Annotated in this window: 49 protein-coding genes and 1 riboswitch (2 of these 50 running past the window's edge); of the genes, 31 read left to right on the top strand and 18 right to left on the bottom strand. The window is 73.0% G+C overall.

Annotated features, from left to right (window positions below; all coding sequences use genetic code 11):
* The 3 genes in view from ACIBCJ_RS25975 to ACIBCJ_RS25965 are tightly spaced (each overlapping or abutting the next) and all read right to left on the bottom strand, a layout consistent with a single transcriptional unit that may run on beyond the window.
* On the bottom strand, positions 1-931 hold the 5' portion of the coding sequence (locus ACIBCJ_RS25975; RefSeq protein WP_365980410.1) for an NADH-quinone oxidoreductase subunit C. The gene continues 806 nt to the left of window position 1, outside the view; the window shows 931 of its 1,737 coding nt (coding positions 1-931); it begins with the start codon at positions 929-931; the stop codon falls past the left edge of the window.
* On the bottom strand, positions 928-1,578 hold the full coding sequence (locus ACIBCJ_RS25970) for an NADH-quinone oxidoreductase subunit B family protein (protein WP_365980409.1): 651 nt from the start codon (positions 1,576-1,578) through the stop codon (positions 928-930). Before ACIBCJ_RS25970 ends, ACIBCJ_RS25975 begins: the two co-directional genes overlap by 4 nt.
* On the bottom strand, positions 1,569-2,009 hold the full coding sequence (locus ACIBCJ_RS25965; RefSeq protein WP_362100645.1) for an NADH-quinone oxidoreductase subunit A: 441 nt from the start codon (positions 2,007-2,009) through the stop codon (positions 1,569-1,571). Before ACIBCJ_RS25965 ends, ACIBCJ_RS25970 begins: the two co-directional genes overlap by 10 nt.
* Before the next feature lie 203 nt (positions 2,010-2,212).
* On the opposite strand from ACIBCJ_RS25965, the gene ACIBCJ_RS25960 reads away from it, so the two are divergent.
* The 9 genes from ACIBCJ_RS25960 to ACIBCJ_RS25920 all read left to right on the top strand — a co-directional run bounded on the left by ACIBCJ_RS25960 (position 2,213) and on the right by ACIBCJ_RS25920 (position 13,014).
* Complete coding sequence (locus ACIBCJ_RS25960; protein WP_365980408.1) at positions 2,213-3,439, top strand: sensor domain-containing protein; 1,227 nt, start codon at positions 2,213-2,215, stop codon at positions 3,437-3,439.
* 113 nt (positions 3,440-3,552) lie between these two features.
* Entirely contained in the window at positions 3,553-4,920 is a 1,368-nt protein-coding gene (locus ACIBCJ_RS25955) for a sensor domain-containing protein (RefSeq protein ID WP_362100639.1), read from the top strand.
* 308 nt (positions 4,921-5,228) lie between these two features.
* Positions 5,229-5,888 carry a response regulator transcription factor gene (locus ACIBCJ_RS25950; RefSeq protein WP_275898184.1) on the top strand — a complete coding sequence of 220 codons (660 nt, stop codon included), beginning with the start codon at positions 5,229-5,231 and terminating at the stop codon, positions 5,886-5,888.
* A gap of 267 nt (positions 5,889-6,155) precedes the next feature.
* Positions 6,156-8,093, top strand: coding sequence for a 2-oxoacid:acceptor oxidoreductase subunit alpha (locus tag ACIBCJ_RS25945; RefSeq protein ID WP_365980407.1), 1,938 nt, complete (start codon positions 6,156-6,158; stop codon positions 8,091-8,093).
* A complete protein-coding gene (locus tag ACIBCJ_RS25940; RefSeq protein WP_362100634.1) occupies positions 8,086-9,144 on the top strand; it encodes a 2-oxoacid:ferredoxin oxidoreductase subunit beta in 1,059 nt (352 codons plus the stop codon). The genes ACIBCJ_RS25945 and ACIBCJ_RS25940 overlap by 8 nt, the downstream gene beginning before the upstream one ends.
* 183 nt (positions 9,145-9,327) lie before the next feature.
* Positions 9,328-10,182: an SDR family oxidoreductase gene (locus tag ACIBCJ_RS25935; protein ID WP_365980406.1), complete on the top strand. Its 855-nt coding sequence runs from the start codon at positions 9,328-9,330 to the stop codon at positions 10,180-10,182.
* Between the two features lie 144 nt (positions 10,183-10,326).
* Positions 10,327-11,382, top strand: a complete 1,056-nt coding sequence (gene rarD, locus ACIBCJ_RS25930; protein WP_365980405.1) for an EamA family transporter RarD — start codon at positions 10,327-10,329, stop codon at positions 11,380-11,382.
* 39 nt (positions 11,383-11,421) lie between these two features.
* A complete protein-coding gene (locus tag ACIBCJ_RS25925) occupies positions 11,422-11,892 on the top strand; it encodes a VOC family protein (protein ID WP_362100626.1) in 471 nt (156 codons plus the stop codon).
* 168 nt (positions 11,893-12,060) lie between these two features.
* Positions 12,061-13,014, top strand: coding sequence for a M28 family metallopeptidase (locus ACIBCJ_RS25920; RefSeq protein WP_362507423.1), 954 nt, complete (start codon positions 12,061-12,063; stop codon positions 13,012-13,014).
* An 81-nt stretch (positions 13,015-13,095) separates the two neighbouring features.
* Here ACIBCJ_RS25920 and ACIBCJ_RS25915 read toward each other — a convergent pair whose 3' ends face one another.
* The 5 genes from ACIBCJ_RS25915 to ACIBCJ_RS25895 all read right to left on the bottom strand — a co-directional run bounded on the left by ACIBCJ_RS25915 (position 13,096) and on the right by ACIBCJ_RS25895 (position 18,523).
* Positions 13,096-14,574, bottom strand: coding sequence for a tetratricopeptide repeat protein (locus tag ACIBCJ_RS25915; RefSeq protein ID WP_365980404.1), 1,479 nt, complete (start codon positions 14,572-14,574; stop codon positions 13,096-13,098).
* Positions 14,575-14,771: 197 nt separating this feature from the next.
* Positions 14,772-15,038 (bottom strand): hypothetical protein, encoded by a 267-nt coding sequence (locus tag ACIBCJ_RS25910; RefSeq protein ID WP_365980403.1) that lies wholly within the window; start codon positions 15,036-15,038, stop codon positions 14,772-14,774.
* A gap of 409 nt (positions 15,039-15,447) precedes the next feature.
* Positions 15,448-16,749 carry a tetratricopeptide repeat protein gene (locus ACIBCJ_RS25905; RefSeq protein WP_365980402.1) on the bottom strand — a complete coding sequence of 434 codons (1,302 nt, stop codon included), beginning with the start codon at positions 16,747-16,749 and terminating at the stop codon, positions 15,448-15,450.
* A gap of 8 nt (positions 16,750-16,757) precedes the next feature.
* Positions 16,758-17,459 carry a hypothetical protein gene (locus ACIBCJ_RS25900; protein WP_362100613.1) on the bottom strand — a complete coding sequence of 234 codons (702 nt, stop codon included), beginning with the start codon at positions 17,457-17,459 and terminating at the stop codon, positions 16,758-16,760.
* Positions 17,460-17,482: 23 nt separating this feature from the next.
* Entirely contained in the window at positions 17,483-18,523 is a 1,041-nt protein-coding gene (locus ACIBCJ_RS25895; protein WP_362100610.1) for a peptidoglycan DD-metalloendopeptidase family protein, read from the bottom strand.
* A 203-nt stretch (positions 18,524-18,726) separates the two neighbouring features.
* Here ACIBCJ_RS25895 and ACIBCJ_RS25890 point away from each other — a divergent pair, with 203 nt between their 5' ends.
* The 10 genes from ACIBCJ_RS25890 to ACIBCJ_RS25845 all read left to right on the top strand — a co-directional run bounded on the left by ACIBCJ_RS25890 (position 18,727) and on the right by ACIBCJ_RS25845 (position 28,029).
* Complete coding sequence (locus ACIBCJ_RS25890) at positions 18,727-19,239, top strand: DUF6668 family protein (RefSeq protein ID WP_365980401.1); 513 nt, start codon at positions 18,727-18,729, stop codon at positions 19,237-19,239.
* A gap of 10 nt (positions 19,240-19,249) precedes the next feature.
* Positions 19,250-19,504, top strand: a complete 255-nt coding sequence (locus tag ACIBCJ_RS25885) for a hypothetical protein (protein ID WP_362100604.1) — start codon at positions 19,250-19,252, stop codon at positions 19,502-19,504.
* A 292-nt stretch (positions 19,505-19,796) separates the two neighbouring features.
* The gene (locus ACIBCJ_RS25880) at positions 19,797-20,096 is read left to right on the top strand and encodes a hypothetical protein (RefSeq protein ID WP_362100602.1); all 300 of its coding nucleotides are present in this window, start codon (positions 19,797-19,799) and stop codon (positions 20,094-20,096) included.
* 34 nt (positions 20,097-20,130) lie between these two features.
* Positions 20,131-20,895: a hypothetical protein gene (locus ACIBCJ_RS25875; protein WP_362100599.1), complete on the top strand. Its 765-nt coding sequence runs from the start codon at positions 20,131-20,133 to the stop codon at positions 20,893-20,895.
* A gap of 1 nt (position 20,896) precedes the next feature.
* On the top strand, positions 20,897-22,108 hold the full coding sequence (locus ACIBCJ_RS25870; protein WP_362507437.1) for a hypothetical protein: 1,212 nt from the start codon (positions 20,897-20,899) through the stop codon (positions 22,106-22,108).
* Between the two features lie 174 nt (positions 22,109-22,282).
* On the top strand, positions 22,283-23,776 hold the full coding sequence (locus ACIBCJ_RS25865) for an SCO6880 family protein (protein WP_362507440.1): 1,494 nt from the start codon (positions 22,283-22,285) through the stop codon (positions 23,774-23,776).
* Positions 23,773-25,269 carry an ATP/GTP-binding protein gene (locus ACIBCJ_RS25860; protein ID WP_362100590.1) on the top strand — a complete coding sequence of 499 codons (1,497 nt, stop codon included), beginning with the start codon at positions 23,773-23,775 and terminating at the stop codon, positions 25,267-25,269. Before ACIBCJ_RS25865 ends, ACIBCJ_RS25860 begins: the two co-directional genes overlap by 4 nt.
* Positions 25,266-27,023 carry a TraM recognition domain-containing protein gene (locus ACIBCJ_RS25855; RefSeq protein WP_365980400.1) on the top strand — a complete coding sequence of 586 codons (1,758 nt, stop codon included), beginning with the start codon at positions 25,266-25,268 and terminating at the stop codon, positions 27,021-27,023. Before ACIBCJ_RS25860 ends, ACIBCJ_RS25855 begins: the two co-directional genes overlap by 4 nt.
* A gap of 5 nt (positions 27,024-27,028) precedes the next feature.
* A complete protein-coding gene (locus ACIBCJ_RS25850; RefSeq protein WP_365980502.1) occupies positions 27,029-27,433 on the top strand; it encodes a DUF4913 domain-containing protein in 405 nt (134 codons plus the stop codon).
* Between the two features lie 56 nt (positions 27,434-27,489).
* Positions 27,490-28,029, top strand: a complete 540-nt coding sequence (locus ACIBCJ_RS25845) for an NUDIX domain-containing protein (RefSeq protein WP_362100584.1) — start codon at positions 27,490-27,492, stop codon at positions 28,027-28,029.
* Here the strand turns inward: ACIBCJ_RS25845 and ACIBCJ_RS25840 are convergent.
* Positions 28,010-28,564 carry a hypothetical protein gene (locus ACIBCJ_RS25840; RefSeq protein ID WP_365980399.1) on the bottom strand — a complete coding sequence of 185 codons (555 nt, stop codon included), beginning with the start codon at positions 28,562-28,564 and terminating at the stop codon, positions 28,010-28,012. The genes ACIBCJ_RS25845 and ACIBCJ_RS25840 overlap by 20 nt on opposite strands.
* Positions 28,565-28,607: 43 nt before the next feature.
* Between ACIBCJ_RS25840 and ACIBCJ_RS25835 the strand changes: the two genes are divergently transcribed.
* Together ACIBCJ_RS25835 and ACIBCJ_RS25830 are read left to right on the top strand one after the other, a co-directional pair.
* Positions 28,608-31,208, top strand: coding sequence for a hypothetical protein (locus tag ACIBCJ_RS25835; RefSeq protein WP_365980398.1), 2,601 nt, complete (start codon positions 28,608-28,610; stop codon positions 31,206-31,208).
* Between the two features lie 74 nt (positions 31,209-31,282).
* Positions 31,283-32,608 (top strand): hypothetical protein, encoded by a 1,326-nt coding sequence (locus ACIBCJ_RS25830; RefSeq protein ID WP_365980397.1) that lies wholly within the window; start codon positions 31,283-31,285, stop codon positions 32,606-32,608.
* 18 nt (positions 32,609-32,626) lie between these two features.
* On the opposite strand, the gene ACIBCJ_RS25825 is transcribed toward ACIBCJ_RS25830, so the two are convergent.
* The 4 genes from ACIBCJ_RS25825 to ACIBCJ_RS25810 all read right to left on the bottom strand — a co-directional run bounded on the left by ACIBCJ_RS25825 (position 32,627) and on the right by ACIBCJ_RS25810 (position 37,213).
* Positions 32,627-33,577: an ABC transporter permease gene (locus ACIBCJ_RS25825; RefSeq protein WP_362507452.1), complete on the bottom strand. Its 951-nt coding sequence runs from the start codon at positions 33,575-33,577 to the stop codon at positions 32,627-32,629.
* Positions 33,564-34,547, bottom strand: a complete 984-nt coding sequence (locus ACIBCJ_RS25820; RefSeq protein WP_362100569.1) for an ABC transporter ATP-binding protein — start codon at positions 34,545-34,547, stop codon at positions 33,564-33,566. Before ACIBCJ_RS25820 ends, ACIBCJ_RS25825 begins: the two co-directional genes overlap by 14 nt.
* A 61-nt stretch (positions 34,548-34,608) precedes the next feature.
* Positions 34,609-35,841: a DUF2092 domain-containing protein gene (locus tag ACIBCJ_RS25815; protein WP_362100566.1), complete on the bottom strand. Its 1,233-nt coding sequence runs from the start codon at positions 35,839-35,841 to the stop codon at positions 34,609-34,611.
* A 361-nt stretch (positions 35,842-36,202) separates the two neighbouring features.
* A complete protein-coding gene (locus ACIBCJ_RS25810) occupies positions 36,203-37,213 on the bottom strand; it encodes a polyprenyl synthetase family protein (RefSeq protein ID WP_133887613.1) in 1,011 nt (336 codons plus the stop codon).
* A gap of 713 nt (positions 37,214-37,926) precedes the next feature.
* A riboswitch (cyclic di-AMP (ydaO/yuaA leader) is annotated at positions 37,927-38,094 on the top strand.
* A 4-nt stretch (positions 38,095-38,098) separates the two neighbouring features.
* Between ACIBCJ_RS25810 and ACIBCJ_RS25805 the strand changes: the two genes are divergently transcribed.
* Positions 38,099-38,590, top strand: coding sequence for a transglycosylase SLT domain-containing protein (locus tag ACIBCJ_RS25805; RefSeq protein WP_362507461.1), 492 nt, complete (start codon positions 38,099-38,101; stop codon positions 38,588-38,590).
* Positions 38,591-38,668: 78 nt separating this feature from the next.
* Here the strand turns inward: ACIBCJ_RS25805 and ACIBCJ_RS25800 are convergent, their stop codons facing one another.
* A complete protein-coding gene (locus ACIBCJ_RS25800) occupies positions 38,669-39,478 on the bottom strand; it encodes an HAD family hydrolase (RefSeq protein WP_362100558.1) in 810 nt (269 codons plus the stop codon).
* A 299-nt stretch (positions 39,479-39,777) separates the two neighbouring features.
* Between ACIBCJ_RS25800 and fahA the strand changes: the two genes are divergently transcribed.
* The 8 genes from fahA (at position 39,778) to ACIBCJ_RS25760 (ending at position 49,560) form a co-directional block, all read left to right on the top strand.
* Positions 39,778-41,013 (top strand): fumarylacetoacetase, encoded by a 1,236-nt coding sequence (gene fahA / locus ACIBCJ_RS25795; protein ID WP_365980396.1) that lies wholly within the window; start codon positions 39,778-39,780, stop codon positions 41,011-41,013.
* A gap of 372 nt (positions 41,014-41,385) precedes the next feature.
* A complete protein-coding gene (locus ACIBCJ_RS25790; protein WP_362511953.1) occupies positions 41,386-42,324 on the top strand; it encodes a M56 family metallopeptidase in 939 nt (312 codons plus the stop codon).
* Positions 42,325-42,550: 226 nt separating this feature from the next.
* On the top strand, positions 42,551-43,339 hold the full coding sequence (locus ACIBCJ_RS25785; RefSeq protein ID WP_133887608.1) for a GntR family transcriptional regulator: 789 nt from the start codon (positions 42,551-42,553) through the stop codon (positions 43,337-43,339).
* A gap of 58 nt (positions 43,340-43,397) precedes the next feature.
* Positions 43,398-43,625, top strand: coding sequence for a ferredoxin family protein (locus ACIBCJ_RS25780; protein WP_030145386.1), 228 nt, complete (start codon positions 43,398-43,400; stop codon positions 43,623-43,625).
* A gap of 14 nt (positions 43,626-43,639) precedes the next feature.
* Complete coding sequence (locus ACIBCJ_RS25775; protein ID WP_365980394.1) at positions 43,640-45,007, top strand: ABC transporter substrate-binding protein; 1,368 nt, start codon at positions 43,640-43,642, stop codon at positions 45,005-45,007.
* A complete protein-coding gene (locus ACIBCJ_RS25770) occupies positions 45,004-45,894 on the top strand; it encodes an ABC transporter permease (RefSeq protein ID WP_365980393.1) in 891 nt (296 codons plus the stop codon). Before ACIBCJ_RS25775 ends, ACIBCJ_RS25770 begins: the two co-directional genes overlap by 4 nt.
* Complete coding sequence (locus ACIBCJ_RS25765) at positions 45,878-46,801, top strand: ABC transporter ATP-binding protein (RefSeq protein ID WP_362100540.1); 924 nt, start codon at positions 45,878-45,880, stop codon at positions 46,799-46,801. Before ACIBCJ_RS25770 ends, ACIBCJ_RS25765 begins: the two co-directional genes overlap by 17 nt.
* Before the next feature lie 11 nt (positions 46,802-46,812).
* Complete coding sequence (locus ACIBCJ_RS25760) at positions 46,813-49,560, top strand: fumarate reductase/succinate dehydrogenase flavoprotein subunit (protein ID WP_365980392.1); 2,748 nt, start codon at positions 46,813-46,815, stop codon at positions 49,558-49,560.
* An 80-nt stretch (positions 49,561-49,640) separates the two neighbouring features.
* Here the strand turns inward: ACIBCJ_RS25760 and recQ are convergent, their stop codons facing one another.
* Positions 49,641-51,671, bottom strand: a complete 2,031-nt coding sequence (gene recQ / locus ACIBCJ_RS25755) for a DNA helicase RecQ (protein ID WP_365980391.1) — start codon at positions 51,669-51,671, stop codon at positions 49,641-49,643.
* Between the two features lie 180 nt (positions 51,672-51,851).
* Between recQ and ACIBCJ_RS25750 the strand changes: the two genes are divergently transcribed.
* Complete coding sequence (locus ACIBCJ_RS25750) at positions 51,852-52,445, top strand: Uma2 family endonuclease (protein WP_362100530.1); 594 nt, start codon at positions 51,852-51,854, stop codon at positions 52,443-52,445.
* An 86-nt stretch (positions 52,446-52,531) separates the two neighbouring features.
* Here the strand turns inward: ACIBCJ_RS25750 and nuoN are convergent, their stop codons facing one another.
* The 3 genes in view from nuoN to nuoL are tightly spaced (at most 5 nt apart) and all read right to left on the bottom strand, a layout consistent with a single transcriptional unit that may run on beyond the window.
* Positions 52,532-54,190, bottom strand: coding sequence for an NADH-quinone oxidoreductase subunit NuoN (gene nuoN, locus ACIBCJ_RS25745; RefSeq protein ID WP_362100527.1), 1,659 nt, complete (start codon positions 54,188-54,190; stop codon positions 52,532-52,534).
* Entirely contained in the window at positions 54,187-55,758 is a 1,572-nt protein-coding gene (locus tag ACIBCJ_RS25740) for an NADH-quinone oxidoreductase subunit M (protein WP_362100524.1), read from the bottom strand. The genes nuoN and ACIBCJ_RS25740 overlap by 4 nt, the downstream gene beginning before the upstream one ends.
* A 5-nt stretch (positions 55,759-55,763) precedes the next feature.
* Positions 55,764-56,644: the end of an NADH-quinone oxidoreductase subunit L gene (gene nuoL, locus ACIBCJ_RS25735; RefSeq protein WP_362100521.1), read on the bottom strand. The gene runs 1,084 nt beyond the window's last position; only the last 881 of its 1,965 coding nucleotides appear in the window; the start codon falls outside the window, past its right edge; its stop codon occupies positions 55,764-55,766.

Here is a 56,644-nt window from a genome sequence, read left to right as displayed (position 1 = left end):
CCTGCTGTGCTCCGGGATCGGTGTCGGCGGTGGAGCCGGGGGTGACCGCGGGGGTGGGTCCGTCCGTCGGGCCGGCCGCTCGCTGGGACGCGGAGCCCTGGCTCGCGCTGCGCGACCGCCGCGGCGCCGGAGCGGCCGTCGCCTCGGCGTCGGAGGAGCCCTGGCTGACCGAGCCCTCGGCCGTCGTACGGGAGCGGCGCGGAGCGGCCGGGGTGTCGGTGCCGGGCGGCTCCGTCCGCTGACCGACGGAGCCCTCGGCGGCCGTCCGGGTCCGCCTGGCCGGGCGTTCGCCTGCCGCGCGGGCCGGGCGCTCCCCCGCCGCACGTCCCGCACCCCGGGCCGGGCGGGCCGGGGCGGGCGGCAGCTGGCCCTTGAGCGGGCCCCACTCGTTGGGGTCGGGGACGCCCGGCGGCAGCATCTGGCGTCGCCGGGGACCGCCGTGGTCGGACTCGCCGGGTTCCTTGGCGCCGGGCCAGGCCTTGGCGACGCGGGCGGCCAGGACGAAGTCCTTGCGCAGCGGGTGGCCCTCGAAGCCCTCCGGCAGGAGCAGGTGGCCGAGGCCGGGGTGGTCCGCGAAGGCGACGCCGAACATCTCGTGGGTCTCGCGCTCGTGCCAGGCCGCGCCGGCGTACACCCCGACGGCGGTGGGCAGGACCGGAGCCTCGTGCGGGACGGTCGTACGCAGCAGCAGCCGGCGTACCGGTCCCAGCGCGGCGACGTGTGCCGCGACGCGGAAGCCGGTGCCCGGTTCGTCGACCGCGCTCAGCCAGTCGAAGTAGGTGCAGCCCAGCCGGTCCCGCGCCGTCTCCAGGGCGGTGATCCAGGACCCGGGCGGCACGTCGACGGTCAGGAGGTCGTAGGACTCCTCCGCCGTGGCGTCCGTGCCGAAGAGTTCCTCGGCGGCGGCGGGAAGCCAGCCGACGGCGCTCATCGTCCCGCCCCCGTCTCGCCCGCGTCACCCGCGTCGCCCGCGCCGGAGGGCGGGGCCGGCGGTCGCACCAGGTCGCTTCGCAGCGCGGCCGTCGAGGGCCGCGGCGACGTGCCGTACCGCTCCCCCAGGGACTCCCGCGCGATCTTCTCCTGGAGCTTGAGGATGCCCTGGAGCAGCGCCTCGGGGCGCGGCGGGCAGCCGGGCACGTAGACGTCGACGGGGATGATCTGGTCGACGCCCTTCGTCACGGAGTAGGAGTCCCAGTACGGGCCGCCGCAGTTCGAACAGGCGCCGAAGGAGATGACGTACTTCGGCTCGGGCATCTGCTCGTACAGGCGCTTGACGGCCGGCGCCATCTTGTCGGTCACCGTGCCGGAGACGACCATCAGGTCGGCCTGGCGGGGGCCGGGCGCGAACGGGATGACGCCGAGCCGGATGAAGTCGTGGCGGGCCATCGACGCGGCGATGAACTCGATCGCGCAGCAGGCGAGGCCGAAGTTGAAGACCCAGAGCGAGTAGCGGCGGCCCCAGTTCAGGACGACCTTCATCGGCTCCGGGGCGAGGCGGGCGAGCGTGCCCAGCCGCTTGGGCTCGGGCAGCGGCACCGGTGCGGAAACGGGTGCGGACTCGGAGGGGTTCACGTCCATGACAGGACGCCCTTCTTGTATGCGTACAACAGGCCCACGGCGAGGAACCCGAGGAAGACGAACATCTCCACGAGGGTCGTGGCCCCGTAACCAGGGTCGGCGAAGACAGTCGCCCAGGGGAAGAGGAAGATCGAATCGACCGCGAAGACGACGTAGAGGAACGCGTAGACGTAGTAACGGACCTGGGTGTGGGCCCAGCCCTCTCCGACGGGGTCGACGCCGCACTCGTAGGTGAGCAGCTTCTCGGGGGTCGGGACCACCGGCCGCAGCAGGCGCCCCGCGCCGAAGGCGACAGCGACGAAGAGCACCCCCACGACGGCGAGCAGGCCGACGACCGAATAGGAACGGAAGTAGTCCGCGGCGAGCCCGACGGTGGCGTCGGCGGTGGTCACGGCGCCGGCGGTCGCGCCGCCGACGGTCGGGTCCGGCACGTGCGCCCCTCGCTCCCTGTCGTGAACGTCGTGACCGTCATGAACGCTGCCGTTCGACGATCTGTACGCACGGGAGTCTAGAGCCTGATAAAGAGACGGTAAGCAGCCCGTCGTACGGGAGGACGCGGGGTGGGGTTTTCCTCAGTGCGTTGCGGCGGTCCCCCTCATGGCGCGGCGCCGCGCCGCACGGCACGCTGACGGGTATGAGCGAACGCCTCTCGACTTCCAGCCCCGCCGGGACCGCCGGCGCAGCGGCCGACGACCGCCCGCCGCCGGCCCGTTTCGCCTACGACCGGCACACCTGGAAGGAGATCGCCCACCTGCTGGCGAACTTCCCGGCGGCGTTGCTCGGGTTCGTCTACGTCGTGACGATGCTGTCCGTCGGCATCGGACTGACGGTCACGGTGATCGGGCTGCCGCTGCTGGCGGCCGGGCTGCTGGGCGCCCGGCAGTTGGGCAAGCTGGAGCGGGCCCGGGCCCGCACGCTGCTCGGGGTGCGGGTGGACGAGCCGAGCCCGCTGCCGCGGCAGGGCGGGCGCGGCTTCTTCGCGCATCTGTGGATGTCCTTGAAGGACCCGGTGGGCTGGCGCACGGTCCTGTACGACGTCATCCGGTTCCCCTGGGGCGTCGCCACCTTCGTCGTCACGTTGACGTCGTTGTTCGTGCTGTGGCCGGTGCTGCCGTTCATCGCCCGCGCTCTGGCCAACGCCGACCGGGCGATGGTGCGCGGGCTGCTGTCCCCGTCCGACGGGCTGGAGCGGCGGATCGCCGAGCTGGAGTCGGACCGGGGCGTCGTGGTCGACACGGCCGCGGCCGACCTGCGGCGCATCGAGCGCGACCTGCACGACGGGGCACAGGCCCGCCTGGTCAACCTCGCCATGGGGCTCGGCCTGGCCAAGGAGAAGCTGCTGGAGGACCCCGACGCCGCGGCGGCCATGGTCGACGAGGCGCACGGCGAGGTGAAGCTGGCCCTCCAGGAGCTGCGTGACCTGGCCCGCGGCATCCACCCGGCCGTCCTGACCGACCGGGGTCTGGACGCGGCCCTCTCCTCGGTCGCCACCCGCTGCACCGTGCCGGTGAAGGTGACCGTCGACCTGACGGAGCGCCCCGCGGCCGCCATCGAGGGCATCGCCTACTTCACGGTCTCGGAGCTGCTCCAGAACGTCAGCAAGCACAGCGCCGCGCGGTCGGCCTCCGTGGAGGTGTGGCGGTCGTCCGACCGGCTGCTCATACAGGTCGGGGACGACGGCCGCGGGGGCGCGCGCCTCGACGGCGGTACGGGGATGAAGGGCCTCGCCGACCGGCTGTCCGCCGTCGACGGTCTCTTCGTGGTCGACTCGCCGGAGGGCGGCCCGACGTCGGTCACGGCCGAGCTGCCCTGGCGCGACCGCACGGCGGCCGACGCGGCCGGCTCCGCACCCGGGAGGTAGGGAAAACCCCCCTTCGCAGACGCCGACGGGCTCCATTGGGCCCGGCGGCGGGGTCGAGGAGGGTGGAGGTACGACAGCACAGCCGTAGGGCGACGAGGAGAAGGACGGCACCGATGGCCACGGAATACGGACAGGGTTACGGGCTCGGGGACGGGTCCGGCTTCCCCGGGGACACCGGAGCGCGGCGCCACCGGCTGCCGGCCGGGCTGCGCGCACCGTTCGAGGCGCGCAGCTGGCGGGAGTTCGGCTACGTCCTGGTGGGTCTGCCGGTCGGCATCCTGCTCTTCACGTACGCCGTCACCATGGTGTCGCTGGGGGCGGGCCTGCTGGTGACGTTCCTCGGCGTGCCGGTGCTGGCGGCGGCGCTCGCCGGGTGCCGGGGCTTCGGGGCGATGGAGCGGGCCCGGGCCCGGGCGCTGCTGGGGCTGCGGGTGTCCGACCCGGAGCCGCTGCGGTTGAAGAAGCAGGGCGCGATGGGCTGGATGGGGGCGGTGCTCAAGAGCGGCGCCTCCTGGCGGAGCCTGCTGTACGCGCTGCTGCAGTTCCCGTGGTCGGTGTTCTCCTTCGTCGTCGCCCTGAACGTCTGGGCGGTCGGGTGGGCGATGCTGACCTACCCGCTGTGGTTCTGGGTGTTCCCGATGTACGCGGGCCAGGAAGGGCTCCAGCTGTACGGCGACGAGACGCACCGGATCTACCTGGACAACCCGTTCGAGATCACCGTGACGGCCCTGGTGGGGCTGCTGTTCACGCTGGCGACGCCGTGGCTGGTGCGGGGGCTGACGACGGTGGACCGGGTCATGGTGCACGGGCTGCTGGGGCCGTCCCGGCTGGCGACGCGGGTCGTGGAGCTGGAGTCGGACCGGGGGGTCGTGGTCGACACGGCCGCGGCCGACCTGCGGCGCATCGAGCGCGACCTGCACGACGGGGCACAGGCCCGCCTGGTCAGCCTCGCCATGGACCTGGGACTGGCCAAGGAGAAGCTCAAGGAGGACCCCCGGGCCGCGGCCGTCATGGTGGACGAGGCGCACGGCGAGGTGAAGACGGCGCTCCAGGAGCTGCGTGACCTGGCCCGCGGCATCCACCCCGCGGTCCTGACCGACCGGGGTCTGGACGCGGCCCTCTCCTCGGTCGCCTCCCGCTGCACCGTGCCGGTGCGGGTCGAGGTCGATCTGGCCGAGCGGCCGGCGTCGGCGATCGAGGGCATCGCCTACTTCACGGTCTCGGAGCTGCTCCAGAACATCAGCAAGCACGCGCGGGCCACGTCGGCCGCCGTGGAGGTGTGGCGGGCGGAGAACCGGCTGATGCTCCAGGTCGTGGACAACGGCGTGGGCGGTGCGAACGCGTCGTCCGGGTCCGGGCTGGCCGGTCTGGCGGAGCGGCTCGACGCGGTGGACGGAATCCTCGTGGTGGACTCGCCGGCCGGCGGGCCGACGCGGATCACGGCGGAGCTGCCGTGGCGGAACGAGCCGGTGACCCGCTGATCCGCGCCGCGCTGCGCCCGGCCCGGTGCCGACTCCGGGCCGGGCGCACGTGCCGTCGTCCGCCGCCCGCCCGCTTCCCCCGGCCTCCTCCCCCAGGCCGACGGGACCGGGACGGCGGGGCGGGCCGACGGCCCGGGAGGCCGGGGCCGGCTCGCAGGACTTCCCCGTCCCTTTCCGCCGCCTGTCGGCGCCCGGCCCCGAATACTGGAATGCTGGACCCGTCGCACGGACGGTCTGTGGACGCGGCGTGGGCCGCGCGGACCGTGAGGTGCACGGGCTGTGGGGGGCCGAGGATCGTGGAGGACAGGGTGCGGGTGGTCATCGCCGAGGATTCAGTGCTGCTCCGAGAGGGGCTGACCCGGTTGCTGACCGACCGCGGGCACGAGGTCGTCGCCGGTGTCGGTGACGGTGAGGCGCTGGTGAAGACCATCACCGAGCTGGACGCGCAGGGCGAGCTGCCGGACGTGGTGGTGGCGGACGTACGGATGCCGCCGACGCACACCGACGAGGGGGTGCGGGCCTCGGTGCGGCTGCGCAAGGCGCATCCCGGTCTCGGCGTGCTGGTGCTGTCCCAGTACGTGGAGGAGCGGTACGCGACGGAGCTGCTGGCCGGCTCCAGTCGCGGCGTCGGCTACCTGCTCAAGGACCGGGTGGCCGAGGTGCGGGAGTTCGTGGACGCGGTCGTGCGCGTGGCGCAGGGCGGTACGGCCCTGGACCCGGAGGTGGTCGCCCAGCTGCTGGGGCGCAGCCGCAAGCAGGACGTGCTCGCGGGGCTCACCCCGAGGGAGCGGGAGGTGCTCGGGCTCATGGCCGAGGGCCGGACGAACTCGGCGATCGCCCGTCAGCTCGTGGTGAGTGACGGGGCCGTCGAGAAGCACGTCAGCAACATCTTCATGAAGCTGGGCCTGTCCCCGAGCGACGGTGATCACCGCAGGGTGCTCGCGGTGCTCACGTATCTCAATTCCTGACACGGGCGGCCCGTGCCTCGGGAGCACGGGCCGGTTCAGCGGTGTGGACGCTCATCCGGACGAATGAGAATCCGGTGCGGGCGGGGGTGCGCCCCCACCGTGCCGGGGGCCGGGGAAGCCGTGCGGTTCCCGGGCCGCGGACCTCTCGATGTCGTGTCCATCATGCGAATGTCCACCGGAAGTCACGGTGCGCGGACGTAGGGTTGATCCTGGGACGGTCGGTGGAAGACCAGTCCCCGGACAGCCGTCCCGAGGGAGGTCCAGTAAGTGACCAGCCAGGTCAGCAGCCCAGCGGAGCAGACCGACGGAACCGACGAGACCGTCGTGGGAGCGCAGCGCAAACCGGCCGGAGCCAAGGACGTCCGCCGGCTGGACCGGGTGATCATCAGGTTTGCGGGTGACTCGGGCGACGGTATGCAGCTCACCGGCGACCGTTTCACCTCGGAAACGGCCTCGTTCGGCAACGATCTGTCGACGCTGCCGAACTTCCCGGCCGAGATCCGGGCACCCGCCGGCACCTTGCCGGGCGTCTCCTCCTTCCAGCTGCATTTCGCCGACCACGACATCCTCACGCCGGGCGACGCCCCCAACGTGCTGGTGGCGATGAACCCGGCCGCGCTGAAGGCGAACGTCGGCGACCTGCCGCGCGGCGCGGAGATCATCGTCAACACGGACGAGTTCACCAAGCGGGCGATGCAGAAGGTCGGTTACGACACCTCCCCGCTGGAGGACGGGTCTCTCGACGGCTACCACCTGCATCCGGTGCCGCTGACCACCCTGACCGTCGAGGCGCTCAAGGAGTTCGACCTCAGCCGCAAGGAGGCCGAGCGCAGCAAGAACATGTTCGCGCTCGGGCTGCTGAGCTGGATGTACCACCGGCCCACCGAGGGCACGGAGAAGTTCCTGAAGTCGAAGTTCGCGAAGAAGCCCGACATCGCCGCGGCCAACATCGCGGCCTACCGGGCGGGCTGGAACTTCGGGGAGACCACGGAGGACTTCGCGGTCTCCTACGAGGTGGCGCCGGCGGCGACGGCGTTCCCGCCCGGCACCTACCGCAACATCTCCGGGAACCTCGCCCTGTCCTACGGCCTGATCGCCGCGTCCCGGCAGGCGGACCTGCCGCTCTTCCTCGGCTCGTACCCCATCACCCCGGCCTCGGACATCCTGCACGAGCTCTCCCGGCACAAGAACTTCGGCGTGCGGACCTTCCAGGCCGAGGACGAGATCGCCGGGATCGGCGCGGCGCTCGGCGCGGCCTTCGGCGGTTCGCTGGCGGTGACGACGACGAGCGGTCCGGGTGTGGCGCTCAAGAGCGAGACGATCGGGCTCGCGGTGAGCCTGGAGCTGCCGCTGCTGGTGGTGGACATCCAGCGCGGCGGCCCTTCCACGGGTCTGCCGACCAAGACGGAGCAGGCCGACCTGTTGCAGGCGATGTACGGGCGCAACGGCGAGGCGCCGGTCCCGGTCGTCGCCCCGCGCACCCCGGCCGACTGCTTCGACGCCGCCCTGGAGGCGGCCCGGATCGCGCTGACGTACCGCACGCCGGTCTTCCTCCTCTCCGACGGTTACCTCGCCAACGGGTCCGAGCCGTGGCGCATCCCCGAGCCGGACGAACTGCCGGACCTGGCGGTGCGGTTCGCGCAGGGACCGAACCACACTCTGGACGACGGCTCCGAGGTGTTCTGGCCGTACAAGCGCGACCCGCACACCCTCGCCCGTCCCTGGGCGGTGCCGGGCACGCCCGGTCTTGAGCACCGGATCGGCGGCATCGAGAAGCAGGACGGCACGGGGAACATCTCGTACGACCCGGCCAACCACGACTTCATGGTCCGCACCCGCCAGGCCAAGATCGACGGCATCGACGTCCCCGAGCTGGAGGTCGACGACCCGGACGGCGCGCGGACGCTGGTGCTGGGCTGGGGCTCCACGTACGGGCCGATCACCGCCGCCGTGCGCCGGCTGCGCGCCGCGGGCCAGGAGATCGCCCAGGCGCACCTGCGGCACCTCAACCCCTTCCCGCGCAATCTCGGGGCCGTGCTGGAGCGGTACGACAAGGTGGTGGTCCCCGAGATGAACCTCGGTCAGCTCGCCACCCTCGTCCGGGCGAAGTACCTGGTCGACGCCCAGTCGTACAACCAGGTCAACGGCATGCCGTTCAAGGCGGAACAGCTCGCCACCGTCCTGAAGGAGGTCATCGATGGCTGACACCGACGCACTGCTCCAGCTCGTCCCCCGGGCCGAGGGCAAGCAGTCCATGAAGGACTTCAAGTCCGATCAGGAAGTGCGCTGGTGCCCCGGCTGCGGTGACTACGCCATCCTCGCCGCCGTGCAGGGCTTCATGCCCCAGCTCGGGCTGGCGAAGGAGAACATCGTCTTCGTCTCCGGCATCGGCTGCTCCTCCCGCTTCCCGTACTACATGAACACCTACGGGATGCACTCCATCCACGGCCGTGCCCCCGCGATCGCGACCGGGCTCGCCGCCTCGCGCCGGGACCTGAGCGTGTGGGTCGTCACCGGGGACGGCGACGCGCTGTCGATCGGCGGAAACCACCTCATCCACGCCCTGCGCCGCAACGTCAACCTCAAGATCCTGCTGTTCAACAACCGGATCTACGGCCTGACCAAGGGGCAGTACTCCCCGACCTCCGAGGTCGGCAAGATCACCAAGTCGACGCCGATGGGGTCGCTGGACGCGCCCTTCAACCCGGTCTCCCTGGCTCTCGGTGCGGAGGCCTCGTTCGTCGCCCGGACCGTCGACTCGGACCGCAAGCACCTCACCGAGGTCCTGCGGCAGGCGGCCGACCACCCCGGCACGGCCCTGGTCGAGATCTACCAGAACTGCAACATCTTCAACGACGGTGCCTTCGACGCCCTCAAGGACAAGCAGCGGGCCGAGGAGGCGGTGATCCGGCTGGAGCACGGGCAGCCGATCCGTTTCGGCGCCGACGGGGCCAAGGGTGTCGTACGGAATCCGCACACCGGTGACCTGGACGTCGTCACCGTGACCGCGGACAACGAGGGGGACGTCCTGGTCCACGACGCCCACGCCGCGTCCCCGACCACGGCCTTCGCGCTCTCCCGGCTCGCCGACCCCGACACGCTGCACCACACGCCCATCGGCGTCCTGCGCTCGGTCGTGCGGCCGGTGTACGACTCGCTCATGTCCGAGCAGCTCGACACGGCAGTCGAGCAGAACGGCAAGGGCGACCTCGCCGCGCTGCTCTCCGGCAACGACACCTGGACGGTCGTCGGCTGACAGGAGCGCCGTCACCGCATGTCAGAGGGGCCCGGACGTTCCCGTCCGGGCCCCTTCGGCTTGCGCGGCGCACTGGCGCCTCACCCAGAGGTAAGTACCTTACTTTGAAGTGGGCACTTTCCTCCAGTTAGCGCACCCCTTAGGGTTAGTGAAGCAACGAACCCCACAAGGAGCGCGGAAACCATGAGCATCGTCGTCACCGGAGCCACCGGACACCTCGGCCGCCACGTCGTGCGGCAACTGCTGGAGAAGGTGCCGGCCGACCAGGTCACCGCGGTCGTCCGGGACCGCGACCGGGCCGCCGACCTCGCCGCCCTCGGGGTACGGCTCGCCGTCGCCGACTACAACGCGCCCGAGACCTTCGACGGCCTGTTCGCGGCCGGCGACCGGGTCCTGCTGATCTCCGGCAACGAGTTCGACAAGGGACGCGTACGGCAGCACACGGTCGTGATCGACGCGGCGAAGAAGGCCGGCGTCGCCCTGCTCGCCTACACGAGCGCCCCCAGCAGCCTCCGGGCCGCGCTCGCCGACGACCACCGTGCCACCGAGGCGGTGCTGGTCGGCTCGGGCGTGCCGTACACGCTGCTGCGCAACGGCTGGTACCACGAGAACTACACCGAGCAGCTCGCGCCGGTCCTGGAGCACGGCGCCGTCGTGCAGGCGGCCGGCGACGGCCGGGTCTCCTCGGCCTCCCGCGCCGACTACGCGGCCGCCGCCGTCGCCGTACTGACCGGCGAGGGCCACGAGAACACCGCGTACGAGCTGGGCGGCGACGAGGCGTGGAGCTTCGCCGAGTACGCGGCCGAGCTGAGCCGGCAGACCGGCGAGGAGATCGTCTACAACCCCGTCTCCCTGGAGACCTACACCGGCATCCTGACCGGCGCCGGGGTGCCCGGGCCGCTCGCGGACGTCTTCGCGGGCGTGGACGCCGCCATCGCCAGGGGCGAGCTGGTCGTCTCCACCGGTGACCTGTCCCGGCTGGCCGGACGCCCGACGACGCCGTTCGCGGAGGCCGTCGCCGCCGCACTCAAGGGCTGACCTCCCCCCTCTCGCCGCCGCACCCACCTCGCCTGTCATGACCGTATGGCGATACGGGCATGACAGGCGGCCGGGTGCGGCGCTACCTTCGTCGTGGCACGCCCTCCCCGTCCCCGGCGTGCCGTGTGCGAGAAGGAGGTGCCCGTGGCCGGGTCGTCCAGAAGTGATCAGCGAGTGGGCCTGCTGAACGGCGTCGCGGCGTACGGGATGTGGGGTCTCGTGCCCCTGTTCTGGCCGTTGCTCAAGCCCGCCGGGGCGGGTGAGATCCTCGCCCACCGGATGACGTGGTCCCTGGTCTTCGTCGCCGTCGCCCTGCTCTTCGTACGGCGCTGGGCCTGGGCCGGCGAGCTGCTGCGGCAACCGCGCAGGCTCGCCCTGGTCACGGTCGCCGCCGCGGTCATCACCGTCAACTGGGGCGTGTACATATGGGCCGTGAACAGCGGCCATGTCGTCGAGGCCTCGCTCGGGTACTTCATCAACCCGCTGGTCACCATCGCGATGGGCGTGCTCCTGCTGAAGGAGCGGCTGCGGCCCGCGCAGTGGGTGGCGGTCGCCACCGGCTTCGCCGCCGTGCTCGTGCTGACCATCGGCTACGGCCGGCCGCCGTGGATCTCCCTCTGCCTCGCCTTCTCGTTCGCCACCTACGGACTGGTGAAGAAGAAGGTCGACCTGGGCGGCGTCGAGTCGCTGGCCGCCGAGACGGCGATCCAGTTCCTGCCGGCGCTCGGCTACCTGCTGTGGCTTGGCTCGCGGGGCGAGTCGACCTTCACCACGGAGGGCTTCGGGCACTCGGCCCTGCTCGCCGCGACCGGCGTGGTCACCGCGGTCCCGCTGGTCTGCTTCGGCGCAGCGGCGATCCGCGTGCCGCTGTCCACGCTGGGGCTGTTGCAGTACCTGGCGCCGGTCTTCCAGTTCCTGCTCGGCATTCTGTACTTCGGCGAGGCCATGCCGCCCGAACGGTGGGCCGGCTTCGCACTGGTCTGGCTGGCGCTGAGCCTGCTCACCTGGGACGCCCTGCGCACGGCCCGCCGGACGGCGCGGGCGCTGAGGGAGCAGCTGAACCGGGCGGGCGCGGGCGTGCCGCCGGTCAAGGGCGACATCGCGGCGCGGGAGCAGGGCATCGTGGCCTCCGGGTCGCCGGCCCCCGCCGCCGCGGGCGGCACGCCCGAGCAGCGGGACGTCAGGGCGGCGAAGCCGTAACCCGGCGCGCGGCACCGGCCGCGTCGTATAAGTGGGGGCATGACTTCTGCCCCGGGGCCCGCTCCCCTGCATTTCAAGATCGTCATCGACGCGGCCGCACCGCACGCGCAAGCGGACTTCTGGGCCGCGGCGCTCCACTACGAGGTGGAGGACAACAGCGCGCTCATCGAGAAACTGCTGGGCTTCGGGGCGGTGCCGGCGGAGCTGACCGTCGAGTCCCACGGCCGCCGCGCCTGGCGCGACCTGGCCGCCGTACGGCACCCCGACGACCCCGTGCAGGACGAGAGCGGCACCGGACTGGGGCGGCGGCTGCTGTTCCAGCGCGTGCCGGAGGCCAAGACCGGCAAGAACCGGCTCCACCTCGACGTGCACTCCGCGGACGGACGGCGCGAGGCGGAGGTGGCCCGGCTGGAGGCGCTGGGGGCGAGCGTGCAGCGGCAGGTGAAGGAACCCGGCGGGGAGTGGGTGGTGATGACGGACCCGGAAGGGAACGAGTTCTGCGTCCACTAGGGCGTCCCGCGTCCCGCCCGGGGCGCGACCGGCAGGCCTCCGGTATGTGCGACCCGGTGGCCGAATACCGGTCTTGACGGGAGGTCAGTGCCGCCCGCACCATCCAGGCACCTCATTCACTGCGGGGTCCCCTCCCCAGGGACCCCCTAGGAATTCGGAGCCCCCCACATGAAGCTCCTCCTTTCCGGGCGTGCGCTGACAGCCGCCGCCGTCGCACTCGCCGCACTGGTGACCGGCGGTTCGGCCGCCGGCGCGGCGCCCGCGCCGGCGGCGGACCAGGCAGCCGCCGCGCCCGACATATCCATAGCCAACGTCAAGGCCCACCTGGCGCAACTGCAGTCGATCGCCACGGCGAACGGCGGCAACCGCGCCCACGGCCGCGCCGGATACCAGGCCTCGTTGAACTACGTGCAGGCCAAGCTGGACGCGGCCGGCTTCACGACCCGCGTCCAGCGGTTCACCGCTTCGGGCCGCACCGGGTACAACCTGATAGCCGACTGGCCCGGCGGCGACGCGAATCAGGTTGTCATGGCCGGGTCACATCTGGACAGCGTCACCTCGGGACCCGGCATCAACGACAACGGCTCCGGTTCCTCCGCCGTCCTGGAGACCGCGCTCGCCGTCGCCCGCTCCGGCTACCACCCCGCCAAGCACCTGCGCTTCGCCTGGTGGGGCGCGGAGGAGCTGGGGCTCGTCGGCTCCCGCTACTACGTCAACAGCCTCGGCTCCGCCGACCGCGCGAAGATCAGCGGCTATCTGAACTTCGACATGATCGGCTCGCCCAACCCCGGTTACTTCGTCTACGACGACGATCCCGCGATCGAGCAGACGTTCAAGGACTACTTCGCGGGCATCGGCGTCTCCACGGAGATCGAGACCGAGGGCGACGGCCGTTCCGACCACGCGCCCTTCAAGAACGCGGGGGTCCCCGTGGGCGGCCTCTTCAGCGGCGCGGACTACCGCAAGACCTCCGCGCAGGCCGCCAAGTGGGGCGGCACCGTGGGCCAGCCGTTCGACCGCTGCTACCACTCGTCCTGCGACACGACCGCCAACATCAACGACACGGCGCTGGACCGCAACAGCGACGCCGTCGCGTACGCGGTCTGGCAACTGTCGCAGTAGGGCCACGGCGGCCCCGCCCCCGCGTCGGGGCGGGGCCGCCCGCCCTGACGCCGCCCGCCTGATGCCGTCCGGTCCGCCGCGTCAGCCGGCCTGGGCGCCGACGCGCCGGGTGAGGCGGCCCATGCGGGTGCGGGCGGACTCCAGCTCGCCGGCGTCCTCGGCGGCCGGGCCGTCCTCGGCGGCGAGTTCGTCCCACAGGCCGACCAGTTCGTGCCCCAGCTCGAGGCCCCGGGCGGGATCGCGTACGGCGCGCCAGGCGGTCGCCGCGCTCTGGACGTTGCCGTACGCGGCCTCGGCGTCGCCCGAACGCCGGTGTATCCGGGCGAGGTCGAGGGAGAGCGCGAAGGCGCGGTCCGGGTCGCCGGACAAGTAGGCGATGTAAGCGGTGAGTTCCCGGAGCCGGAGCACCTCGGGGTGCTCGGCACCCAGCGTGTCCGAGGTCTCCGTCACCGTCTGCTCCGCCAGCCGTGCCGCGTCCTCCGTACGCCCCTCCTTGACGGCCTCGTTGATCCGGGCCGTCGGCTCCGCGAGCAGCGCGGGGGCGGTGGCGTCGCCGGGCGCGGTGAGCGGTCCGTCCCCGAGCACGGCCTCGGCCACGGCGTCGAACCCGCGGGCGGGGGTGGGCTTGGGGTCCGGGTCGGAGGAGGAGTCGGGGCGGGGGCCCAGTTCCGTGACGGGGGCGGGCCTAGGTTCGGGAGCGGAGGCGGCGTCCGACCCGGGTGCCGGGGCCGGCTGGGGTGCCGGGGCCGGCTGGGGTGCCGGGGCGGGCTCGGGATGCCGCTGCCGTTCCGTGTCCCGCGGTGCGGCACCGGGCGCGCCGGCACCGTCCATGCGGGGCGGCGGCCCGAACACCCCCGTCGGCGGCGCCACCGTGCCGGGCGGCGTCGTCCCTCCGGCCGGTTCCGGCACGGCGCGCAGCGCGAACGTCGGTGCGGACTCGGCACCGACGCGCTCCCCTCCCGTCCGGGACAGGGCCGGGAGCGGAAACGTCGGGGCGCTGTCCCGGACCGGTGCCGGGGGGCGCAGGAGGCGCGTCTGCGAGTCCCGCCGCACAGGCGCCTCCTCGGGTGCCGGCGGGCGCAGGACGTGCGTCTGCGAGTCCCCCCGCACAGGCGCCTCCTCGGGTGCCGGCGGACGCAGTACGTGCGTCCGCGAGTCCCCCCGCACGGACGCCTCCTCGGGTGCCGGCGGACGCAGTACGTGCGTCTGCGAGTCCCGTCGGACCGCTGCCTCCTCGGATGCCGTCGGCTCCGGGTCGGCGGCGAGGTGGCTGGCGCCGTCCGGGTCGACCCGCAGGGGGACGGAGTAGCCGATGCGCCGGTCGTGGACGGTGGCGAGGACCGGGTGGCCGGCGGCGAGGGCGAGCCGGTGGAGGCGGTTCAGGACGGCGTGCTGGATCTCCTCGCCCGGGGCCGCGACGACCAGTGAACCGTCGACCGAAGCGCCGCGTACGCCGGGGCCCCCCGCCGGCACGCGCACGTCGATCGGCGTCGCCACGGAATCGGGCGAGCGCTCGGCGCGCTCGTGCTCCCGTTGGTTGTCGCTGCCGAGTCGAGACATCGTTCCCCCACTCATCGGCGGCTTCCGTCGGCGGTTTCCGTCCCCTGCCGTCCAGAGCCTGTCATGCCTGTCGTGCACCTACCGTCGAGTCTCTCTGCCCGCTCCCGATTCTCACGTCACCGGGGTGTCACAGGCTCGTTCCAGGTGCGAGGGAGCCGTCGGCGAGGCCGCCCGGCCGCCGACGGCCCCCCGGTGGATCAGCGACCGGACGGGCCGCGGCCGGACGGGGGCGAGAACGCCGGTGATGCGGGGCGCGAGGCCGCGGGGGCCGTCCTGAGGGTGTTCGCACGGGCCGCGGACAGGCCGGTGAGGTGGGCGGGGACGGTGGTGGTGAGGCGGGCCGCCACGACCCGGGGCATGCCCGCGGCCCGGGACAGGTCGCCCTGGACCTGGGACCGGAGCAGCGCGGTCCGCGCCAGCTGGGCTCCCTGGTCCCCCGCCGCGGGCGCTCCCGACGTACTCACGACCGCGCGCACCGCCGCGGGACGTACGGGGATCGGGGCGGCGCCCGAGGCGGGCGTCCCGGGCGCTCCGCTGCCCGCCGAGCGCAGCGCCGACGCCCGGGAGGCGCCGGGCGGCACCTCACCGTCGCCGGCGCCGTGCCCTCGTCCGGACCGATCCCGTCCGGGTCGGGCCCGGCCGCCGGGCGTGACGGTGCGCCAGCTCGCGATTCCGGTCAGCTCGTTGAACGTCACCTCGACGCGGGGGCGCGGCGAGCGCCTCAGGGCCGCCTCGCGCCGAGGGCTTCGACGCCGTTCCTCGGAGGGAGGCGTGGCCGCCGCCGGGCGGGGCCGCACCGGTGGGCCCGGACGCGCGGCGGGGCCCGGCGAGGGCGGCGTCCTGGAACGGCCCCCGGCGGGATCCGGGGCGGTGTCACCGGCCCTGCGCATGCGGTCCCTCCGATTCCCCCCGGCCGCCGGTCACGCCGCGCGCCCGTTCGGCGAGGCGGCCCATCCGGGCCCGGACGGACTCCAGCTGCGAGGGATCGGCGGCCGCGGCGCCGCCGGCGGCGGCCATGTCGGCCCACAGCGCGATCAGTTCGTGCCCGAGGGCCAGCCCCAGTGCGGGATCCCGCAGCGCCCGCCAGGCGGCCGCCGCGCTCAGCACGTTGCCGAAGGCCGCCTGGTCGTCGCGGCCCCGGCGGACCCGGGCCAGCGCCATGGAGAGCACGAAGGAACGGTGGGCGTCGCCCGCCAGGTAGGCGATGTAGGCCGCGAGTTCGCGCAGCTGCAACACCTCGGGGTGCTCCGCGCCCAGCCGCTGCACCGCGGAGGCGATGGTCTGCTCCGCCATGGTGGCGGCCGACTCGATCCGGCCCATGCGCACGGCCTCGTTGATGCGGTGCACGGGCTCCGCCAGCAGGGACGGGGTCCTGACGTCCGCCGGCGCCGGTTTCCCCGGTGCCGGTGCCGCCGGTGCCGGTGCCGCCGGTGCCGTGCGCCCGGGCGGCCGTTCCTCGGCCCGCACCTCGGACGGGGCCTCGGCCCGCACCTCCGACGGGGCCTCGGCCCGTACCTCGGACCTGACGTCGGCCCGCTCCTCGGACCACGGGGCCGGCGTCGTCTCCGGCGGCGCGATCGGCGTGGGCGGCGGGGGAGGCGGGGTCCCTTCGGACGTGCGCTCCGTCGCGAGCGGTTCACCGGGAGCCGGGTCGGGCACGGCGCGCAGGGCCCTCGTCGACTTGTCCCGGACGGGCCGCGCCGACGCCGGGACCGCCGTGAGCGGCATGGTCGAGGGCTGCTCGCGCGCGACCGGGTGCTCGTCCGGCACGGCCGCGGCCGGCAGCCCGCCGACCGCCTGCGCGCGTACGGAGGCGTGTTCCTCGGCCACGGCCCGGGCGGCCGCCATCACGTCACGGGGCAGCGGCACGGGCTCCCCGGCGAACGCGCTGGAGCCGTCCGCCTCGACGCGGACCGGCGTGAGGTAGCCGATCCGCTCGTCGTTCACGGTGGCCGACACGGGGTGGCCGGTGGCGAGCACCAGGCGGTGGAGATAGTCCAGCACGGCGCTCTGGACGCTCTCGCCGGAGCCGGCGGCGACCGGCAGGCCGCCCACGGTGGCCCTGCCGTCGACCGTGACGTGCACCTCGATGGGCTTGAGTCCGGAGGCGGGGGCCTGTTCCGGCTCGGCCTGGTTCTTCCGCCGCTTGTTCTCGCTGCGACTGAATCTGGGCATCGGTTCCCTCACTGCCTGGAATCGTCGGACGGTGACCCCGCGGAAGCCGGCGTGCTCGGCGCGGGCGGTCTCGCGGCCTCGACCACCGTCACGTCGTCCACGCGCCACGGATCACCCACGCCCGCGCGGACCAGTTTGACGTAGGCGTTGAGACGCGGTCCGGCGCCCTCCCAGCCGTCCCGGCCGTGGGCGGTGCCGGACACGACCAGGGACCGGTAGGCGATCCGTTCGCCGTCCGGCGGGGCGTCGTCCTCGAGTTCACTGCTCACGTCCACCGTGGTCCAGGCCCGGTGGCCGGCCCAGGTGGTCCACTCGTTCCCGGGGCCGCTCGCGGGCCGGTACTGACGCTCGGCCGCCGCCTTGCGCTCCGTGCACCAGCGGACGCCGCGCAGCACCGCGTCCTGGGGACTCGTGTCGTACGCGGTGTCGTAGCCGTAGGTCGTCTCGGCCCAGGCTTCGGAGACCGCCGTGGCGTCGTCCTCGTCGACGACCCCGGTGTCGGGCACGTGCGCGTCGGGTCCCAGCGGCTTCCCGGGCGGTACCGGGGCCTTCGGGGCGACGGACGGCTGCGCCGATCCGGTGCCGCCGCTGCCGGACCCGGTCTCGCGGTGGTCGGACAGCCCGCACCCGCAGAGCAGGGCGAGGCCGGTGACCACCGCGAGCGCGCCGGTCGCGGACCTGTGCAGGGCCCGTGCGGAGCGTTTTCCCATCGTTTCCCCCCTGGCCTGTGCCGTCACTTCAACCCCAGCCATGGTGCGGGATCGACGTAGTCGCCGTTCTGCATCACCTCGAAGTGCGCGTGCGGACCCGTCGAGTAGCCCGTGGAGCCCACCGCACCTACCTGCTGGCCCACCTTGACGCTCTGCCCGACCGAGACGCTGAAGGCGGACATGTGGTTGTACGTGGTGGACACCTGCTTGCCGTCGATGGTTCCGTGCGAGATGACCACCCGGTTGCCGTAGCCGTTGGACCAGCCGGCGAAGGTGACCTTGCCGTCCCGGGCCGCGAGGAACGGCGTGCCCTGCGACGCACCGAAGTCGATGCCGGTGTGGAGCTTGTTGACGTGCAGGATCGGGTGGAAGCGCATGCCGTAGGGCGAGGTGACCGGCGGGTTTCCGCGCAGTGGCATGGCCATCTGCTGCCCCGGCGGCACCTTGCCCGGCGGGTCGTCGACCGACTCGTACTTCGGTATCAGGGACTTGATGCGGGTGACGTAGTTGCGCGTCTCCGTGTACGGCGGGATGCCGTGGTACTGCTGGACGGCTCCGGGGCCCGCGTTGTACGCGGCCAGGGCCAGGTCGAGCGTCTCGCCGGAGGCCTCGCCCCGGTTCTTGTAGCCCTCGACCTGCTTGGCGAGCGCGCAGTCGTAACGGCCCTGCGCCATGATCGCGTCGCCGGGGTCGTAGGGCGACACGCGGCCGTTGCCGTCGTCGTCGCGACCCCAGGTCTTCCACGTGCCGGGCATGAACTGGGACAGGCCCTCCGCGCCCACCGGGGACTTCGCGTTCGGGTTCCAGCCGGACTCGGCCTCGATCTGCGCGGCCACGACGGCCGGTTTGATCACGTCGCACAGGGCGCCGGCCTTGAGCACCCACGGAACGTACTGCTCGGGCACGGCGCCGCCCTTCAAGCCTCCGCCGACCCCGGTGCCGGCGCCGCCGCCCGCCGCACTGGTGCCGCCGCTGACCGCGACCATCATGATCACGGGCATCAGCACCATGGCCACCGAGCCGCCGACGACCCAGGCCGCCGCGCCTCCCCCGTTCTGCGACATCAACCCCCCTCGGGTCCAACCACGTTCCTGCAACGACCGCTTGAGTCTCCCCGGCGGCGGTGCCCGACAGGGTCACCGCTTCGTCACAAACTCGTCCCAGGGCCTCACAGGGTGTTACCAGCCCCTCCGTCATCAGCGAAGATCTCACGGTGTTCCGCTGAACCGACACGGGGGGAGAGTTGGCGGTGACCAGCAACGCGTCTATGGGACCGGAGATTTGGACTCGCGGTCCGATCGACGGGGCCACCCCGTCGCAGGACGTCGATCCGCACCCCCATGTGACGGACCCGACCCGGCAGTTGGTCTGGGTCGGCGCACACGGAGGTGCGGGCACGTCCACCCTCGCGACCGTCCTCGGCGGCCTCGACGGCGGACGCGCCTGGCCCCGGCCGGACCAGGGGGAGCCCGACGGCGTACTGCTGGTCGGCCGCACCCATGCCGCCGGTCTTCAGGCCGTGTCCCGCGCCCTGGACGTGTTCCGGCGCGGGGAGCAGCCACCGGGCCTCGAACTCGTCGCCGTCGTGCTGGTCGCGGACGCGCCGGGACGCCTGCCGCGTGCGCTTCAGCAGCGCATCAAGGTCATCGGCTCGGCGGCGGACGTGCACCGCGTGCCCTGGACGCCGGCATGGCGCACCGGGGACCTCGGCACTCCGGCGCCCAAGGAGACGGCCGCGCTGGCCGCGCTGCTGGCCGCCCCACCCGTACGCATGTCATGAGGAGTATCCGATGAGCACTGGAGAGATGGCCGTACTCGCCGTCGGGGCGGACGTCACCCGTGAGCTCGACACGGTGCTGGGCTGGATGGCCTGGCTGGTCACCTGTGCCGGTGTCGCCGGGCTGATCATCGTCGGGACACGCATGGCGCTCGCCGTGAAGACGGGCGACGTCGAGGAACACCTGCGGGAGTTCCTGACGGTGATGGGCGCCTGCGTCATCGGCGCCTCCGCGGGGCCCCTCGTGTCGTTCCTCCTGAACGGATGACCGGGTGACGGGTGACCGGGTGACGGGCTGAGGCCTCGGCACCGGCACCGCCACCGCCACCACCACCACCGCCACCGGACCAGCACCGGTCCGGCACCGCAACAGACACCTCGACGTCTCGAATGCCACGTACATGTCACAGCGTGGTGCTGATTCGTCACACGCCATGGCGCGACACCTCAGGGGTCGCAAGACTCACGTCGACGCCACCGGCCGGCACCAGTACCGGCCAATTCGCAGTCACCAGCAATTGTCTGATCGGCCGTCAGGCCGACCACATCGGGGAGAGACCATGTTGGACACACTCGTCGCCAAGGCCCACCGGACCGTTGTCCTGGCGGACGGTGGCGTACCGAACCCGACCCGCGACGCTCCGGGCGCCCTCACCGGCAAGGTCGACACCGTGCTCGGCATCCTGGCCTGGGCGGGCACCGCGGCCGGTGTCGCCGGTGTACTGATCACCGGCGCCATGATGGCCATCTCCATGCGCCGCGGCGAGGGTTCGGAGCACATGGGCCGCCTCGGCATGGTGCTGGGCGGCTGTGTCCTGGTGGCCACCGCCGGCCCCGTCGTCACCTTCGTCTTCGGCTGACGCACCTCGCGTCCCAACAGAGAGAAGGAACGACATGGTGAACCCCGGTCGATCCCGAGGGGGCAGCGGGGAGTGGGAGAAGCCCTTCTGGCAGCAGCGGGGCTGGATCCTGTCGGCCGGGTTCCTGGCGACGCTGCTGATCATCGGCCTGATCGCGCTGACGAGCGGCGGCGGCGCGTCGAACCGCGCCGACGACGATCCGACGGCGCCGCCGGCCACGCCCACGCCGAGCGACCACGAGAAGCCGGACGCCCGGCCCGCGGGCTGCCGCACCGACGACAGCGACCAGACCAAGCCGACGGCCGTTCCCAAGGACTTCGAGTGGAAGGCCAACGGAACGGGACTCGTGCCGGTCTCCAGGACCGCCGGTCCGCTGACGTACGACGGCCCCGTCTGGTCCTGCTACGCGCACACTCCGATGGGGGCGGTGTTCGCCGCCCAGGCGATCACGGACCACTTCAGCTACCCGGGCTGGCGTGACGTGGTGGAACGGCAGGTCGTGCCCGGCCCGGCCCGCGACGCGCTGGTCTCCAGCCGCTCGCAGGACGAGGACAAGCCCACCTCGGGCAAGGCCGACGCCGGCGGCTACGCGGGCTTCTCGATCCTGGCGTACGACAAGGAAGAGGCGACAGTGATGTTCCTGCTCCGCGGACCCAACGCGGGTGTGTACGGCACGGCCTCCGTCACCGTGCGGTGGCACGAGGGCGACTGGAAGATCGTGCCCGGTGCCGACGGTTCGGTGTACTCCGGCATGGCGCAGGTGAGCGGCACCCAGGGCTTCATCACCTGGGAGGCGTGACATGGCTTGCACCTGGAAGGTCTACGACTGTGTCGGCGAGGGCCTGCAGTGGGGCCTGGGCGAGATCGGCGAGGGCGTCACCAGCGGAGCCGTCGAGGTGTTCGCCAAGGCCATCGGCGAAGCCGCCTCCGAAGTGCTCAAGTCGCTCAACGGCGTGTGGCTGGGCGTCAAGGCCGGCGGGACCGGCGGCCCCATCAACACCATTCAGGGCGAGCTGAACTGGCTGGTCGGATACGTGGCCGTGGCCTCGCTGCTGATGGCGGCGATACGGATGGCCCTGGACCGCCGGGGCCAGTCCATGAAGGTGGCCTTCATGGGCATGTGGAAGGTGCTCCTCGCCGGGGCCATCGCCGTCCCGGCGGCCGGGGCGCTGATGCGGGCCTCGGACGCCTACGCCGAGGAGGTCTATGCGAAGTCCGACCTGGGCGGCCAGGCGGCCGAGATGCTGGGCGTGATGACCCTGGGCCAGCCCGGTCTCGTGCTGGTCTTCGGCCTGCTGGTGATCCTGTCGACGTTCGTCCAGATCGTCCTCATGTACATCCGCATCGGCGTCATGATCATGCTGATCGGGACCCTGCCGCTGGCCGCGTCCGCCTCCATGACCGGATGGGGCGAGGGCTGGTGGAAGAAGCACGTCGGCTGGCTGGCCGCCTGGCTGCTCTACAAGCCCGCGGCCGCGCTCATCATCTTCTCGGCGACGGCGATGACCCAGGACGCCAAGGGCACCAAGGACCTCACCCGGACCATCGCCGGCATGGGCATGCTGATCCTGGCGGTCTTCGCCCTGCCCGCGCTGCTCAAGCTCATCGTCCCGGCCACCGCGGCGCTCGGCAGCACGTCGGGCGGCACGGTCGCCCTCAACGCCGTCAACAACCTCGCCAGCGGCGCCGTGAGCATCGCGGGCGGAGCCGCCGGCGGGGGCGGCGGCGGAGGAGGAGGCGGGGGCGGCTCGTCCGCGGCACCGCAGGGCTCTCCGTCCACCGGAGCCGGAGCAGGCGGCGGGGGAGCCGGAGCGGGCGGCGGCGCCGGAGCCGGCGGTGCGGGCGGTGCCGCGGGCGGGGCCGCGGCAGGCGCCGCGGCCGGAGCGGCCACCGGAGGAGTGGCGCTGGCCGCACAGGCCGCCGCGGTGGTCGTACAGACCGGGGTCGCCGCAGCCTCGGAGGTCGCCAACTCCCTGGACGACAACGACGGGATGAAGGGCCACAACCAGTAGCCGACCGACGGCGCGGAGACCGGGCCGGGAACCTTCCCGGCCCGGCTCCCGCCCCGCCTCCCGCAGTCCCGTGTCCCACCGCCCCACATCCCGCAGTCCCGTGTCCCACCGCTCCGTACCGCCCGCCCGACCCCGCCGTCGTCGTACCAAGCAGAAGCCGGAAGAAGGAAGCCCATGTCCACCGACGCCATGACGCGTCCCACCTACGGGAACTGGCGGCGCCCGCGCCGGCCCGGTCTTGGCCCGCTGGGCCTGCTCGGCACCGTCGTCGCCTTCGGCGGGCTCCTGGTCGCGCTGCTGGCCTCGCTGGTCTCCCTGATGCTCGCCATCGCCGTGCTCGTCCCGGTGGGTGCCTTCCTGGCCCCGCTGGCGCTGCGCACCGCCGACGGCCGCAACGTCTACCAGGTCCTCGCCGTCCGGATCGGCTGGATGAAGCGCAAGGCCAACGGCTCGACCACGTACGTCTCCGGCCCGCTCTCGCGACGCCCCGGCGGCCGCTTCCAGCCCCCCGGCCTCCTCGCCCGCACCAAGATGCACGAGGGCCGGGACGCCTACGACCGTCCCTTCGGCGTGCTCCACCACCCGGGCCGCAACCTCTACACCCTCGTCATCGGCTGCGACCCGGACGGCGGTTCGCTCGTCGACCCGGAGCAGGTCGACATCTGGGTGGCGTCCTGGGGCGACTGGCTGGCCCGGCTCTCCCACGAGCCCGGTCTGCGCGGTGCCCAGGTCGTGGTCGAGACCGCCCCGGACACCGGCACCCGGCTCGCGGCCGAGGTCCTGCCCCGCATCACGCCCGACGCCCCGGCCGCGGCCCGGGCCGTCATGGAGGAGGTCGTCGAGCGCTACCCGGCCGCCTCGTCGGAGATGCACACCTACGTCGCCCTCACCTACGGCCCGACCGCCGGGCCCAAGCGCGGCACCGACGACGTCATCACCGACCTGTCCATGCGGCTGCCGGGCCTGCTGTCCGGCCTGATCGCCGCCGGCGGCGGCTCCGCGTACCCGCTCTCGGCGGAACGGCTCGCCGAGATCGTGCGCGTCGCCTACGACCCCGCGGTCGCCCCCGACGTGCTCAGCACCCGCGCCGAGCACTCCTCGACCGGCATCGAGTGGGACGACGCAGGACCCGCGGCCGCCGTCGAGACCGTGAACGCCTACAAGCACGACTCCGGCGTCTCCCGCACCTGGATGCTGACCCTCGCACCGCGCGGCACCGTCCGCTCCAGCGTGCTGCGCGGCCTCCTGGAACCCGCGTCGGGCACCCGCCGCAAGCGGATCTCGCTGATCTACCGGCCGATCGACCCCGCGACGTCCGCCCGCATCGTCGAGGCCGACCGCCGCTCCGCCCACTTCATGGCCGGCTCGCGCGGCGGACTGGTGCAGGCCCGCGCCACCTCCGAGGTGCGGGCGGCCGAGCAGACGGCGGCCGAGGAGGCGTCCGGCGCGGGGCTCGTGGAGTTCTCGCTGATGGCGACGGTCACCGTCGACTCCGAGCAGGACCTGGAGGACGCGGCCGTCACCATGCGCAACCTCCAGGCGTCCTCCCGCATCGTGCTGCGGCCCGCCGACCGGATGCAGGCCTCGGCGTTCACCTGCACGCTGCCCGTCGGGCTGCTGCCGTGGGAGCACACCCTCGTTCCGTACCAGATCCGGGAGGCCCTGTGAGCAGGCAGCAGCAAACGCCCCGGGTGCCCACGGTGCCACCGCGCGGCTGGGCGGGCCCGGGTGGCGGCCAGGTCGGCCATGTGGACCCGCCCGCGATGTGGCGGGCGACCACCGTGCAGGCCTGCGGTCTGTGGCCGTTCGCCGCCGGATCGGGCGCCCCCATGACCGGCGTGCCGCTCGGCCAGCACCTCCAGACCGGTGCGACGGTCTGCGGTGACCCCATCTCGTGGTTCACCCGGGCCCGTTACATCTCCAACCCCTCGCTGTTCATGCTCGGCATGCCGGGACTGGGCAAGTCGACACTGGTCAACCGGATGCTCATCGGCCTCACGGCGACCGGTGTCACCCCGCTTGTGCTCGGCGACCTGAAACCCGACTACGCGGACACCGTGCGCGCGCTGGGCGGCCAGGTGATCTCCATCGGGCGCGGCGTCGGCGGCATCAACGTCCTCGACCCCGGCGCCATGGGCGAGGCGGCGCTGCGGCTCGGCGGCGAACGCGGGCGGGTCCTGGCCGCGGAGGCCCACGGCCGGGTGCTCAACATGGTGGCCGCGCTCATCACCATCGTGCGCGGACGGCCCATGGACGACCACGAGCAGTCGGTGCTCTCCGCCTGCCTGCACCACCTCGTGGACCGCACCGAGCGCGGACGCGCCCCCCTGCTGCCCGACCTGCTGCGGGTCCTCGACGAGGGCCCCGACCGGGTGCGCGCCGTCACGCTCGACCGCGGCGACATCGGCCGCTACCAGGAAGCCGTCGACCCGCTGCACCGCTCGCTGCTCGGCATCCTGGACGGTCCGCTCGGCGACACCTTCGCCACCGAGACCTCGACGAGGATCGACCCGGCGTCGCCGGCCGTCTGCGTGGACATCTCCCGCATCGGCGAGGCCGACACCCAGCTCACCGCGGCGGCGATGCTCGCCGCCTGGTCGGACGGGCTCGGCACGGTGGCCGCCGCGCACGCGCTCGCGGACGCCGGACTCGCCCCGCAGCGCTGGTTCTTCACGGTCCTCGACGAGCTGTGGCGGCCGCTGCGCGCCGCCTCCGGCATCGTCGAGCGCATCGACGCCCTGACCCGTCTCAACCGCTCCCTCGGACTCGGCGACGCCAAGATCACCCACACGCTCAAGGACGCCGAGGCCCTGGGCAGCGAGGCCGACCGGGCCAAGGCGCGCGGCTTCGTGGAACGGGCCGGCATGGTCGTGTGCGCGGGTCTGCCGCGCACCGAGATGCGGGAGCTGGGCGAGATCGTCGGCATGTCGGAACGCGAGATCGAACTGGTCTCCTCCTGGTCGTCCCCGCCCGGCTGGGCGGGCACCGGCATCAACGAGGAGCCGCCGGGCCGGGGCCGTTTCCTGATCAAGGTCGGCGGACGCCCCGGAATCCCCATCAAGGTGTCGATCACCGACACCGAGCGCGCTCTGCACGACACCAACACCCGCTGGACGGGCAACGAGCTGAACCTCACCAAGCAGGGGGAGGGACCGAGATGAGTACGCGCCCCACGCGCAAGGGCCACGGCGCCTCGGACGATCTGCTGCCCTGGGTCATCCCGGTCGTGGCCGTCCTGGTGGGCGGCGGCTTCGCCGGCGCCTGGCTGGGCGGCACGCTCGGCGCGGCCCTGGCCGGCGGTGGCTGGAACCCGCCGCCGTTCACGCTGTCCACCCTGTCCACGCTGGTGCAGGACGGTCCGCGGGCCCTGTGGCCGGACGCGTCGAGCGGTGCGGTGACGGCCGGCATCGCGGTGGTCTTCGGCGTGTTCATCGCCCTCGTGGTCGCCGTGGTGATCCTGGTGCGCGGCCGCGGCCGGCGCCCCGACGGCCTCGCCGGCCGCAAGGAACTGGCGGGACTGCTGCCCAAGGGCGCCGCGGCCCGGGCCAGGGAACTGCGGCCGTCCCTGTCCAAGGCCGCCAAGCCCGAACCGGACGAGACCGGCAACCTGCTGGGCGACCTGGAGCCGAACGGTCCCGAACTGCGTTCCAGTCACGAGGACGTCGAGCTGGACCTGATGGCGCCGCGCGCCGGCAAGTCCACCGGCATCGCCGTGCCCCGGGTGCTGCGCGCCCAGGGCAGCGTCCTGCTGACCTCCAACAAGTCCGACGTCTACAGCGTCACCCGGGCCGAGCGCGAACGCATCGGCCAGGTCTGGGTGTTCGACCCGCAGGGCATCGCGCACACCCCCCGCGCCATGTGGTGGGACATGCTGGCCGACGCCGCCACCATCGAGGGCGCCCGGCGTCTGGCGGGGCACTTCGTCGGCGCGGTCAACGACGACGCGTCCAAGCGCGACTTCTGGATCTCGGCGGCGCAGAACACGCTCACGGCGCTCTTCCACGCCGCCAACCGCGGCGGGCGCGGCGTCGTCGAGGTCCTGTCGTGGCTGGCCGACCCGGCCGACCGCACCCCCGTCGACCTGCTGCGCGACGCGGCCATGCCGGCCCTCGCCGACCAGTTGCAGGGCACCGTGCAAGGCGCCGTCGAGACCCGGGACGGCATCTACGAGACGGCCCGCCAGTGCGTGGCCTGCCTCCTGGACCCGGCCATCGCCGCCTGGGTGACACCGGACGCGGCGGTGCCGCAGTTCCGTCCGGAACAGCACGCGCTGTCCCGCGACACGCTGTACCTGCTCTCCAAGGACGGCGGCGGCTCGGCGGCGGGCGTCATCGCGGCGGCGGCGGACTCGGTGCTGCGGGCGGGCGTGATCGCCGCCGAGCGGCTGGGCGGCCGCCTCGATCCGCCGATGACGGCCGTGCTGGACGAGGCCGCCAACGTCTGCCGCATCTCCGACCTGCCCGACCTCTACTCCCACCTCGGCTCGCGCGGCATCAACATCGTCACCCTGCTGCAGAGTTACCGGCAGGGGGTACGGGTCTGGGGCGAGGCCGGGATGGACGCGCTGTGGGGCGCCGCCACCATCAAGCTGCTGGGCGCCGGACTGGACGACGCCGACTTCGTGGAGAAGGTCTCCCGGCTGGTCGGCGAGCACGACGTGTCGACGGTCAGCGTGTCCCGCAGCAGGGACGGCCGGTCCCGCTCCACCTCCTACCGCCTGGAGCGCATCATGCCGGCCGACCGCATCCGCGCCCTGCCCAAGGGCACCGCGCTGCTCCTGGCCACCGGCGTCCGGCCGGCCCTGATCCGGCTGCGCCCCTGGTACGCCGAGCCCGGCGCCGACCGTATCCAGGCCGCCGCCCAGGCCGAAGTGAAAGCCATCACCGCCCGAGCCGCACAGAAGGCGTTCCCGTGACCACCATGGCCCCCGCCCACGAAGCCGACCCCACGCCGGAGCAGCCGCAGGCACCGGCCTTCATCCTGTACCTGGACGGCGCCGAGTACGCCGAGGAGATGCGGAACCTGGCCCTGTGGGTCTCCGACCTGCTGCTTCCCGTCTACGGCCGGGAGGTGACCTCCGCGCAGCCGTGGTGCCCGCGCTGGTGGGAGCACCTGGAGGCGGTCGCCCGGCTGCACGCCCTGTGGCTGGCCTGGCAGGAGTACACGGACCCGGCGGCGGGCGCCTCCGGCCCGGCCGTCTGGCACCGGGACCACCTCGGCCCCGTGCTGTCCGAACTCCGCTCGCCGCACGGTCCGTTCGCCGGATGCCGGCCGGGCGGCCACCGGGCCAAGGCGGCGCCGACGGTCGAGGCGTACGACGGCTGACGGACACGCCGGCGGACATCGGCGGACATCGGGCGAAACACACCGGGGAGGACCTCATGCGCTGGACCGTCCACACCGAACGCGTCATCCACGACACCCCGTGGGTGGGCCTGCGCGCGCTGGACGTCGAGCAGCCGGACGGCACCCGCACCGACTACCACGTGGTCAGGCTGCGCGACGTCGCCGTGACGGCGGCCGTCGACGGCGAGCGGCGGGTGCTGATGATGTGGCGCCACCGCTTCGTCACGGACACCTGGGCGTGGGAGCTGCCCATGGGGCTGGTCGAGGACGGCGAGGAGGCCGCGCGGGCGGCCGCGCGCGAGCTGGAGGAGGAGACCGGATGGCGCCCGGGAACGGTGCGCGAGCTGGTCTACGCGGAGCCGGCGGCCGGCATCACCGACGCCCGGCACTTCGTCTTCCGCACGGACGACGCCGTGCGGATCGGCGAACCGACCGAGCGCAACGAGTCGGACCGGGTGGAGTGGGTCCCGCTCTCCCGGATCCCCGCGATGATCGCCCGCAGGGAGATCGTCAGCAGTGCCACGCTGGTCGGCCTGATGGCACTGCTGCTCGGCCTCAGCCCCGAGGCGGGCTGAAGTGGTCGATCCCGGCGAGGATGGAGCGCTTCAGCTTGAGGGACTCGTCGATCTCCGCCCGGGTGAACCGCTCGGGGTCCTTGGCGTACAGGGCCCGTCCGCGCTCCGAGACGAAGCGGTCCGCGGGGACGCGGTCCGCTCCCGGGGGAAGGAACTTGGCGACCTCCTCCAGCGCGGCGATCGCGTACGCCGTCGACGGGCGGACCGCCCGGTGCTCGGCCGGCGCCGTGCCCAGCAGGCGCAGACCGGATTCCGTGGAGATCTCGTCGCTGACCCACATGAACTCGCCCGGATCGACGATGCGCGAGGGCTCCGGGCCCCCGAACGCGGGCGGTGCGGGCGGGAGTTCGTCCACCATGCGGAACGCGAAGGAGCGGGCGCGCCCGCATTGCGGGCAGGTGCCCTCGAAGACCGCGGTCAGAGCGCCGTCGTGGTCCTCCAGCCGGTGCTCGCGCGCGAACTGCTCGGCGCCGCACTCACAGGGGTGGAGGTCGATGTAGAGGTGCGCCTCTTGCAACGAACGTGCGATCAACATGGCAGGATTCTACGGGGCTCATAGGCGCAGGGGGGAGACGTCAGTGAACCAGGGCGACGAGAGGGAACGGCCCGAGGAGACGGTCATCACGGCCACGGATGTCCTCGGCACCGGCTTCCGGGCGGACAGCGGCACGCGGCTTCCGCAGGAGCGGGTGCTCGCCGAGGCCGAGGCAGCGCTGCCCGTGGTGGTCCAGGCGCTGTACGCCGACCGGCTGCGGGTGAACGGCATCACGGAGCAGGACGGGCGCCGCTTCTTCTCGCTGACCGACGACAACGCCCGGGACCTCACCCTCAGGCTGGAGTCCGCGTCGCTGCCCGAGCGCACCGTGGCGCGCAGCTTCGTGAACACCGCCTCCGACAACCACGTCGTCCAGCTCTCCGACCGCATCGCGCCCGAGCAGATCGGCCGTGCGCTCAGCCACGAGGTCAACGAGCTGCTCTCCGTGCGGGACCGTGCCGAGCGCGCCGAGGCGCCCGCCGCCGGCGACATGCTGCGCCGCGGCGCCGCGCTGCCGGAGCGGCCGCGGCTGTCCGACGAGGACCTGGGCCGCGTCGGCGAGCTGAACTACCTCACGGAGCGCATGAACGACGGGACGCTGACCGGGCCGCAACGCCAGGAGGCGCGCGGCGAGCTGTCCCAGCTGATCGACCACACCGGCCTGCGGGTCGGCGCGCCGCCCGACGACACGGCCGCCCGGACGCTGGAGCAGTACGCGGTCGCCATCCGCACCGACACCGTGGGGCCCCACCTGACGACGGACGCCCGGCGCGCCCTGCGCGAACTCGGCCGGCCCATCGACCAGTTGGCCCCCGCCGACGCGCAGGTGCTCGGGGAGCACCGGGCCCGGGTCGCGGAGGGCCGGGCGACCGGCGCGCCGCTCGGCTCCGCCCCCGCCCTGCCGCTGCCGGGCCTGCACTCCGACGGCACCCCGATCCCCCGGGAGCAGCTCGGCGCCGCCCGGGACGAGGCGGCCCGGCAGCGCACCGACACCGGCCTGAGGACACTGGAGCAGCTGCGTGCCGAGGCGGCCGGCCTGCCCGAGGGCCGGTACCCGCAGCGGGAGATCATGATCGGCGGCGGGGCCGCGCTCGCGGGCCGCGATCCCGACGTCCTGCTGGTCGACTCGCGGGGCCGCTGGCACGTGGACCCCATCAAGGGCATCGTGCAGTCCGCCGACCAGGTGCGGCACCTGCGGGAGGTCGGCTGGGACCCGTACCGGTTCGGGGACCCGAAGGACCGGGTCTCGCTCGCGGCGCTCCAGTTGTGGGAGGACACCGCGGCCGCCGCCGGCCCGCTGGTCGACGGGCGGGCCTCGCTGAGCCTCGCCGACGACGGACGGCTGCTCGCCGAGATATCCCCGGCGGACGGCTCGCCGCCGGTCACCGTCGAGGTGGTGGGCACCCCTCTGGTGGCCACCGGCGTTCCCCCGGAGGTCGTACCGGGCGTGAACCGGCAGATACCGACGATGGACGAGGCCGCCCGCGCACTCACCGACCACCTGGGCACGGTCGGCACGCCCGAGGCGCTCCAGGCCAGGGACCGGCTGGCCGCGCTGCCGGAGGGCGAGGGCCGGGCCGCCGCCGCCCTGGACATCCTGGCCGAGCCGGCGGTGGGCGACGCGCTGCGCGCGGCCGGGGACGACTCGGCGGCCGTCCGGGCCCGGGAGACCGTCGAGGCGACCGCGAAGTGGGAGCAGGCCACTGCCGAGGCTCCCGGGCGGGTCCTGCTCGGGGACGAGGTCGGCGACGGGGCCTACGACCCGACGGTCGCGGACAACTGGGTGATCGCCGGTATCGGCGGCGGCGCCATCGCCAACACGGAGATCATCCTGGAGGGCAACCCGAACGCCCGGGTGACCATGGTGGGTACCGCGGCGCCCTGGGTCCTCCACAACGACTCCCAGTACCTGGCGATGCGCCGGCAGTACGACGCCGAACTCGGTGGCGACGGGCGCCTGGTCACCGTGCCCAATCAGCGGCTGGGCGCCGTCGAGACGGTCCGCACCCCGGACGGCGGGGTCCGGCTCAAGGCCCGCGACGTCGAGGGGGACGCCTACGTCGCCTGCCTCGGCCGGGTGGCCCGGCTGCCCCAGGCCGCGGACTCCCTCGACGCCTGGGCCCGGCAGAGCGGCGGCCAGGTCAAGGGCGAGCTGCTCTTCGACAGGAGCGAGCAGTACCTCGGTTACCGGCTGCACTTCCAGGCGGGTGACCGGCAGCACACCGTCGACGTGACGGGGGCCGCCTCCCGGATGCTGCCCGGCAACGTGTTCAGCGAGAAGGACATGGCCAGGCTGGCCGTCGTCGACCGCAGGACGGCGCCGCCGGAGAGCGGCAACGTGGCGGCCGGCTTCATGGCCACCGCCCTCCAGGGCTCGCACCTGGCCAAGCACCGCGCGGAGCAGTCCGGCAACGCACCGACGGCGCGGACGGGCACCACTCCCCCGGCCGCCGGAGCGGGCACCAATCCGGCAGCCGGTGCGGGCACCAACCCGGTCGCGGGCGCGGCCCGCCTCCAGTCCGGGCGCAGACCGCAGGGACCGGGCACCGCGCCCGGGGCCGGACCGGCCACCGGTGGTCCGACCACACCGCCCCGGCTGCCCAAGCCGCCGCAGCCGGGCGGGGGCGGCGGACCCGCCCGGTGACGGCCGGCGGCCGCGCCGCACGGCACATCCGCGCCCGGGGAACCCGACGACCAGCCATCACGGAGGAACGGACCATGCGCACCACGAGGACCGCACTGGCGGCCGCCCTGGCCGCGGTACTGCTCGCCGGGTGCGGCTCGGGCGACGACGGGCAGCGGGACGACACGGGCCGGGGCCCGGACGGCGGCCACGCCACGCCCCGGCTCGACGTGCCGCCCGCCTTCGACGGCGGCCGGGGCTGGGACGAGGAAGCGGGCCGGATGCCCCCGGCCACGGACGCCGAGCCGGTCGTCGCGGTCGGCGGCACGGTCGCCCACGTCGAACCCTCCGGCGACGGCTACGCGGTCCGGGTGCGGGACGCGGGGACGGGCGAGGTGCGCTGGACCAGCACCGTCCAGCGGCTGCCGGCGACGGACCCGGACGCCCCCGGCGGCTCCGGCGCCCCCGGGCTGACCGCCGTCCGGCACGGGGACCGCACGTACCTGGCCCTGTGGGCGGTCGGCGAGCGGACGGACGGCGCCCTGTCCGAGGAGAAGGAGGTCGTGCGGATCGGGCTCTACCCGCTGTACGCCTCCGGCGACTCCGTCGCCCCGCTCCACGACGTCCAGGTTCCCGTGAACACGCAGGAGGGGTCCGTCCAGGCCCGGGACGGCGGGGCAGGGCTGCTGCTCTCCTGGCGGTCGGCCGGCGAGCACCGGGCCGTCGTGGACCCGGGCACCGGCCGGGTGACGCGGTACGACGATCCCGCCGCGCTGATCCCGGACTGCGACTCCGCGATGTGCGTAGGAAGCGCCGTGGTGGCCGTCACCCCCGAGGGGCCCGTGGTCGGCGGCACGTCGGGCGGTATCCGGGTGCCGGGCGGCTGGAGCGGCGAGGACATCGCGCCGGAGGGCGTCGAGACGGGCCGGACGTTCGTCAGCGGGGAGCAGAACGGCACGCTGGCCGGCGTCCGCGACGGCGTGTTCGTCGCCCGCTGGCGGGCGGCCGACCCCGCGGACGCCTACGTCTGGTCGGCGCACGACCTGGCGAGCGGCCGGCTGCTGGCGAGCACCGCCTGCGACGACGACGGCCCGGACGCCCCGAGCGAGCCGGTGGCCTCGCCGAAGGGCACCCGTCTGGGCCTGGGCGCGGTCCTGTTCGACGTCGAGGCGGGCACGGGCCGGTGCCTGGCCGCCGAGGACGGCCGTCCGGGCGTCACGGTCACCGCCGTCACCGACGACGGCACCGCGTACGGCACCACGAGCTCCGGGGCGGGCGTGGTGGTGCCCAAGGGCACCGGGACACCCGAGGCGCTGCCCGGGGGCACCCTGGTGCCGGCCGCCGCGCTGGACGAGGGGGCGTTGTTCGTCCGGCGGGGCGACGACGGCTCCCTGCGCCTGTCGGTGCGGCGGGCACGCTGAGGCCGGACCGGCGTCACGTCACGCCGTGATGTCGCGGGTGGTGAAGCGCGCCCAGGCCGCCGAGCCGAAGACCGCCGCGTACAGGGCCTGGAGGCCCAGGTTCTTCACCAGGTCGTCCCAGTAGACCGGTTCGCGCATCAGGTCGGCGAAGGACAGCCAGTAGTGCGGGAAGAAGTACGGCTGCAGGGCGTCGAGCTGGGGGATCTGGTCGAGGATCTGGACGGTGATCAGCAGCCCGACCGTGGTCGCCATCGCCGCGATGCCGCTGCCCGTCAAGGTGGAGACGAACAGGCCGAGGGCCGCGACGCCGACGAGTGAGGCGGCCACGGCCAGGGCGATCAGCAGCGCCCGGCCCAGGCCCTCGGCGTAGGTGATCCGGGTGCCGGAGATGGTGATCAGGTCGCCGACGGGGAACAGCAGCGCACCGGCCGCGAGCGCCGACACCGCGACCACCAGGGTCGCCGCGAGGCAGAAGACGAGCACCGTCGCGTACTTGGTGAGCAGCAGCCGGGAACGGCCGGCCGGGGCGACCAGCAGGTAGCGGAGCGTGCCCGCGCTCGACTCGCCCGCGATCGCGTCGCCCGCGACGACGCCGACGGCCATCGGCAGGAAGAACGGCAGGGTCGCGGCGAGCGCGGTGAAGACCAGGAACAGCCCGTTGTTGCTCACCTGCGAGATGAACGCCGGTCCCTCGCCGCCCCCGCCCCCGCCGGGCGCGGAGCCGTCACTCGTCTCGATCCTCACGGCGATGCCCACCAGGACCGGCACGGCGGCGAGCACCGCCAGCAGGGCGAGGGTGCGCCAGCGCCGGAAGGTGGTCAGCAGTTCGCTGCGCAGCAGTCCGAGGGACCACAGCGGGCTCGGCCGCCGTGCCGCCCGCGGTCCCGGCCCCGCGCCCGGCCCCGCGTCGGCGGACTCCTCCACCGGCTCTCCCCGCGCGCCGGTGTGCGACGCCTCAGCCCGCGACATCGAACCCCTCCCCCGTCAGCGCCACGAACGCGTCCTCCAGCGAGGCCCGTTCCAGAGCGAAACCCCGGACCCGGACCCCGGCCGCGACCAGCGCCGCGTTCACCTCCGCGAGGTCCCGCTCCGGTGGCTCCGCCGTCACCCGGTCACCGGCGACGGCCACGTCGGCGGCGCCCTGCTCCTTCAGCACCCGGGCGGCGTCCGACGCGTCCGGCGTGGTCACCGCCAGCCGGCCGCGCGCCCCGGCCGCCAGGTCGGCGACCGCGCCCTGGGTGAGCAGCCGCCCCTGGGCCATCACCGCGGCGTGGGTGCACACCTGCTCGATCTCGTCCAGCAGGTGGGAGGAGAGGAAGACGGTGGTGCCGTCGGAGGCCAGCTCGCGCACGAGGGTGCGGATCTCTCGCATGCCCTGGGGGTCGAGGCCGTTGGTCGGCTCGTCCAGGACGAGCAGCCGGCGCGGCTGGAGCAGCGCCGCGGCGAGGCCAAGACGCTGCTTCATGCCGAGCGAGTAGGCCTTCGCCTTCTTGCCGCCCGCGGCCGCGAGGCCCACCCGGTCCAGCGCGGCCGCGACGCGCTCGCGCCGGGTGCGCGGGTCGGCGGTCGGGTCGGCGGCGTCGTAGCGGATCAGGTTGTCGCGCCCGGTGAGGAAGCCGTACAGGGCCGGGCCCTCGATGAGGGCGCCGACCCGGGGCAGTACGGTGCGGGACGCGCGCGGCATGGGCTGCCCGAGGACCCGGGCGCTGCCCGAGGTGGGCTCGATCAGCCCCATCAGCATGCGGATGGTGGTGGTCTTGCCGGAGCCGTTGGGGCCGAGGAAGCCGAAGACGCTGCCCGCCGGGACGGTCAGGTCCAGACCGTCGACGGCGAGCTGTCCGCCGCGGTAGCGCTTGGTGAGCCCGCGGGTGGCGATGACGGCGTCGTCCTCGCTCTCCCGGTCCGGGCGCCGCGCTCGTACGGCGGACGGTTCGGCCATCGGCTCCCTCGTTCTCCTCGTCCCGGCCTTCCCGCCGTACGGGCGGCGGGCCGTGTACGGGCTACTTCGCGGCGTCGGCCGCCTTCACCAGCGCGTCCTTGGTGACCGCACCGGCGTAGACCTTGCCGTCGTCGGTGATCAGGGCGTTGACCAGGCGGGTCTTGAAGACCGTGCCCGAGCCGAAGTCGCCCTTGACCTGGTCGCCGAAGGAGCCGAGGAAGCCGCCCAGGGCTCCGAGGTCGCCGGCCGAGGAGCCCGTGGGCAGGCCGCCCCGGGAGCCGGTGTCGAAGGCGGCGATCGAGTTCCAGCCCTCGCCGATGACCTTGAGGCCGTCCAGCCCCTCGGCGGGTCCGCCCCCGGCCTTGCGGTCGTGCCCGGGAGCCTCGGCGCTCTTGTCGCCCTCGGTGACCTTCGCCCCCTCGGGCGGCGTGAAGTCGAACGTGGACGCGTCCGGCTTCGCGAAGTCGACCTTGGTGAAACCGACGTCCACGACGGCGGCGCCGCCGCTCGCCGGGGTCAGCGTGAACTTCAGCGGCGTGCCGGTCTCGGCGTCCACGGCGACGGTGATCGCACCGACCGTGGAGCCGTCCTGCTTGGGCTCGACGACCAGGCGGTACGCGTCCCGGCCGGCCACCTGCGCGGTGCCGCCGACGGACACGGACGTGGTGTCGTCGATCGACTCGAGCGCCTCGGCGGCGAAGTCCTTCGGGGTGGCCGGCACGTCCTTGCGCGGCTGCCCGGCGCTGCCGGAGGAGGCCGGGGCGGTGGAGTGGTAGACCTCGTTGGACTTGCTGTCGTAGCCCCAGACGTCCTTGCCGTCGTGGATCAGGCTGTACTCGGCGGCGTTCTCCATCAGGGACAGCTTCTGCCGGTCGGGGCCGTCGACGGCGACGCGCAGCGTGTGGCTGCCGGACGCCAGCTCGGTGAGCTTCGCCGACGGGTCGGCGGCGGATCCCTCGTCGTCGCCGCCGGAGCCCCGGCCCGCGGCCATGCCGGACATCAGGCCGCTCTCCAGACCGCCGAGGTCCGGCAGGCCCAGGTCGGTGTTGATCCGAACCGTGCCGGACATCTGCTGGACGTCCGACGCGGCGATCTTCTCGATGAGCTGCTCCGCCGTGACCTTCGGCAGGTCGGGGTCCCCGGAGTCGGCGAGCGCCGGGACGAGGCCGATCGTCACGGCCGCCACTCCCACCACCGCGACCGGGACGACGTACCGCGCGGCCTTGCGCCGGCCGGCCTGCGGCTCCTCGCCCGCTCCGGCGGTCGTGCTGTCGTCGGAATCGATCGGTGCCATGTGTGCCCTACCTCCGTCGTCGGCGGCGGCTGTCCCGCGATGTCACTCGTTCACCCGTGAGCCGCCATTCTCACCCGAATCGGTGAGGATTGGTGTTTTCCCGTGGTGTCCATCTGACCAAATCACCGGAGCACAAGCGTCAGACCGCGGGCTCAACTCCGCCTACTCCTGCGGGATGACACACACGGGCGGCGGCTCCCCCGGCCCGTAGGGGGCCGGGTACGCCGCCGGTGTCCGTACGGAACCGGGTACGCCGCCGGTGGACGGCACGCGGCCGACGGCGCCCGGCGCGAGGTCCGAAGGGATCAGCCGGTGGACGCACGCGTCGCAAGGCTCGCCCCCGGCTCAGGGCCGGACGGGGTCAGCCGGCCCGGTGGACCACCGCGTCGCACAGCTCCACCAGCGCCACCTTCGCGTCGCACTCCCGCAGCGGGGCCAGCGCGGCGCGGGCCTCCTCTGCGTACCGGACGGTGTCGCGGCGCGCCTGCTCCAGCGCGGGGTGGGCGCGCAGCAGGCGCAGGGCCTCGGCGTGCCGCGCGTCGTCGCTCAGGTCGGAGTCGAGCAGCTCGCACAGGGCGAGGTCCTCGGCCAGCCCCAGCCGGCCCGCCCGCTCGCGCAACCGCAGGACGGGCAGGGTGGGGATGCCCTCGCGCAGGTCCGTGCCGGGGGTCTTGCCGGACTCGTCGGAGTCGGAGGCGATGTCCAGGACGTCGTCCGCGAGCTGGAAGGCGACGCCGAGCCGCTCGCCGTACTGGGTCAGCACGTCCACCACCGTCTCGTCGGCGCCGGACATCATGGCGCCGAACCGGCAGGAGACCGCCACCAGCGAGCCCGTCTTGCCTCCCAGCACGTCCAGGTAGTGATCGACCGGGTCCCGGCCGTCCTGCGGTCCGGCCGTCTCCAGGATCTGGCCGGTGACCAGCCGCTCGAACGCGAGGGCCTGGACGCGGACCGCCTCGGGGCCGAGGTCGGCGAGGATCTGCGAGGCGCGGGCGAAGAGGAAGTCACCGGTGAGGACCGCGACCGAGTTGCCCCAGCGGGTGTTCGCGCTGGACACCCCGCGCCGCACGGCGGCCTCGTCCATCACGTCGTCGTGGTACAGCGTGGCGAGGTGGGTCAGCTCCACGACCACGGCCGAGGGCACGATCCCGGGGGCGTAGGGGTCGCCGAACTGCGCCGAGAGCATCACCAGCAGCGGCCGGAACCGTTTCCCACCGGCCCGCACCAGGTGCTGGGCGGCCTCCGTGATGAACGGCACCTCGCTTTTGGTTGCCTCGAGCAACCCTTCCTCGACAGCAACCAATCCGGCCTGGACATCGGCTTCCAGAGCCTGGTCCCGCACGCTCAGCCCGAACGGCCCGACGACGGTCACGAGGGGTCTCCTGTCTGCTGGTGTCTACTGGCGATTACCTGGTTTGTCGATAGGTCGCTGCCACCACTCAAGTCAGCGTATCCGGTCACGTTTCGATCACCGCTAGCGCCCACCGTTACAGGCCGGTCGGTATCGGATCATGAGCGATATGTTTTTGATCAGGTGATACGAGCAGATTCTGATCGAAATCGCACATCGCCAGAGGGGACGAACCGGACCCGGAACGGCGAGCGGGCCGGAAGCCGCCGTCCAAGATCCCACCACCCCCTCCAACGGCCCGCACTCCGAGAACGTCACCCCCTCGACGCCCGCCCGGGCACAGACACCGGCGCCCGCACCGGCACCCGCGCCCGCGGCGCCCGCCCGCGCGCTCACCACCCCGCTTCCCCTTCCACCGCGCTCGACACCCGAAGCCGCCCCCACCCACGGCCGGTTGGGACCTAGTTGGGCTTAATGCCCGTTTTGCCGTGCTTGTTGAGGCCAGTGAGTTGACTCACTCCGGACCGCCTGCGGGCAACCTCTCCACAACCTGTGCCCTCCCTTTGTCCCGCAAGCCAGTTGAGGGTTGGCAACAGCAAAGGATCAAGAGCCTCAAACCCCCCAGACCAAGGTCAACAGGCATGTTGGGTGATTCCTGCACTTGTTTCGGACATGTGCTCTCGCATACGTTCCCGGCCTGTCGGGCGGACGCCGAATCCTGCCATCGCCCGTCGCACAGTCATCCACCCAACACTTCGCAGGCAGGAGCGGGGGACCCAGGTAAGTCGCCGCGCCGGTCACCACCGGAGCGGCTCGGGGTGAAGCCGTACCCGTCAGGGCACGGCCGGGCACCTCCCCGCCCGAACCCGACAGCTCACCTCGCAGGCGTAAGGAGAGGGACACTGCATGTCTGCCAACGGTCAGAACCGTCACGCCCGCACCGGCCGCCTCGCTCGCAAGCTCGCCCTGGTCGGAACCGGTGCCGCGGTGCTCGCGATGCCGCTCGTCGGCGCCGCCACCGCCTCCGCGGCCACCCCGGCCGCCGCCACGACCGCCACCACGGCGGCGGTGACGTACCCGGACAACCTGGACGGCTGGATCCGCGAGTCGCTGGACATCATGGCGCAGCACGGCATCCCCGGGACCTACGAGGGCATCCACCGCAACATCATGCGGGAGTCCTCCGGCAACCCGCTCGCCATCAACAACTGGGACATCAACGCCATCAACGGCACCCCGTCCAAGGGGCTGCTCCAGGTGATCGACCCGACCTTCCAGGCGTACCACGTGGCCGGCACCTCCTGGGACCCGTACGACCCGGTCGCCAACATCACCGCCGCCTGCAACTACGCGGCCGACCGCTACGGCTCGATGGACAACGTCTTCAGCGCCTACTAGGCCGCACCGCCGGGGTGGCGCACCCAGCGGGGGCGCCACCCCGGCAACGCCTCACGGGGAGTGCCTCACGGCAGTGCCTCACGAGGTACCGAAGATCCGCTCGAGGACGACGGCCACGCCGTCGTCCTCGTTCGTCGTGGTGACCTCGTCGGCCACCGCCTTGAGTTCGGGGTGGGCGCCGGCCATGGCGACGCCGTGGGCCGCCCACTGGAACATGGGGATGTCGTTGGGCATGTCCCCGAAGGCGATCGTCCGCCGCCGCTCCAGGCCCAGGTGCTCGGCGGCCAGCGCGAGACCGGTCGCCTTGGTGATGCCGCACGGCTGGAGCTCCACGGTGCCGGGCCCCGACATGGTGACCGTCGCCAGGGAGCCGACCACCGCGCGGGCCGTCGCCGCCAACTCGTCGTCGGTCAGGTCGGGATGGCGCAGCAGCACCTTGCTGATCGGCGTGGACCACAGCTCCTCGCGCCGCTCGACGCGGACCGCGGGCAGGGTCGGGTGGGGCATCAGGTAGCCCGGCTCGATGAGCGTCAGCCCGTCGACGCCGTCCTGGTCGACGGCCGCGTGCACCTGGCCCACCTCGGCCTCGATCTTGCCGAGCGCGGTCTCGGCCAGCTCCCGGTCCAGGGTGACCGACCACAGCATCCGGTGCGCGCCGGCGTCGTACACCTGCGCGCCCTGCCCGCACACCGCGAGTCCGGCGCAGCCGAGGCGGTCGAGCAGGGCGCGCACCCGGGGGGCGGGCCGCCCCGTCACCACGAGGTGCCGCGCACCCGCCCCGGCGACGCGCGCCAGCGCGGCCAGCGACCGTTCGGAGACGGTGTCGTCGCCGCGGAGCAGCGTCCCGTCCAGGTCGGTGGCGACGAGTGAGTACGCGGTGCGGTCCATGATCAGAGAATACGGACACCGCACCCCTCCGACTCACCCGCGACCGCTTCCGTACGAGGACGGAGCGAGTGCGCTCGAACCCGTACGCGGATGCACGCGGACGTCCGATCATGCCCACAACCTCGTTGTCTTCCTTTTGTTCCGCTGTCCGCCGTCGCCGCGCCGTCGACCACCCGGAGACGGGGAAACGACTGCCCAAGACCGGTGGAGCACCCGTAACGTGTGGCCCGACCACGTGTCACGCGGCACACCCGGCGCGCACGGCGCACATGGCGAGCACGAGAGCGAGGCAGCACCCGATGCCCCCCTTCGATGTCCCCGAGGGCGACCCCTTCGGCCCGCACAACCTTCCGTACGGCGTGTTCTCGGTCCCCGGCCCGGACGGGCGGACGGAACGGACGGTGGGCGTCCGGCTCGGCGACCACGTCCTCGACGCGGGCGCGGCGGCCCACGCGCTCGGCTCGCCGTACGCGTCCCTGCTCGCGCAGCCCACCCTGAACCCGCTGCTGGCGGCATGGCGCACCGCCTGGTCGGACGTGCGGCGCGCGCTGACGGCGTGGGTGACGGTCCCCTCGCACCGCGAGACCCTGGAACCCCTCTTCCACCCGCTGTCGTCGGTGACCCTGCACCTGCCCTTCGAGGTCGCCGACTACGTGGACTTCTACGCCTCCGAGAACCACGCCCGCAACGTCGGCCGGATCTTCCGCCCCGAGGCCGCCGACCCCCTCACCCCGAACTGGAAGCACCTGCCGATCGGTTACCACGGCCGCTCCGGCACGGTCGTCGTCTCGGGCACGGACGTCGTACGCCCGTCGGGGCAGCGCAAGGCCCCGGCCGACGCCGCTCCCGTCTTCGGCCCGTCCGTCCGCCTGGACATCGAGGCCGAGGTCGGCTTCGTGGTGGGCGTGCCCTCCGAGCTGGGCAGTCCGGTGGCGCTCCGTGACTTCCGCGAGCACGTCTTCGGACTCTGCCTGCTCAACGACTGGTCCGCCCGGGATGTCCAGGCCTGGGAGTACGTCCCGCTCGGCCCGTTCCTCGGCAAGTCCTTCACCACGTCGGTGTCCGCGTGGATCACCCCGCTGGACGCGCTGGACGAGGCACGGGTGGCGCCGCCCGAGCGCACCCACGAGCTGCTGCCCTACCTGGACGACACGGACGACGAGCAGGACGGCCCCGGCGGCTACGACCTGCGGATCTCGGTCGCCGTCAACGGCCACGTCGTCTCGGAGCCGCCGTTCTCCACCATGTACTGGACGGCCGCCCAGCAGTTGGCCCACATGACGGTCAACGGCGCCTCGTTGCGCACCGGCGACCTCTACGGCTCGGGCACGGTGAGCGGGCCCACCGAGCGGGAGCGCGGGTCGCTGCTCGAACTGACCTGGAACGGCCGCGACCCGTTGGAACTCCCCGACGGGAAGCGCACGTTCCTGGAGGACGGCGACGTGGTGACCCTGTCGGCCTGGGCTCCCGGTCCCGGCGGCGTCCGGGTGGGACTGGGCGAGGTCACCGGGCGAGTGGTCGGCCGGGAGGCCTGAGGGTTCGCCCGGCGGGGGCGGGTGCCTTGTTCCCGGGCCTTCGGGCTCTCGGGGTCCCGGGCCTTCGGGCTCTCGGGGTCCCGGGCCTTCGGGTTCCCGGGCTCTCGGGTTCCCGGGCTCTCGGGTCCCCAGGTTCTGATCCGGGGTTCCGGGTGTCAGGTGGCGGGACGGCGTACGCCGGGAGTACGGAGCGATCCGGGGCCCGCCGACGGCTGACTCGCACCGCCCGGTCCCGTCATACTGGCGTCGGGCGGTGTGCGCCCCGGGCCGCCGCGGTCCGGTCCGGCACCGTCCGACCGAGCACAGCACAGCACAGCACAGCCCCTGTACAGCCAGAGCCGCCATCCTCGACCAGGATCCGGAGCCAGTGGCATGACCGTCTGCCTGCTCCTGCTGTTCGTCGTCGCCGTGACCGCCGCGGTACCGGTGCCCCGAGCGCTGACCCGTTCCGCGTGGCCCGAGCGGGATCCCGTGGTCGCGCTGTGGGTGTGGCAGTGCCTGGTCGCCACGGTGCTGCTGTGCTGTCTGACGGCCCTCGTCCTCGGCGCCGCCGCCGTGTTCGGCACCGTCCGCGCCCAGCTCTTCGCGCCGGCGCCGCCCGCGGTGACCGCGGCGTACAACCTCTCCGCCGGCCCGGTCTGGGCCGCCGTCCTCACCCTGCTGCTGGCGGGCGGTGCCGCCTGGACGACCGCGATGCTCGCCCGTGAACTCGTCGAGGCCCGCCGCCGGCGTGCCCGGTCCCGCGCCCACCTGCGCGAGCGCGCCCCCGACCTGCCCGCGGGGCTGCCGGCCTCCCGCGGGCCGCTGCTGGTGCTGGAGGACGAGTACCCGGACGCCTGGTGGATGCCCGGCAACCCGCCCCAGCTGATCGTGACCACCGGCGCCCTGCACCGCCTCACCGACCACCAGCTGGACGCCGTCCTCACCCACGAGCGCGGCCACGCCCGGGCCCGGCACGACTGGCTGCTGCACCTGTCCACCGCCCTGGCGACCGGGTTCCCGAGCGTTCCGCTCTTCGCCCACTTCTGCGACCAGACCCACCGCCTGGTCGAGCTCTCGGCCGACGACACCGCCTCCCGGCGCTGCGGCCACCTGACCACCGCGCTGGCCCTGATCGAGCTGAACCAGCACCGCGGCGTCCTGTCCTGCGCCTCCAGCCACCGCCTCCTCGGCGAGCGCGTCGACCGTCTCCTGGAACCCCGTCCCCGCCTCCCCCGCCGCCACCGCGCCCTGACCACGGCGACGGCCGCCCTGGTCCCCTTCATCCCCCTCCTGATCACCTTCGCCCCGGGCCTGACGGCCTTGGCCTAGCCGCACCCTCGTCCTCGCCCTCGCCCTCGCCCCGGCAGCGTCGGGCCGCGCGACCCGCCCCGCGACCGCACCACGCGGCACCCCGCGCCCTCAGCCGGAGAACCCCGTGGCAGATGTCCCCCGCCCGCCACGAAAACCCCAGCTCATCCGCGCGACCGGCGGAGCCCGGGGTGGCGCAACATTCCGGCAACACCGTTAATCCGACCGGATAGGTATGGTTCCAGCCATGCCGCCCACCGACCGCATCCGAGACCACGCCGGCCAGGGCGCGACCACCGTCGCCGCCCAGCGCACGCGGCGCCGGCTGCGCGCCGACCGGGCCCGTCAACTGGCCGACCTGCTGCGCCGACAGCTCCTCGACGACGCCTACCCCGACGGCACCCTCCCCCACGAGGACACCCTCGCCGCCGACTACGGCTCCACCCGCAACACCGTCCGCCAGGCCCTCGACCTGCTGCGCGCCGAGGGCCTCGTCGCCCGGCAGCCCGGCATCGGCACCGTGGTCGTGGGCCGCAAGTACGCCCACGGGCTCGACCGCCTGATGGGCCTCGCGGAGACCCTGCACGAGCACGGCCGCGTCACCAACGAGGTCCGCACCACGGTCCCCGTCCCGGCCCCCGCCCCGGTCGCCGAACGTCTCCGCGTCCCGCCCGGCGCCGACGTCCTCTACATCGAGCGGCTGCGCCGCCTGAACGGCGTCCCCCTCTCCCTGGACCTCACCTACCTGCCCCTCGACATCGGCACCGAACTGCTCGGCGCCGACCTGGAGAACACCGACGTCTTCCGCCTCCTGGAGTCCGTCACCGGCCGGCCGCTCGGCCACGCCGAGATCACCCTGGAGGCCGTCACCGCCGACGCGCACTCCGCCGCCGTGCTGGAGGCCCCGCGCGGCACGGCCGTCCTGATGCTGGAACGGCTCACCCACCTCGCCGACGGCCGCCCCGTCGACCTGGAGTTCATCCGCTTCCGCGGCGACCGCATCGCGATGAGCGGTCTGCTGCACCGGTCCCTCTGACCCGACCCCGCCGACACCCCCTCGCGCAAATCCCTCGCGCACCTCCCTGGAGACAGCCATGCCCTTGGCGCCCCAGCGGGCCGACGTGCCCGTGACCATCGACGAGTCGAAGTGCATCGAAGGCTGCACGCTCTGCGTGGACATGTGCCCGCTGGACTCCCTCGCCATCGACGAGCGCAACGGCAAGGCGTACATGCACGTCGACGAGTGCTGGTACTGCGGCCCGTGCGCCGCCCGCTGCCCCACCGGGGCGGTCACGGTCAACATGCCCTACCTGCTCCGGTGAGAGGCCGACACCCCATGAAACCGAAACGCCCCGCACTCCCCGTCACCGCCGTCGCCGCCACCGCGGTCCTGCTCCTCCCTCTCACCGCCTGCGGCGGCGACGCCTCCGCCGACGGGGACGGCTCCACCGTCACCGTGACCGTCGGCTACCAGTCCAGGACGATCAACACGGTCACCGCCGGCACCCTCCTGCGCTCGCTCGGCTACTTCGAGAAGCAGCTCGGCTCCCTCGGCGACGGCGTCACCTACAAGGTCGACTGGCAGGACTACGCGACCGGCGCGCCCATCACCGCCCAGATGACCGCCGGGAAGATCGACATCGGGTCGATGGGTGACTTCCCCCTGCTCATCAACGCGGCCCGCGGCAAGCAGCTCGGCAAGCCGACCCGCATGGTCTCGGTCACCGGCTACAACCTGCGCGGCGGCCTCAACACCATCGTCGTCCCGCCCGGTTCCTCCCTCGCCTCCCTGAAGGACCTCAAGGGCAAGAAGGTGTCGACGAGCGTCGGCTCGGCCGCCGACGGCACCCTCGTGCGCGCCCTGCAACGCGCCGGCCTCGACCCCGCCGAGGACATCGAGAAGCTCAACCAGCAGCCGGCGGTGGGCGCCTCGGCCCTGGACTCGGGAAGCGCCGACGCCCTGTCGCAGTTCGTCGCCTGGCCCGGCCTCCTCGCCCGCCAGGGCAAGGCGAAGGCCCTGTACGACGGAGCGCAGCTGAACCTGCCCACCTTCCACGGCGTCACCGCCGTCGAGGACTTCGCGAAGAAGCGCCCCGCCGTGCTGGAGGCCTTCCTGAAGGCCCAGGCACAGGCGACCGCGTACCTGGACGCGCACCCGGTGGCCGCCGCCGAGAAGGTCGCGAAGGCCACCGGTCTGCCGGCCGAGACCGTCTACCTCTACAACGGCGCCCAGGGCATCGCCACCTTCGACCCGGCGATCCGGCCGCAGCTCGTCGACGCCCTCAAGGAGGACGTCTCGATCCTCAAGGACGCGAAGCTCACCGGCGACGTGGACGTGGACGCCTTCGTCGACGACCAGTACGTGAAGAAGGCGCTCGGCCCGGCGGAGTACGCCGAGCGGCTCGCCGCCACGCCCCCGGAGCCGGCCGGCGAGGTCTGGCCGAAGGGGGCGGACAAGACCGTCTCCTTCGCCTCACCCGACGCGCTGCTGCGGCATCTCGCCAGGCACAGCGACGAGGTCCGCGCCGCCTACGTCCCCGACACCACCACCGGCACGCTGTGGTTCGCCGACCAGGCCGTGTGGGTGGCCGACGGCGGCCGGCTGCTGCCCTTCGTCGCTCCGGAGACCGCGCGGGCGTACCTCGCCGGGCACGGCGGGGCGCGGGTGGTCCCGTACGCCGAGGCACTGGAGCGGGCGTCGTGAGCCGGTACGCCCGGTACGCGCTGCGGGTCGCCTCGCTCGCCCTGGCCCTGAGCGTGTGGCAACTGCTGACCAGCCAGGACATCGACCTGTGGCTGCGCTTCTCGCAGTTCCCCACCGTCACGGACGTGGCCCACACCTTCGCCGACCGACTCGCGGGGCCGGACTACTGGACCGACCTCACCGACAGCCTGACCCGCATCCTCACCGGTTTCGTGCTCGCCGCCGTCCTGGGCGTGGCCACCGGTGTGCTGGTGGCCCGCTCGCGGCTCGCCGAGGACCTGCTCGGCCCGGTCCTGGAGGTGATCCGGCCCGTCCCGGCCATCGCCCTCGTCCCCGTGGCGATCCTCCTCTTCCCCTCCAACGAGCAGGGCATCGTCTTCATCACCTGCACCGCCGCCTTCTTCCCCGTCCTCGTCTCCACCCGGCACGCGATACGCGCGCTGGCCCCCGTCTGGGAGGAGGCGGTCCGCACCATGGGCGGCGGCCGGTGGCGGATCCTCGGCTCGGTGGTCCTGCCGGGTGCGCTGCCCGGTGTGTTCGGCGGTCTTTCGGTCGGCATCGGCGTCTCGTGGATCTGCGTCATCTCCGCCGAGATGATCTCCGGTCAGTACGGGGTGGGGTACCGCACCTGGCAGGACTACACGGTCGTCGACTACCCCGGCGTCTTCGTCGGCATGGCCACCATCGGCGTGCTCGGCTGGCTGACCTCCACCGCCGTGGAGCTGCTGGGCCGCCGCCTGACCCGCTGGCTGCCCCGCACCGGACATCTCCCGGCCGCCCGCCCGAGGTCCGCGCGGACCGGCGCGGCACCACCGCCCGCCGGAGCCGCCCCGCGCAAGATCCCCCGCGCCCAGCCCGAGGAGGCACGCGATGAGCACCTCGTCTGAGACCGAGACCGCGACCGAGACGGAGACCGAGACCGACGCCGCGACGGAGACCGAGGCCGCTACGGAGACGGCGGTCGAGACCCGGGCCCGGGTCGAGACGGAGGTTGAAACGGAGGTCGCGGCCGCGGCCGGGCCCCGGACCGTGGGCGGTGCGGGTGTCGCCGGGACACCTCCTCGCGGGACCCGGCTCACGCTGCGCGACGCCACCCTCGGCCGGCCGGACGCCACCGCGGTCAGCGGCGTGGACGTCGACGTCTCCCCGGGCGAGATCCTGACCGTGGTCGGCCCCTCCGGCTGCGGGAAGTCGACGCTGCTGCGCACGCTGGCCGGGCTGCTGCCGCCGCTGGCCGGGACCGCGGAACAGGACGGCCGTCCGATCCACGGCCCGGGTGCGGACCGGGCGCTGGTCTTCCAGGAGGACGCCCTGCTGCCCTGGCGCACCCTGCGCGCCAACGTCGAACTCCCCCTCGCCGTCCAGGGCCTGCCCCGCGCCGAGCGCCGGCGCCAGGCGACGGCCTGGCTCGAACGGGTCGGACTCACCGCCCAGCTGCGGCAGTTGCCGCACCGCGTCTCCGGGGGACAGCGCCAACGCGCGCAGCTGGCCCGCGCGCTGGCCGGACGCCCCCGCGCCGTCCTGATGGACGAACCCTTCGGCGCCCTCGACGCCCAGACCCGCGCCGGCATGCAGGACCTGCTGGTGGAGGTGCTGCACGGTACGGGCGCCACCGTCGTCTTCGTCACCCACGACGTGGACGAGGCCCTGTTCCTCGGCGACCGCGTCGCCCTGCTCGGCGCCGGCCGCCTCGGTGCCGTACGCGAGGTGCCCCGGCCCAGGGACCGCACCGCGCACGACGATCCGGCACGGGTGGCGCTGCGACGCGACGTCCTGACATCCCTCGGCACCTGAAAGGCCACCTGGTGGAGATCCCCTCCCTCACCGACGCCGAAGAACTCTCCTGCGACGTCCTCGTCATCGGCGGCGGCACCGCGGGCACCATGGCCGCGCTGACCGCGGCCGAGCACGGCGCGAACGTACTGCTGCTGGAGAAGGCCCACGTCCGTCACTCCGGCGCGCTCGCCATGGGCATGGACGGCGTCAACAACGCCGTCGTCCCCGGCCGCGCCGAACCCGACGACTACGTCGCCGAGATCACCCGCGCCAACGACGGCATCGTCGACCAGTCCACCGTCCGCCAGACCGCCACCCGCGGCTTCGCCATGGTCCAGCGGCTGGAGTCGTACGGGGTGAAGTTCGAGAAGGACGAGCACGGCGACTACGCCGTCCGGCAGGTGCACCGGTCCGGTTCCTACGTGCTGCCGATGCCGGAGGGCAAGGACGTCAAGAAGGTCCTGTACCGGCAGCTGCGGCGGCGTGAGATGCGCGAGCGGATCCGCATCGAGAACCGCGTGATGCCGGTCCGGGTCCTGACGGCGGACGGACGGGCGGTGGGCGCGGCCGGCTTCAACACCCGCACCGGGCGGTTCGTGACCGTCCGCGCGGGCGCCGTGATCCTCGCGACCGGCGCCGCCGGCCGGCTCGGCCTGCCCGCGTCCGGCTACCTGTACGGCACCTACGAGAACCCCACCAACGCGGGTGACGGCTACGCCATGGCCTACCACGCGGGCGCCGAGCTGACCGGCATCGAGTGCTTCCAGATCAACCCGCTGATCAAGGACTACAACGGCCCTGCCTGCGCCTACGTCGCCAACCCCTTCGGCGGCTACCAGGTCAACCGGCACGGCGAGCGCTTCGTCGACTCCGACTACTGGTCGGGCCAGATGATGGCCGAGTTCGCGGCGGAGGTCGCCAGCGACCGCGGTCCGGTGTACCTGAAGCTCAGTCACCTCCCGGAGGAGTCGGTCTCCGCCCTGGAGTCCATCCTGCACTCCACCGAACGGCCGACACGCGGCACCTTCCACGCGGGCCGCGGGCACGACTACCGCACCCACGACGTGGAGATGCACATCTCCGAGATCGGCCTGTGCGGCGGCCACTCCGCCTCGGGCGTCCGGGTCGACGACCACGCCCGCACCACCGTCCCCCGCCTCTACGCGGCCGGTGACCTGGCCTGCGTGCCGCACAACTACATGATCGGCGCGTTCGTCTTCGGCGACCTGGCGGGCGCGGACGCCGCCCGGTACACCGCCTACGCGGGCGAACTGCCGCCCGAGCAGCTGAGCGAGGCGCACGAGCTGGTCTACCGTCCGCTGCGCAATCCCGACGGTCCGCCGCAGCCGCAGGTCGAGTACAAGCTGCGGCGCTTCGTCAACGACTACGTGGCCCCGCCGAAGTCCGGCGCCCGGCTGTCGCTCGCGCTGGAGTCCTTCGAGCGGATGCGCACGGACATCGCGGCCATGGGCGCCCGCACGCCGCACGAGCTGATGCGCTGCGCCGAGGTCTCCTTCATCCGCGACTGCGCGGAGATGGCCGCCCGCGCCTCCCTGGCCCGCACGGAGTCCCGCTGGGGCCTCTACCACGAGCGCGTCGACATCCCCGAGCGGGACGACGCGTCCTGGTTCCACCACCTCGATCTGCACAAGTCCCCCTCCGGTGCGATGGAGTTCACGGCACGTCCCGTGGCTCCCTATCTCGTTCCGATCGACGAGTTTACGCCGGTCGGCGGGCCTTCCCGGCACCTCGGCGAGGTGCATCCGGAGCAGGTGGCGACGGCCGGTGCCCGCGACGCCGCGCCCCTCGGCGACGGAACGCGCCCCTCGGCCGCCACAGCCGCCGCGGCCACCCCGGTCACCGAACCCGGCACGACCACCGCACCCGGCGCCGCCGGCTCCCCCCGGCTGCTGGAGCTGCTGGCCCTCGCCGAGCACGAACCCGACCTCTCCGTCCTCCGCCCGTACCTGTCCGATCCCGAGCCGGGCGTCCGGCGTACGGCGGTCACCGTGCTCACCGAGACCGTCCCGGCCGGCACCGGTCCGGCGCTCGCCGACGCGCTGTCCGATCCCGACGGCGAGGTGCGCGCCGCCGCGGCCGCCTCCCTGCGGGAACTGGCCGAGACGCTGACACCCGAACCCGCCCTGAGCGAGCCCCTCACCGAGGCTCTGGCCCAGGCCGACCCCGTCGTCCGCGCCACCGCGCTCGACCTGCTGCGCATCCTGCGGCTGGGCGGCACCGGCACCTTCGCCGCGGCCCTGCGCGATCCCGACGCGCCGGTGCGCATCGAGGCGGTGCGCGGACTGGTCTCGCTGGACGCCGCGGAGGCGCTCTCCCCCGCCGCCGAGGATCCTTCGCGCGAGGTGCGGGTCGCGGTCGCCAAGGCGCTGGGGACGCTGCGGGCGGCGCCCCGCCCCGGCACGGTCCTGGACCGGCTCACCGAGGACTCTGACGTCCTGGTCCGCGGCGCGGCCCTCGCCGCCCTGGCGGACACGGGCTGCCCCGCCCCGCTGGCGGCCCGTGCGGTCGCCGCGCTGTCCGACCCCGCCTGGCAGGTACGGGCGGGTGCGGCCACCGCGCTGTCCGCCGCCGCTTCGGACACCGCGGTGCCGGTCCTCACCAAGGCACTCGCCGACCGGAACGCCGACGTCCGCAAGGCGGCCGTCCTCGCCCTGACCCGGCACACCGCCGGCACCGAGGACGCCAGGGCGGCGCTCGCGACCGTCACCGACGACACGGACGCCGACGTCCGGGCCTACGCGACCCGGGCCCTGTGACGCGGGCCCTGTGACGCGGGCGCGGTGACGCGGGCGCGGTGACGCGGCGAACGCCGGGGCGGCCGGGAGGGGGCGGGCCCCTATATCCAGTCGTCGGGCTCGGGCTCCGGCTCCGGCTCGTGCTCGGGCCAGTCCTCCGCGCCGGAGCCGGAGCCGGACGCGGAACCCGTGCCGGGGCCTGCCGACGGGTCCGGCGAGGGCGCCTGGGCGGCTGGCGGTCCCTCCAGCCCGGCCAGCACCGCGATCACGCCCTCCCCGTACGTCGCCAGCTTCTTCTCACCGACCCCGCTGATGCTCCCGAGCTGCCCGACCGAGGTGGGCCACACGGTGGCGATCTCCCGGAGGGTGGCGTCGTGGAAGATCACGTACGCCGGTACGCCCTGCTCACGGGCCTGCTCCGCACGCCACGCGCGCAGCGCTTCGAAGGCGGGGGCCAGCTCCGCGGGCAGCTCGGCGACGGCCGCCTTGGCCTTGCGCTCGCCGCGTCCACCGCCCGCCGACCTGGCCGCGGCAGGCTTCTTCGGCTCCTTGCGCAGCGGCACCTCGCGCTCCTGCCGGAGCACCTCGCCGCTGGTCTCGGTCAGCACCAGCGTGCCGTACTCCCCCTCCACGGCGAGCAGGCCCTGGGCCAGCAGCTGCCGGGCGACTCCCCGCCACTCGCCCTCGGTCAGCTCCTCGCCGATGCCGAACACGGAGAGCTGGTCGTGGTCGAACTGGATCACCTTGGCGGTGCGCTTGCCCAGCAGGATATCGATGATCTGGCCGGCGCCGAACTTCTGCCCGCGCTCCCGCTTCAGTCGCACCACCGTCGACAGCACCTTCTGTGCGGCGACCGTGCCGTCCCAGGTCTCCGGCGGGGTCAGACAGGTGTCGCAGTTGCCGCAGCCGGCCTGGTCCGCGTCCTGCCCGAAGTAGGCGAGGAGCTGGCCGCGACGGCACCGGGCGGTCTCGCACAAGGCGAGCATGGCGTCCAGGTGGGACTGGGCGCGACGACGGAAGGCCTCGTCGCCCTCGCCGGACTGGATCAGCTTGCGCTGCTGTATGACGTCGTTGAGTCCGTACGCCATCCAGGCCGTGGAGGGCAGGCCGTCCCGCCCGGCGCGGCCCGTCTCCTGGTAGTAGCCCTCGACCGACTTGGGCAGGTCCAGGTGGGCGACGAACCGCACGTCCGGCTTGTCGATGCCCATGCCGAAGGCGATGGTCGCCACGACCACCAGGCCCTCCTCGCGCAGGAACCTCGACTGGTGCGCCGCGCGGGTGCCCGCGTCCAGGCCCGCGTGGTACGGCACCGCCTCGACACCGTTGCGCGAGAGGAACTCGGCGGTCTTCTCGACCGAGTTGCGCGAGAGGCAGTACACGATGCCCGCGTCCCCGGGGTGCTCCTCGCGCAGGAAGCTCAGGAGCTGCTTCTTGGGGTCGGACTTCGGCACGATCCGGTACTGGATGTTGGGGCGGTCGAAACTGGCCACGAAGTGCCGCGCCGCCGGCATGCGCAGCCGCTCGGTGAGCTCGCGGTGGGTGGCGTCGGTGGCCGTCGCCGTGAGCGCGAGCCGGGGGACGTCCGGCCAGCGCTCGCCGAGCAGCGAAAGAGCGAGGTAGTCGGGCCGGAAGTCGTGGCCCCACTGGGAGACGCAGTGCGCCTCGTCGATGGCGAAGAGGGAGATCTTGCCGCGGGAGAGCAGGCCGAGGGTGCTGTCCAGGCGCAGCCGCTCGGGGGCCAGGTACAGCAGGTCCAGCTCGCCCGCGAGGAACTCGGCCTCGACCGTGCGCCGCTCGTCGAAGTCCTGCGTGGAGTTCATGAACCCGGCCCGCACGCCGAGCGCCCGCAGGGCGTCGACCTGGTCCTGCATCAGTGCGATCAGCGGCGAGACCACGATGCCTGTGCCGGGCCTGACCAGGGACGGGATCTGGTAGCACAGCGACTTTCCGCCGCCGGTGGGCATGAGCACGACGGCGTCGCCGCCGGCGATCACATGCTCGACGATCGCCTCCTGCTCGCCGCGGAAGGCGTCGTACCCGAAGACCCGGTGCAGGGTGGCCAGCGCCTCGCTGTCCCCGTCCCTCACCTGCGCCGTCCCTGCCATCTCGCCGATCACGCCCGTCCCGCCCATCGTCTCGTCCCCCGTACGTATTGCCTCGCCCGTCCGGTCCGTCCTGCCCCGACCACTGCCTCCACGATAGGGGTCCGCGCCGACAGCCCCGAAGTTATCCACAGGAACCACCCCTCACGCACAGCCACCAGCCGATAACCTGCTGCATCAATCGCCTCCTGGCAGCAGGGACACGTCAGCATGGCGCTCGATGCCTCGCCTCCTGGATGGCCGGTGCCCCCTGACGGCGGTTGGACCGCCGACGACCTGGATCGGCTCCCTGGCCTGCCCGAGCACACGCAACTTCTCGACGCGGCCCTCGTCTTCCCCTGCCCTCAGTCGGTCTTCCACGAGCGGGCCACCGGCTTCTTCGGACGACAGCTCTCCACGGCCGCCGTACAAGGGCTCGACGTCCTGTGCAGATTCAGCATCGACGTGGACCGCCAGAACCGGCTGGAGCCTGACGTGATCGTCCTGCGGGAGAGGGCGCTGACGACTCTCGAACAGACACGGGTACCCGCGACGGAAGTGGTGCTGGCGGTGGAGGTCACCGCGCCGGACTCCATTTCCCGTGACCGCGAGACCAAGCCCCTGAAGTACGCCCGGGCCGGCATCGCCCACTACTGGCGGGTGGAGAACGAGAAGGGTCTCGCCGTCGTCCACGCCTTCGAGCTGGAGCCCACCACCGGCGCCTACACCAGCGTCGGCATCTTCCGCGAGCGTATGAAAGTGAGCGCGCCCTTCTCGATGGACCTGGATCTGACCGCCGTCGACGCGCGCCGCGGCCGCGAGTAACCCCCGCACACACCACTGTGGTCCGGCGCCCCTGTGAAACGGAGGCCGGACCACAGCCGTGAAACCACAAAACCGCCGGCGCCGCGTCAGCGCACGAACACTCCCGCCTGACCCGCCAGGTCCAGGAAGTACTGCGGCGCCACGCCGAGCACCACCGTGACGGCCACGCCCACGGCGATGGCCGTCATCGTCAGCGGGGACGGCACCGCGACGGTCGGGCCCTCCGGGCGCGGCTCGCTGAAGAACATGAGCACGATCACCCGGATGTAGAAGAACGCCGCGATCGCCGACGAGATCACACCGATCACGACCAGCGGAGCCGCACCGCCCTCCGCCGCCGCCTTGAACACGGCGAACTTGCCCGAGAACCCGGAGGTCAGCGGGATACCGGCGAAGGCCAGCAGGAACACCGCGAACACCGCCGCCACCAGCGGCGACCTGCGGCCGAGCCCGGCCCACTTCGACAGGTGGGTCGCCTCCCCGCCCGCGTCGCGCACCAGCGTGACGACGGCGAAGGCGCCGATCGTGACGAAGGAGTACGCCGCGAGGTAGAAGAGGACGGACGAGATGCCCTCCGGCGTGGTCGCGATGACACCGGCGAGGATGAAGCCCGCGTGCGCGATGGACGAGTACGCCAGCAGCCGCTTGATGTCGGTCTGCGTGATCGCGACGATCGCGCCGGCCAGCATCGTGACGATCGCCACGCCCCACATCACCGGCCGCCAGTCCCAGCGCAGGCCGGGCAGGACGACGTAGAGGATGCGCAGCAGGGCGCCGAAGGCGGCCACCTTGGTCGCCGCCGCCATGAAGCCGGTCACGGGCGTCGGCGCGCCCTGGTACACGTCCGGCGTCCACATGTGGAACGGCACGGCGCCCACCTTGAACAGCAGCCCCATGACGATCAGCGCCGAGCCGACGAGCAGCAGCGCGTCGTTGCCCATGGTGTCGGCGAGCGCCGGGGTGACGCTCTGGACGGTGCCGTCGACGACCTGGGCGATCGTGCCGTACGACATCGAGCCCGCGTAGCCGTAGAGCAGCGCGATGCCGAACAGCGTGAACGCGGAGGCGAAGGCGCCGAGCAGGAAGTACTTGACCGCGGCCTCCTGCGACATGAGCCGCTTGCGCCGGGCCAGCGCGCACAGCAGGTACAGCGGGAGGGAGAAGACCTCCAGCGCCACGAAGAGCGTCAGCAGGTCGTTGGCCGCCGGGAAGACCAGCATGCCGACGACGGCGAAGAGCAGGAGCGGGAACACCTCCGTGGTGGTGAAGCCCGCCTTGACCGCCTTCTGCTCGCTCTCGCTGCCGGGCACGGCGGCCGCCTGCGCGGCGAAGGAGTCGACGCGGTTGCCGTGCTGCTCCGGGTCGAGGCGCCGCTCGGCGAAGGTGAACAGGCCGACCAGGCTGGTCAGCAGGATGGTGCCCTGGAGGAACAGGGCCGGACCGTCGACGGCCACGGCGCCCATCGCCGTGATGCCGGCCTTGGTCGTGCCGTACCCGCGTGCCGCGAGTGCGACGACCGCGGCGAACGCCGCGACCAGGGCGACGGCGGACACGAACATCTGGGCGTAGTACCGGGACCTGCGCGGCACGAAGGCCTCGATCAGGATTCCGATGACCGCCGCGCCGATCACGATGAGGACGGGCGACAGCTGCCCGTACTCGATCTTCGGCGCGTCGATCTTGGCGATCGGGTCGGCCGCCGTCGCCGCCGTTGTCCACAGGCTGTGGACGGCTGTTGCGCTCACTTGGCCGCCTCCACCTCAGGCTGGGGGTCCGTCTTGTGTACGTCGGACATGGTCTGCTCCACCGCCGGGTTGACGATGTCCGTCACGGGCTTCGGGAAGACGCCCAGGAAGATCAGCAGCGCCACCAGCGGCGCCACCACCACCAGCTCGCGCACCCGCAGGTCGGGCATCCCGTTCACCTCGGCCTTCACCGGGCCCGTCATCGTCCGCTGGTAGAGGACGAGGGTGTAGAGCGCGGCGAGCACGATGCCGAGGGTGGCGATGATGCCGATCACCGGATACCGGGTGAACGTGCCGACCAGGACCAGGAACTCACTGACGAAGGGCGCGAGGCCCGGCAGCGACAGGGTGGCCAGGCCGCCGATCAGGAAGGTGCCGGCCAGGATCGGGGCGACCTTCTGCACCCCGCCGAAGTCGGCGATGAGCCGCGAGCCGCGCCGCGAGATCAGGAACCCGGCGATCAGCATCAGCACGGCGGTCGAGATGCCGTGGTTGACCATGTACAGCGTGGCACCGGACTGGCCCTGGCTGGTCATCGCGAAGATGCCCATGATGATGAAGCCGAAGTGCGAGATCGACGCGTAGGCGATCAGCCGCTTGATGTCGCGCTGGCCGACCGCGAGCAGCGCGCCGTAGATGATGCTGATGACCGCCAGGACCAGGATGACCGGCGTCGCCCACTTGCTGGCCTCCGGGAAGAGCTGGAGGCAGAAGCGGAGCATCGCGAAGGTGCCGACCTTGTCGACGACCGCCGTGATCAGCACCGCGACCGGGGCCGTCGACTCCCCCATGGCGTTGGGCAGCCAGGTGTGCAGCGGGAACAGCGGCGCCTTCACCGCGAAGGCGAAGAAGAAGCCGAGGAACAGCCAGCGCTCGGTGCTGGTCGCCATGTCCAGCGAGCCGTTGGCCCGCGCCTCGGCGATCTCCGTGAGCGAGAAGTTCCCGGCGACCACGTAGAGGCCGATCACCGCGGCCAGCATGATCAGACCGCCGGCCAGGTTGTAGAGGAGGAACTTCACCGCGGCGTAGGAGCGCTGGGTCGCCGCCGTCTTCTCGCCGTGTTCGTGCGCCCGGTCCCCGAAGCCGCCGATCAGGAAGTACAGCGGGATCAGCATGGCTTCGAAGAAGATGTAGAAGAGGAAGACGTCGGTGGCCTCGAAGGAGATGATCACCATCGCCTCGACGGCCAGGATCAGGGCGAAGAAGCCCTGCGTCGGCCGCCACCGGCTGCTGCCGGTCTCCAGCGGGTCGGCGTCGTGCCAGCCCGCGAGGATGATGAACGGGATCAGCAGCGCGGTCAGCGCGATCAGCGCCACCGCGATGCCGTCCACGCCCAGTTCGTACCGAACGCCGAAGTCGGCGATCCAGGAGTGGGACTCGGTGAGCTGGTAGCGGTCGCCGCCGGGGTCGAAGCGGACCAGGACCGTGACCGCCAGCGCGAGCGTGGCCAGCGAGACCAGCAGCGCCAGCCACTTGGCCGCGGTGCGTCGCGCGGCCGGCACGGCTGCCGTGGCGATCGCACCGACGGCCGGGAGGGCCGCCGTGACTGTCAGCAGGGGAAAGGACATCGGTATCAGACCGCCCTCATCAGCAGGGTCGCGGCGACCAGGAGCGCCGCACCGCCGAACATCGAGACCGCGTACGAGCGCGCGAAGCCGTTCTGCAGCTTGCGCATCCGCCCGGACAGGCCGCCGACCGAGGCCGCCGTGCCGTTGACGACCCCGTCGACCAGGGTGTGGTCGACGTAGACCAGGGACCGCGTCAGGTGCTCGCCGCCGCGGACCAGGACCACGTGGTTGAAGTCGTCCTGGAGCAGGTCGCGCCGGGCGGCCCGGGTGAGCAGCGATCCGCGCGGGGCGACGGCCGGGACCGGGCGGCGCCCGTACTGCGCCCAGGCGATCGCCACGCCGACGACCATGCAGGCCACGGTCGCCCCGGTGACCGCTCCGGCGCTGATCGGCGAGTCGCCGTGGCTGTGCCCGGTGATGGGCTCCAGCCAGTGCAGGAAGCGGTCGCCGATGCTGAAGAAGGCACCGCCCGCGACCGATCCGACGGCCAGCACGATCATCGGGATCGTCATGAGCCCCGGCGACTCGTGCGGGTGCGGCGGCTCGTAGGCGCCGCGGGTCTCGGCGGCGGGCTCCACGTCGGGCTGCGCCGGCGAAGGCGTCGGGGCGTTGCGCCAGCGCTCCTCGCCGAAGAACGTCATCAGCATCACGCGCGTCATGTAGTACGCGGTGATGGCCGCGCCCAGCAGGGCGCAGGCGCCGAGGATCCAGCCCTCGGTGCCGCCCTTGGCGAACGCCGCCTCGATGATCTTGTCCTTGGAGAAGAAGCCGGACAGGCCCGGAAAGCCGATGATGGCGAGGTAGCCGAGGCCGAAGGTGACGAAGGTGACCGGCATGTACTTCCGCAGTCCGCCGTAGCGGCGCATGTCGACCTCGTCGTTCATGC

It is taken from the genome of Streptomyces sp. NPDC051136, assembly GCF_044455745.1.
GTDB lineage: Bacteria > Actinomycetota > Actinomycetes > Streptomycetales > Streptomycetaceae > Streptomyces.
Note: the sequence above shows the minus strand (reverse complement) of the source record. Positions and strands in the feature narration are given on the sequence as shown.

Bases quoted from the DNA above. Each gene is read 5' to 3' on its own strand.
- ACIBCJ_RS25970 (WP_365980409.1), bottom strand. From the start codon at position 1,578: ATGGACGTGAACCCCTCCGAGTCCGCACCCGTTTCCGCACCGGTGCCG.
- ACIBCJ_RS25960 (WP_365980408.1), top strand. From the start codon at position 2,213: ATGAGCGAACGCCTCTCGACTTCCAGCCCCGCCGGGACCGCCGGCGCA.
- ACIBCJ_RS25955 (WP_362100639.1), top strand. From the start codon at position 3,553: ATGGCCACGGAATACGGACAGGGTTACGGGCTCGGGGACGGGTCCGGC.
- ACIBCJ_RS25940 (WP_362100634.1), top strand. From the start codon at position 8,086: ATGGCTGACACCGACGCACTGCTCCAGCTCGTCCCCCGGGCCGAGGGC.
- ACIBCJ_RS25935 (WP_365980406.1), top strand. From the start codon at position 9,328: ATGAGCATCGTCGTCACCGGAGCCACCGGACACCTCGGCCGCCACGTC.
- ACIBCJ_RS25925 (WP_362100626.1), top strand. From the start codon at position 11,422: ATGACTTCTGCCCCGGGGCCCGCTCCCCTGCATTTCAAGATCGTCATC.
- ACIBCJ_RS25920 (WP_362507423.1), top strand. From the start codon at position 12,061: ATGAAGCTCCTCCTTTCCGGGCGTGCGCTGACAGCCGCCGCCGTCGCA.
- ACIBCJ_RS25915 (WP_365980404.1), bottom strand. From the start codon at position 14,574: ATGTCTCGACTCGGCAGCGACAACCAACGGGAGCACGAGCGCGCCGAG.
- ACIBCJ_RS25905 (WP_365980402.1), bottom strand. From the start codon at position 16,749: ATGCCCAGATTCAGTCGCAGCGAGAACAAGCGGCGGAAGAACCAGGCC.
- ACIBCJ_RS25900 (WP_362100613.1), bottom strand. From the start codon at position 17,459: ATGGGAAAACGCTCCGCACGGGCCCTGCACAGGTCCGCGACCGGCGCG.
- ACIBCJ_RS25895 (WP_362100610.1), bottom strand. From the start codon at position 18,523: ATGTCGCAGAACGGGGGAGGCGCGGCGGCCTGGGTCGTCGGCGGCTCG.
- ACIBCJ_RS25890 (WP_365980401.1), top strand. From the start codon at position 18,727: ATGGGACCGGAGATTTGGACTCGCGGTCCGATCGACGGGGCCACCCCG.
- ACIBCJ_RS25885 (WP_362100604.1), top strand. From the start codon at position 19,250: ATGAGCACTGGAGAGATGGCCGTACTCGCCGTCGGGGCGGACGTCACC.
- ACIBCJ_RS25880 (WP_362100602.1), top strand. From the start codon at position 19,797: ATGTTGGACACACTCGTCGCCAAGGCCCACCGGACCGTTGTCCTGGCG.
- ACIBCJ_RS25875 (WP_362100599.1), top strand. From the start codon at position 20,131: ATGGTGAACCCCGGTCGATCCCGAGGGGGCAGCGGGGAGTGGGAGAAG.
- ACIBCJ_RS25870 (WP_362507437.1), top strand. From the start codon at position 20,897: ATGGCTTGCACCTGGAAGGTCTACGACTGTGTCGGCGAGGGCCTGCAG.
- ACIBCJ_RS25865 (WP_362507440.1), top strand. From the start codon at position 22,283: ATGTCCACCGACGCCATGACGCGTCCCACCTACGGGAACTGGCGGCGC.
- ACIBCJ_RS25855 (WP_365980400.1), top strand. From the start codon at position 25,266: ATGAGTACGCGCCCCACGCGCAAGGGCCACGGCGCCTCGGACGATCTG.
- ACIBCJ_RS25850 (WP_365980502.1), top strand. From the start codon at position 27,029: ATGGCCCCCGCCCACGAAGCCGACCCCACGCCGGAGCAGCCGCAGGCA.
- ACIBCJ_RS25845 (WP_362100584.1), top strand. From the start codon at position 27,490: ATGCGCTGGACCGTCCACACCGAACGCGTCATCCACGACACCCCGTGG.
- ACIBCJ_RS25840 (WP_365980399.1), bottom strand. From the start codon at position 28,564: ATGTTGATCGCACGTTCGTTGCAAGAGGCGCACCTCTACATCGACCTC.
- ACIBCJ_RS25830 (WP_365980397.1), top strand. From the start codon at position 31,283: ATGCGCACCACGAGGACCGCACTGGCGGCCGCCCTGGCCGCGGTACTG.
- ACIBCJ_RS25825 (WP_362507452.1), bottom strand. From the start codon at position 33,577: ATGTCGCGGGCTGAGGCGTCGCACACCGGCGCGCGGGGAGAGCCGGTG.
- ACIBCJ_RS25820 (WP_362100569.1), bottom strand. From the start codon at position 34,547: ATGGCCGAACCGTCCGCCGTACGAGCGCGGCGCCCGGACCGGGAGAGC.
- ACIBCJ_RS25815 (WP_362100566.1), bottom strand. From the start codon at position 35,841: ATGGCACCGATCGATTCCGACGACAGCACGACCGCCGGAGCGGGCGAG.
- ACIBCJ_RS25805 (WP_362507461.1), top strand. From the start codon at position 38,099: ATGTCTGCCAACGGTCAGAACCGTCACGCCCGCACCGGCCGCCTCGCT.
- ACIBCJ_RS25800 (WP_362100558.1), bottom strand. From the start codon at position 39,478: ATGGACCGCACCGCGTACTCACTCGTCGCCACCGACCTGGACGGGACG.
- fahA (WP_365980396.1), top strand. From the start codon at position 39,778: ATGCCCCCCTTCGATGTCCCCGAGGGCGACCCCTTCGGCCCGCACAAC.
- ACIBCJ_RS25790 (WP_362511953.1), top strand. From the start codon at position 41,386: ATGACCGTCTGCCTGCTCCTGCTGTTCGTCGTCGCCGTGACCGCCGCG.
- ACIBCJ_RS25785 (WP_133887608.1), top strand. From the start codon at position 42,551: ATGCCGCCCACCGACCGCATCCGAGACCACGCCGGCCAGGGCGCGACC.
- ACIBCJ_RS25780 (WP_030145386.1), top strand. From the start codon at position 43,398: ATGCCCTTGGCGCCCCAGCGGGCCGACGTGCCCGTGACCATCGACGAG.
- ACIBCJ_RS25775 (WP_365980394.1), top strand. From the start codon at position 43,640: ATGAAACCGAAACGCCCCGCACTCCCCGTCACCGCCGTCGCCGCCACC.
- ACIBCJ_RS25765 (WP_362100540.1), top strand. From the start codon at position 45,878: ATGAGCACCTCGTCTGAGACCGAGACCGCGACCGAGACGGAGACCGAG.
- recQ (WP_365980391.1), bottom strand. From the start codon at position 51,671: ATGGGCGGGACGGGCGTGATCGGCGAGATGGCAGGGACGGCGCAGGTG.
- ACIBCJ_RS25750 (WP_362100530.1), top strand. From the start codon at position 51,852: ATGGCGCTCGATGCCTCGCCTCCTGGATGGCCGGTGCCCCCTGACGGC.
- ACIBCJ_RS25740 (WP_362100524.1), bottom strand. From the start codon at position 55,758: ATGTCCTTTCCCCTGCTGACAGTCACGGCGGCCCTCCCGGCCGTCGGT.